Source organism: Mycobacterium sp. 141, assembly GCF_000382405.1.
GTDB lineage: Bacteria > Actinomycetota > Actinomycetes > Mycobacteriales > Mycobacteriaceae > Mycobacterium.
The window spans coordinates 56,329-113,999 of the sequence record NZ_KB908264.1 but is presented as its reverse complement, the minus strand read 5'-3'; the positions used below and the strand labels follow the sequence as shown (position 1 = coordinate 113,999).

Annotated in this window: 52 protein-coding genes, 2 tRNA genes and 1 pseudogene (2 of these 55 only partly in view); 23 read left to right on the top strand and 32 right to left on the bottom strand. The window is 65.4% G+C overall.

From position 1 onward, the window contains the following. The 4 genes from H276_RS0114670 to metG all read right to left on the bottom strand — a co-directional run. Positions 1-712 carry the 5' portion of an RNA polymerase sigma-70 factor gene (locus tag H276_RS0114670; RefSeq protein ID WP_019972061.1) on the bottom strand. The gene continues 203 nt to the left of window position 1, outside the view, so the window shows 712 of its 915 coding nt (coding positions 1-712); the start codon lies at positions 710-712; its stop codon lies beyond the left edge, outside the window. Further along, positions 709-1,920, bottom strand: a complete 1,212-nt coding sequence (locus H276_RS0114665; RefSeq protein ID WP_019972060.1) for an NAD(P)/FAD-dependent oxidoreductase — start codon at positions 1,918-1,920, stop codon at positions 709-711. The genes H276_RS0114670 and H276_RS0114665 overlap by 4 nt, the downstream gene beginning before the upstream one ends. A gap of 101 nt (positions 1,921-2,021) precedes the next feature. Next, positions 2,022-3,371, bottom strand: coding sequence for an NADP-specific glutamate dehydrogenase (gene gdhA, locus H276_RS0114660; RefSeq protein WP_019972059.1), 1,350 nt, complete (start codon positions 3,369-3,371; stop codon positions 2,022-2,024). Position 3,372: 1 nt separating this feature from the next. Beyond that, positions 3,373-4,923, bottom strand: a complete 1,551-nt coding sequence (gene metG, locus H276_RS0114655) for a methionine--tRNA ligase (protein ID WP_019972058.1) — start codon at positions 4,921-4,923, stop codon at positions 3,373-3,375. A gap of 25 nt (positions 4,924-4,948) precedes the next feature. On the opposite strand from metG, the gene H276_RS0114650 reads away from it, so the two are divergent. From H276_RS0114650 to rsmA, 3 genes are all read left to right on the top strand, one after another. Beyond that, positions 4,949-5,803: a TatD family hydrolase gene (locus tag H276_RS0114650; protein ID WP_026357006.1), complete on the top strand. Its 855-nt coding sequence runs from the start codon at positions 4,949-4,951 to the stop codon at positions 5,801-5,803. Between the two features lie 85 nt (positions 5,804-5,888). Continuing rightward, complete coding sequence (locus H276_RS0114645; RefSeq protein WP_019972056.1) at positions 5,889-7,016, top strand: resuscitation-promoting factor; 1,128 nt, start codon at positions 5,889-5,891, stop codon at positions 7,014-7,016. Then, positions 7,013-7,918: a 16S rRNA (adenine(1518)-N(6)/adenine(1519)-N(6))-dimethyltransferase RsmA gene (gene rsmA / locus H276_RS0114640; protein ID WP_026357005.1), complete on the top strand. Its 906-nt coding sequence runs from the start codon at positions 7,013-7,015 to the stop codon at positions 7,916-7,918. The genes H276_RS0114645 and rsmA overlap by 4 nt, the downstream gene beginning before the upstream one ends. Positions 7,919-7,988: 70 nt before the next feature. On the opposite strand, the gene H276_RS0114635 is transcribed toward rsmA, so the two are convergent. Further along, positions 7,989-8,846 carry a serine/threonine-protein kinase gene (locus H276_RS0114635; protein ID WP_019972054.1) on the bottom strand — a complete coding sequence of 286 codons (858 nt, stop codon included), beginning with the start codon at positions 8,844-8,846 and terminating at the stop codon, positions 7,989-7,991. A 55-nt stretch (positions 8,847-8,901) separates the two neighbouring features. Here H276_RS0114635 and H276_RS0114630 point away from each other — a divergent pair, with 55 nt between their 5' ends. Next, positions 8,902-9,870: a 4-(cytidine 5'-diphospho)-2-C-methyl-D-erythritol kinase gene (locus H276_RS0114630; RefSeq protein WP_196807921.1), complete on the top strand. Its 969-nt coding sequence runs from the start codon at positions 8,902-8,904 to the stop codon at positions 9,868-9,870. A gap of 311 nt (positions 9,871-10,181) precedes the next feature. Further along, positions 10,182-11,816, top strand: a complete 1,635-nt coding sequence (locus tag H276_RS0114625) for a fatty acyl-AMP ligase (protein WP_026357004.1) — start codon at positions 10,182-10,184, stop codon at positions 11,814-11,816. Positions 11,817-11,867: 51 nt separating this feature from the next. Here the strand turns inward: H276_RS0114625 and pth are convergent, their stop codons facing one another. The 7 genes from pth to H276_RS0114590 form a co-directional block, all read right to left on the bottom strand. Beyond that, positions 11,868-12,443, bottom strand: a complete 576-nt coding sequence (gene pth, locus H276_RS0114620) for an aminoacyl-tRNA hydrolase (protein WP_019972051.1) — start codon at positions 12,441-12,443, stop codon at positions 11,868-11,870. Between the two features lie 15 nt (positions 12,444-12,458). Further along, the gene (locus tag H276_RS0114615; RefSeq protein ID WP_019972050.1) at positions 12,459-13,103 is read right to left on the bottom strand and encodes a 50S ribosomal protein L25/general stress protein Ctc; all 645 of its coding nucleotides are present in this window, start codon (positions 13,101-13,103) and stop codon (positions 12,459-12,461) included. Between the two features lie 179 nt (positions 13,104-13,282). After that, the gene (locus tag H276_RS0114610; protein ID WP_019972049.1) at positions 13,283-13,933 is read right to left on the bottom strand and encodes an LpqN/LpqT family lipoprotein; all 651 of its coding nucleotides are present in this window, start codon (positions 13,931-13,933) and stop codon (positions 13,283-13,285) included. After that, a complete protein-coding gene (arsC, locus tag H276_RS0114605) occupies positions 13,930-14,268 on the bottom strand; it encodes an arsenate reductase (glutaredoxin) (RefSeq protein WP_019972048.1) in 339 nt (112 codons plus the stop codon). Before arsC ends, H276_RS0114610 begins: the two co-directional genes overlap by 4 nt. A gap of 4 nt (positions 14,269-14,272) precedes the next feature. Next, a complete protein-coding gene (locus H276_RS0114600; RefSeq protein ID WP_019972047.1) occupies positions 14,273-15,253 on the bottom strand; it encodes a ribose-phosphate diphosphokinase in 981 nt (326 codons plus the stop codon). 112 nt (positions 15,254-15,365) lie between these two features. Beyond that, positions 15,366-16,814 carry a bifunctional UDP-N-acetylglucosamine diphosphorylase/glucosamine-1-phosphate N-acetyltransferase GlmU gene (gene glmU / locus H276_RS0114595; protein ID WP_019972046.1) on the bottom strand — a complete coding sequence of 483 codons (1,449 nt, stop codon included), beginning with the start codon at positions 16,812-16,814 and terminating at the stop codon, positions 15,366-15,368. Between the two features lie 97 nt (positions 16,815-16,911). Beyond that, positions 16,912-16,983: transfer RNA gene (locus tag H276_RS0114590), tRNA-Gln, on the bottom strand. Positions 16,984-17,069: 86 nt separating this feature from the next. Between H276_RS0114590 and H276_RS0114585 the strand changes: the two genes are divergently transcribed. The 3 genes from H276_RS0114585 (at position 17,070) to H276_RS23040 (ending at position 22,436) form a co-directional block, all read left to right on the top strand. Further along, the gene (locus H276_RS0114585) at positions 17,070-17,663 is read left to right on the top strand and encodes a TetR/AcrR family transcriptional regulator (RefSeq protein ID WP_036461131.1); all 594 of its coding nucleotides are present in this window, start codon (positions 17,070-17,072) and stop codon (positions 17,661-17,663) included. 112 nt (positions 17,664-17,775) lie between these two features. Then, positions 17,776-21,411: a transcription-repair coupling factor gene (mfd, locus tag H276_RS0114580; protein WP_019972045.1), complete on the top strand. Its 3,636-nt coding sequence runs from the start codon at positions 17,776-17,778 to the stop codon at positions 21,409-21,411. Beyond that, on the top strand, positions 21,408-22,436 hold the full coding sequence (locus H276_RS23040; protein WP_019972044.1) for a nucleoside triphosphate pyrophosphohydrolase: 1,029 nt from the start codon (positions 21,408-21,410) through the stop codon (positions 22,434-22,436). Before mfd ends, H276_RS23040 begins: the two co-directional genes overlap by 4 nt. Here H276_RS23040 and H276_RS0114570 read toward each other — a convergent pair. Beyond that, entirely contained in the window at positions 22,426-22,737 is a 312-nt protein-coding gene (locus H276_RS0114570) for a hypothetical protein (RefSeq protein WP_019972043.1), read from the bottom strand. The two genes, H276_RS23040 and H276_RS0114570, sit on opposite strands and share 11 nt — an antisense overlap. Before the next feature lie 562 nt (positions 22,738-23,299). On the opposite strand from H276_RS0114570, the gene H276_RS0114560 reads away from it, so the two are divergent. Continuing rightward, positions 23,300-24,115, top strand: coding sequence for a hypothetical protein (locus tag H276_RS0114560; RefSeq protein ID WP_019972041.1), 816 nt, complete (start codon positions 23,300-23,302; stop codon positions 24,113-24,115). 16 nt (positions 24,116-24,131) lie between these two features. Here H276_RS0114560 and efeB read toward each other — a convergent pair whose 3' ends face one another. The 6 genes from efeB to efeU (H276_RS0114530) form a co-directional block, all read right to left on the bottom strand. Further along, positions 24,132-25,454: an iron uptake transporter deferrochelatase/peroxidase subunit gene (efeB, locus tag H276_RS0114555; protein WP_019972040.1), complete on the bottom strand. Its 1,323-nt coding sequence runs from the start codon at positions 25,452-25,454 to the stop codon at positions 24,132-24,134. Continuing rightward, positions 25,435-26,601, bottom strand: a complete 1,167-nt coding sequence (efeO, locus tag H276_RS0114550) for an iron uptake system protein EfeO (RefSeq protein WP_019972039.1) — start codon at positions 26,599-26,601, stop codon at positions 25,435-25,437. Before efeO (H276_RS0114550) ends, efeB begins: the two co-directional genes overlap by 20 nt. Beyond that, entirely contained in the window at positions 26,598-27,548 is a 951-nt protein-coding gene (gene efeU, locus H276_RS0114545) for an iron uptake transporter permease EfeU (RefSeq protein ID WP_019972038.1), read from the bottom strand. Before efeU (H276_RS0114545) ends, efeO (H276_RS0114550) begins: the two co-directional genes overlap by 4 nt. A gap of 145 nt (positions 27,549-27,693) precedes the next feature. Next, positions 27,694-29,013: a Dyp-type peroxidase gene (locus H276_RS0114540; RefSeq protein WP_019972037.1), complete on the bottom strand. Its 1,320-nt coding sequence runs from the start codon at positions 29,011-29,013 to the stop codon at positions 27,694-27,696. 1 nt (position 29,014) lies between these two features. Continuing rightward, a complete protein-coding gene (gene efeO, locus H276_RS0114535; protein WP_036461129.1) occupies positions 29,015-30,094 on the bottom strand; it encodes an iron uptake system protein EfeO in 1,080 nt (359 codons plus the stop codon). 145 nt (positions 30,095-30,239) lie between these two features. After that, positions 30,240-31,823, bottom strand: a complete 1,584-nt coding sequence (efeU, locus tag H276_RS0114530; protein ID WP_019972035.1) for an iron uptake transporter permease EfeU — start codon at positions 31,821-31,823, stop codon at positions 30,240-30,242. A gap of 163 nt (positions 31,824-31,986) precedes the next feature. On the opposite strand from efeU (H276_RS0114530), the gene H276_RS0114525 reads away from it, so the two are divergent. The 5 genes from H276_RS0114525 (at position 31,987) to H276_RS0114505 (ending at position 36,275) form a co-directional block, all read left to right on the top strand. Beyond that, positions 31,987-32,718 (top strand): lytic transglycosylase domain-containing protein, encoded by a 732-nt coding sequence (locus H276_RS0114525; protein WP_026357000.1) that lies wholly within the window; start codon positions 31,987-31,989, stop codon positions 32,716-32,718. A gap of 89 nt (positions 32,719-32,807) precedes the next feature. Then, positions 32,808-34,097, top strand: coding sequence for a phosphopyruvate hydratase (gene eno, locus H276_RS0114520; RefSeq protein ID WP_019972033.1), 1,290 nt, complete (start codon positions 32,808-32,810; stop codon positions 34,095-34,097). Positions 34,098-34,133: 36 nt separating this feature from the next. Continuing rightward, positions 34,134-34,832, top strand: coding sequence for a septum formation initiator family protein (locus H276_RS0114515; protein WP_019972032.1), 699 nt, complete (start codon positions 34,134-34,136; stop codon positions 34,830-34,832). Continuing rightward, positions 34,825-35,316, top strand: a complete 492-nt coding sequence (locus H276_RS0114510) for a DUF501 domain-containing protein (protein ID WP_019972031.1) — start codon at positions 34,825-34,827, stop codon at positions 35,314-35,316. The genes H276_RS0114515 and H276_RS0114510 overlap by 8 nt, the downstream gene beginning before the upstream one ends. Then, positions 35,307-36,275 carry a Ppx/GppA phosphatase family protein gene (locus H276_RS0114505; RefSeq protein WP_019972030.1) on the top strand — a complete coding sequence of 323 codons (969 nt, stop codon included), beginning with the start codon at positions 35,307-35,309 and terminating at the stop codon, positions 36,273-36,275. Before H276_RS0114510 ends, H276_RS0114505 begins: the two co-directional genes overlap by 10 nt. A 78-nt stretch (positions 36,276-36,353) precedes the next feature. Here H276_RS0114505 and H276_RS0114500 read toward each other — a convergent pair whose 3' ends face one another. From H276_RS0114500 to H276_RS25030, 10 genes and pseudogenes are all read right to left on the bottom strand, one after another. Continuing rightward, positions 36,354-37,220 (bottom strand): MPT63 family protein, encoded by an 867-nt coding sequence (locus H276_RS0114500; protein WP_019972029.1) that lies wholly within the window; start codon positions 37,218-37,220, stop codon positions 36,354-36,356. 903 nt (positions 37,221-38,123) lie between these two features. Continuing rightward, positions 38,124-38,696: pseudogene (gene prpE, locus H276_RS24135) on the bottom strand (propionyl-CoA synthetase); the annotation flags it as partial. 54 nt (positions 38,697-38,750) lie between these two features. Further along, positions 38,751-41,600, bottom strand: a complete 2,850-nt coding sequence (locus tag H276_RS23035) for an aminotransferase class I/II-fold pyridoxal phosphate-dependent enzyme (RefSeq protein ID WP_019972026.1) — start codon at positions 41,598-41,600, stop codon at positions 38,751-38,753. A 206-nt stretch (positions 41,601-41,806) separates the two neighbouring features. Beyond that, the gene (locus H276_RS0114480) at positions 41,807-42,496 is read right to left on the bottom strand and encodes a response regulator (RefSeq protein ID WP_019972025.1); all 690 of its coding nucleotides are present in this window, start codon (positions 42,494-42,496) and stop codon (positions 41,807-41,809) included. Further along, positions 42,493-44,991: a sensor histidine kinase KdpD gene (locus tag H276_RS0114475; protein ID WP_036461125.1), complete on the bottom strand. Its 2,499-nt coding sequence runs from the start codon at positions 44,989-44,991 to the stop codon at positions 42,493-42,495. Before H276_RS0114475 ends, H276_RS0114480 begins: the two co-directional genes overlap by 4 nt. A 7-nt stretch (positions 44,992-44,998) precedes the next feature. Beyond that, complete coding sequence (locus H276_RS0114470; RefSeq protein WP_019972023.1) at positions 44,999-45,853, bottom strand: potassium-transporting ATPase subunit C; 855 nt, start codon at positions 45,851-45,853, stop codon at positions 44,999-45,001. Between the two features lies 1 nt (position 45,854). Beyond that, positions 45,855-47,903 (bottom strand): potassium-transporting ATPase subunit KdpB, encoded by a 2,049-nt coding sequence (kdpB, locus tag H276_RS0114465; protein WP_231376686.1) that lies wholly within the window; start codon positions 47,901-47,903, stop codon positions 45,855-45,857. Positions 47,904-48,051: 148 nt separating this feature from the next. After that, on the bottom strand, positions 48,052-49,722 hold the full coding sequence (gene kdpA / locus H276_RS0114460) for a potassium-transporting ATPase subunit KdpA (RefSeq protein ID WP_019972021.1): 1,671 nt from the start codon (positions 49,720-49,722) through the stop codon (positions 48,052-48,054). Then, positions 49,722-49,811: a potassium-transporting ATPase subunit F gene (locus tag H276_RS23030; protein ID WP_018598810.1), complete on the bottom strand. Its 90-nt coding sequence runs from the start codon at positions 49,809-49,811 to the stop codon at positions 49,722-49,724. Before H276_RS23030 ends, kdpA begins: the two co-directional genes overlap by 1 nt. Next, the gene (locus H276_RS25030) at positions 49,808-49,903 is read right to left on the bottom strand and encodes a potassium-transporting ATPase (protein ID WP_196807920.1); all 96 of its coding nucleotides are present in this window, start codon (positions 49,901-49,903) and stop codon (positions 49,808-49,810) included. Before H276_RS25030 ends, H276_RS23030 begins: the two co-directional genes overlap by 4 nt. A gap of 379 nt (positions 49,904-50,282) precedes the next feature. Between H276_RS25030 and H276_RS0114440 the strand changes: the two genes are divergently transcribed. The 4 genes from H276_RS0114440 (at position 50,283) to H276_RS0114425 (ending at position 52,659) form a co-directional block, all read left to right on the top strand. Then, positions 50,283-51,116 carry a LysA protein gene (locus H276_RS0114440; protein WP_231376682.1) on the top strand — a complete coding sequence of 278 codons (834 nt, stop codon included), beginning with the start codon at positions 50,283-50,285 and terminating at the stop codon, positions 51,114-51,116. Between the two features lie 438 nt (positions 51,117-51,554). Beyond that, a tRNA-Leu gene (locus tag H276_RS0114435) sits at positions 51,555-51,628 on the top strand. 417 nt (positions 51,629-52,045) lie between these two features. Beyond that, positions 52,046-52,246 carry a hypothetical protein gene (locus H276_RS24735; RefSeq protein ID WP_196807919.1) on the top strand — a complete coding sequence of 67 codons (201 nt, stop codon included), beginning with the start codon at positions 52,046-52,048 and terminating at the stop codon, positions 52,244-52,246. Then, positions 52,243-52,659 (top strand): hypothetical protein, encoded by a 417-nt coding sequence (locus tag H276_RS0114425; protein WP_019972016.1) that lies wholly within the window; start codon positions 52,243-52,245, stop codon positions 52,657-52,659. Before H276_RS24735 ends, H276_RS0114425 begins: the two co-directional genes overlap by 4 nt. Positions 52,660-53,189: 530 nt before the next feature. On the opposite strand, the gene H276_RS24730 is transcribed toward H276_RS0114425, so the two are convergent. Beyond that, entirely contained in the window at positions 53,190-53,345 is a 156-nt protein-coding gene (locus H276_RS24730; RefSeq protein WP_019972015.1) for a hypothetical protein, read from the bottom strand. Then, positions 53,345-54,562: a hypothetical protein gene (locus H276_RS0114415; RefSeq protein WP_019972014.1), complete on the bottom strand. Its 1,218-nt coding sequence runs from the start codon at positions 54,560-54,562 to the stop codon at positions 53,345-53,347. Before H276_RS0114415 ends, H276_RS24730 begins: the two co-directional genes overlap by 1 nt. Before the next feature lie 339 nt (positions 54,563-54,901). On the opposite strand from H276_RS0114415, the gene H276_RS0114410 reads away from it, so the two are divergent. The 3 genes from H276_RS0114410 (at position 54,902) to H276_RS0114400 (ending at position 56,395) form a co-directional block, all read left to right on the top strand. Further along, positions 54,902-55,105 carry a hypothetical protein gene (locus tag H276_RS0114410; RefSeq protein ID WP_019972013.1) on the top strand — a complete coding sequence of 68 codons (204 nt, stop codon included), beginning with the start codon at positions 54,902-54,904 and terminating at the stop codon, positions 55,103-55,105. Between the two features lie 313 nt (positions 55,106-55,418). Beyond that, positions 55,419-56,150: a hypothetical protein gene (locus tag H276_RS0114405; protein WP_155943101.1), complete on the top strand. Its 732-nt coding sequence runs from the start codon at positions 55,419-55,421 to the stop codon at positions 56,148-56,150. Next, complete coding sequence (locus tag H276_RS0114400; protein WP_155943100.1) at positions 56,150-56,395, top strand: hypothetical protein; 246 nt, start codon at positions 56,150-56,152, stop codon at positions 56,393-56,395. Before H276_RS0114405 ends, H276_RS0114400 begins: the two co-directional genes overlap by 1 nt. Positions 56,396-56,411: 16 nt before the next feature. Here the strand turns inward: H276_RS0114400 and H276_RS0114395 are convergent, their stop codons facing one another. Then, positions 56,412-56,822: a hypothetical protein gene (locus tag H276_RS0114395; RefSeq protein ID WP_019972010.1), complete on the bottom strand. Its 411-nt coding sequence runs from the start codon at positions 56,820-56,822 to the stop codon at positions 56,412-56,414. Positions 56,823-56,977: 155 nt separating this feature from the next. Between H276_RS0114395 and H276_RS0114390 the strand changes: the two genes are divergently transcribed. Beyond that, positions 56,978-57,208, top strand: coding sequence for a helix-turn-helix domain-containing protein (locus H276_RS0114390; RefSeq protein WP_019972009.1), 231 nt, complete (start codon positions 56,978-56,980; stop codon positions 57,206-57,208). A gap of 387 nt (positions 57,209-57,595) precedes the next feature. Beyond that, positions 57,596-57,671, top strand: the start of a protein-coding gene (locus tag H276_RS0114385) for a hypothetical protein (RefSeq protein WP_019972008.1). The gene runs 221 nt beyond the window's last position; the window shows 76 of its 297 coding nt (coding positions 1-76); the start codon lies at positions 57,596-57,598; its stop codon lies beyond the right edge, outside the window.

The following is a 57,671-nucleotide window of genomic DNA, read 5'->3' as shown; positions in this document are numbered from 1 at the left end:
ACAGGCCGGTCAGCATCGTGGCGACCTTCTGCGCTCCCACCACGGGACGGCGGGCGGCGCTGGCCTTGCCACCGCTGTCGGCGGTGTAGACGGCGTCCGGCGCAAGGAGCGCCAGCAGGCCATCGACGTCGCCGGTGGCCGCGGAGTCGAGGAACTGTCGGGTGATGCGGGTGGACTCGGCGACGTCGACGGGAGCGAACCGTTTACGCCGCGACTGCACGTGTTGGCGGGACCGGTGCGCCATCTGCCGCACGGCGCTCACGGATTTGCCTACGGCCGAGGCGATTTCGTCGTAACTGAAGCCGAACACCTCGCGCAGGACGAACACCGCCCGCTCGTCGGGGCTGAGCGTCTCCAGCACCACGAGCATTGCCATCGACACCGACTCGGCCAGCACCACGTCAGCAGCGCCGTCGCGGATTTCCAGCAACAGTGGCTCGGGCAGCCACGGGCCGACGTAGTCCTCGCGTCTGCGGGACTGCGCACGCAGCGCGTTGAGTGCCTGCCGGGTGACCAACTGGGCCAGATAGGCTTTGGTATCCGTCACGCCCGCCAGATCCACCTCTGCCCAGCGCAGGTAACTCTCCTGTAGCACGTCGTCGGATTCCGTTGCCGTGCCCAATATCTCGTAGGCGATGGTGAACAGCAACGGCCGCAGCATCGTGAACCGTTCGGCGTGCTCGGTCGAGTTCCTTGCGTTCGGTGTGTTCATGAGATGGTCCTGCTCCTCACGTCCGCACCGGCCAGGGGCTCTTGGCGAGCGGCGGCGAGCTGAAGCTGCCTGTTGCCGCCGCGGAACCAGAAGTACGAGCCCGGTTTCGCCGCTTCACGGCGGATCGCCCACAGTGTGGCCCGGCACACCTGCTCTTTGAGGTAGGCGCCGGTACGGCCGCCGAGGTAGACCTTCCGCGGGCTGTCGTCGGAGTGGCAGAGCTGCGCGGTGCCGAGATTACGCCCGACGCTCACGCATTGCCCGGCGAATGCCTGGTTGATCACCGCAGGCTCGGTCTCTGCGATGCGCGCCAGCACGGTGTTGGCCGCCTGGATGCCCAGCGGTCCAGCCGCCTGGCAGCTCATCCGCAGCGGGATGCCCGACGGGGAGGCGGCGTCACCGGCTGCCACGATGTGCGGATCGTCGACGCTGGTAAGGGTTTCGTCGGTGTACAGCCGGCCGAGCTGATCGGTTGTCAGGCCGCTGGCAGCAGCCAAGCCGGGCACCCCGAAGCCGGTGGTCCACACCGTCACCGCACTGGGTAGTCGGTTGCCGTCGGCCATGACCACCGCGTCGGTCTCGACGGCAGCGACCAGGATGTCGGGCCCGTCGACGATCGAGACCCCCAGCCGGGTCAGCCCTTTGACCACCGAACGGCGTCCGCCCTCACCGAGCGAGGCGCCGACGACATCGGTCACCAGGGTGGCTCGGCGCCCCGCCTCGGCGAACTCAGCAGCCGTTTCGATGCCGGTCAGCCCACCGCCCACGACGATCACCGGCGCGCCGAGCGCCACCTCCCGGAGTCGGTTGCGGAGCCGGACGGCCTGCTCGAATTCGCCTATCGGATAAGCAAATTCGGCAGCGCCCGGCACCGCAGCCGACACGCCCGCAGTGCTGCCGACGGCGTACAGGAGGTAGTCGTAATCGAGCGTGTCACCGGAGCGAAGGTGCACGCGGCGCGCCACGGCATCGATGCGCTCGGCACTGTCGACAAGCAGCCGCACCCGGTCGCCGAGCAACGAGTCGTACGCCTCGGTGGCGTCGTCGTTGCCGGCGACCAGTTGGTGCAGGCGAATCCGCTCGACAAACCGCGGCCGCGGGTTGACCAGTGTCACGGTGACGCCCGCGGCTCCCTGCAGCCGATTGGCGGCCAGCACTCCGGCGTAGCCACCGCCGATCACGGTGATGCGAATGCTCTGCCCGGTCATGGTGTCTCCTTTCAATGGGCTTATGCCCTCGAGACACCGCGCGCGACCGGTTTGTGACACCACCGACGACCATCGGGTTCGAACGTGGCTCAGATCACGTGTTACACCAACCCGAGCGCGAGCATGGAATCGGCGACCCGGATGAACCCGGCGATGTTGGCTCCGACCACATAATTGCCGGGTTGGCCGTACTCGTCGGCGGTGGTCAGGCAGCGATCGTGGATGCGTCCCATGATCTCGGCCAGCCGCGCCTCGGTGTCCTCGAATGTCCACGAATCGCGCGACGCATTCTGCTGCATCTCCAGCGCACTGGTGGCAACCCCGCCCGCGTTGGCGGCCTTGCCCGGCGCGAAGATCACGCCGGCTTCGGCGAAGAGCTTCACTGCCTCTGGCGTGCACGGCATGTTGGCGCCCTCGGCGACGATCCGGCAGCCCGAGTTGATCAGCAGCGCGGCGTCGGCTCCGGACACCTCGTTCTGGGTGGCGCAGGGTAGTGCGATGTCGCAGGGCACCTCCCAGATGGTGCGGTCTTCGATGAACTGAGCTGCACCGGCGCGGGCTTCGACATAGTCGGTGATTCGTCCGCGCTTGACCTCTTTGACCTCCTTGAGGAGGTCGAGGTCGATGCCCTTCTCGTCGACCACGTAACCGCTGGAGTCCGAGCACGCGACCACGGTGCCGCCCAGGGCGTGCACCTTCTCGATCGCGTAGATCGCGACGTTGCCCGAACCCGACAGGACCACTCGTTTGCCATCGAAGGAATCGTTTGCGGCACGCAGGATTTCGTCGACGAAGAACACCGTGCCGTAACCGGTGGCCTCGGTACGCACCTGGGATCCACCCCAGGTCAGGCCCTTGCCGGTGAGCACACCGGACTCGTAGCGGTTGGTGATCCGCTTGTACTGGCCGAACAGGTAGCCGATCTCGCGGCCACCCACGCCGATGTCACCGGCGGGCACGTCGGTGTATTCACCGATGTGGCGGTACAACTCGGTCATGAAGGACTGACAGAACCGCATCACCTCGTTGTCAGAGCGGCCCTTCGGATCGAAGTCCGAGCCACCCTTGCCGCCGCCGATCGGCAGGCCGGTGAGCGAGTTCTTGAAGATCTGCTCGAAGCCGAGGAACTTCACGATGCCCAGGTACACCGACGGGTGGAAGCGCAGCCCACCCTTGAACGGGCCGAGCGCGGAGTTGAACTCGACGCGGAAACCGCGGTTGATCTGGACATTGTTGTTGTCGTCGAGCCACGGCACGCGGAAGATGATCTGCCGCTCAGGTTCGCACAACCGCCGGATCACCGCGTTGTCGGCGAACTCGGGGTGTTTGTCGACGACCGGCCCGAGGCTGGTCAGCACCTCGTAGACGGCCTGGTGGAATTCCTTCTCGCCGGCATTGCGCCGGGCTACTTCCTCATAGATGTCGTGCAGTTTGGGGTGTAATTCGCTCACGTCAATCCACCTGATATCGCGGGAACACTGCCGCGGGTGCTGGCAGCGTGACACCTGGCTTGAGCCGGGTGCTGATGGCGGCGAGGGCTCGCTCGTCGGCCGGCTGGCCGAGCAGGTCGAGCATCTTGCCCATCGATTCTGGCATCACCGGCTGGCTCAGTAACGCGGCGATGCGCACTGTCTCCAGCGTGGTGTATAGCACCGTGCGGAAGCGCTGCTGATCGCCCGGCTCGGCGGACTTGCGCAACACCCACGGTTCTTGTGCCGAGAAATACCGGTTGGCCGCACCGAGCACCGACCAGATCGCTTCCAGCGCGAGGTGCATGGCGGGTTCGGCGTAGTGTGCCCGGACCCGTTCCAGCAGCCCGTCGGCCGCAGCCAGCAGGGCCGCGTCGTCGTCGGTGAACTCACCGGGATCGGGCACCACACCGTCGAGATTCTTGTTGACCATCGACAGGGACCGCTGCGCCAGGTTGCCCAGTTCGTTGGCGAGGTCGGCGTTGATCCTGCCGATGATTGCCTCTTCGCTGTAGCTGCCATCCTGGCCGAACGGCACCTCGCGCAGGAAGAAGTAGCGCACCGGGTCGACGCCGAAGGTGTCGATGAGCGCCATCGGGTCGATCACGTTGCCCACAGACTTGCTCATCTTCTCGCCCTTGACGTTGATGAAGCCGTGGGCGAAGACCCTTCGCGGAAGCTCGATTCCGGCCGACATCAGGAACGCGGGCCAGTACACGGCGTGGAATCGGATGATGTCCTTGCCGATCACGTGCAGATCGGCGGGCCAGTACCGGCGGAAGTTCGCCGAGGAGGTGTCCGGGAAACCTGCGCCGGTCAGATAGTTCGTCAGCGCGTCGACCCACACGTACATGACGTGATCGGGGTGGTCGGGGACGGGCACGCCCCAGTCGAAGGTGGTCCGCGAGATCGACAGGTCCTTGAGGCCGCCGGATACGAAGCTGACGACCTCGTTGCGGCGGGCGTCGGGTCCGATGAACTCGGGATGGTCCCGGTAGTGCGCGAGGAGACGATCGGCATAGGCCGACAGCCGGAAGAAGTAGGTCTGCTCCTCGGTCCACGTCACCGGGGTGCCGGTCTCGGTCGCGATGCGTGCCCCGTCGTCCTTGACCTCCGTCTCGTCCTCGGAGAAGAAGCGTTCGTCGCGCACCGAATACCAGCCCTGGTAGCTGCCCAGGTAAATGTCACCGGAGTCGTTCATCCGGCGCCAGATCTCCTTGGAGGCCTCCAGGTGGTCGGCGTCGCTGGTGCGGATGAACCGGTCGAAAGAACCGCCCAGGCGCTCCTGCATCCGCTGGAACACGTCCGAGTTCCGGTTGGCGAGCTCTGCGGTGGTGACGCCCTCTGCGGCCGCAGTCTCGGCCATCTTGAGCCCGTGCACGTCGGTGCCCGTCAGGAAGAGCACATCGAAGCCGTCGAGCCGTTTGAACCGGGCGATGGCGTCGGCCGCGGCTTTTTCGTACGCATGGCCGATGTGCGGCGCCCCGTTGGGGTAGTCGATCGCAGTGGTGATGTAGTACGGCGTCTTGCTCATCGGGGGTTCACTTTATGGTGTTGCAATGAGTTCCAAACGCTCAGGCAGGGATAAGCCGCCCGCCCCGGAACCTTTGGCGCCGCTCATCGATGCCCATACCCATCTCCATTCGTGTGGCGCGGACACCGCCGACGACATCCACGCCATCGTCGATCGCGCGGCTGCGGTCGGCGTGCAGCGGGTGGTTACGGTCGCCGACGATCTGGCTGCAGCGCACTGGGCCGCCGGTGCCGCGGACGCCGACGATCGGGTGTACGCGGCAGTCGCGCTGCATCCCACGCGTGCCAATGCGCTGAACGACGCGGCGAAAGCCGATCTGGAGCGGCTGGCCGCCCGTCCCCGCGTGGTCGCGGTGGGGGAGACGGGGATCGATCTGTACTGGCCGGACAAGCTGGACGGCTGCGCCACGCCCGCGGAGCAGCGTGACGGCTTCGCCTGGCACATCGACCTGGCGAAACGGACCGGCAAGCCGCTGATGATCCACAATCGCGATGCCGACGCCGCGGTTCTCGACGTCCTGGCTGCCGAGGGGGCGCCAGAAACTGTGATCTTCCACTGTTTTTCGTCGGGTCCGGAGATGGCGCGTACGTGTATCGATGCGGGCTGGATTCTGAGCTTGTCCGGCACGGTCAGCTTCAAAAATGCAGTTGACCTGCAGGAGGCCGCTCGGCTGATCCCGTCGGGGCAGCTGCTGGTGGAGACCGACGCGCCGTTTCTGACCCCGCATCCGTATCGCGGAGCGCCGAACGAGCCATATTGCCTGCCATACACTGTCCGAGCACTGGCAAATTTGCTTGACCGGCCCGAGCAGGACCTGGCGGCCGAGACGGCAACCACTGCGGCCCGGGTGTACGGGCTGGACGAAAGTTGCCGTATATAGGCCTTTTCGTTACCGTCTTGTGATCAACCGCTTGACGTGCAGTCGGTGAACCATGCCGTCAGTACCGGGAAGAGACGAATTTCGTATGGATGCTCTGAACAAACTTCATGAATCGCGCTCGCCGTTGCTCCGAGGTGTGGTCGGCGCGTTGCTGGTCACGCTGACCGCAGCGGGCGGCTACGCGGTCTCGACGCACAAGACCGTGACGCTCGACGTCGACGGGACGGCGATGACGGTGACCACCATGAAGTCCAGGGTGATCGACGTCGTCAAAGAGAACGGCTACGACGTCGGCGACCGGGACGACCTGTTTCCCGCTGCGGATCAGCCGGTCCAGGATGCCGGGAACATCGTGTTGCACCGCAGTCGCCCGCTGGAGGTTTCCCTCGACGGTCAGAGCACCCAGCAGGTGTGGACCACGGCATCGACCGTCGACGAGGCGTTGGCGCAGCTGCGGATGACGGACAAGGCTCCCGCGGCGGCCTCTCGCGGCACCCGCGTTCCGCTGGGCGGGATGGCACTTCCCGTCGTGAGCGCCAAGACAGTTCAGATCGACGACGGTGGCGCGGTCTCGACCGTGCACCTGGCGGCCCCCAACGTGGCCGGTCTGCTCGAGGCGGCCGGGGCGCCGCTGCAGCAGAACGACACCGTCGTTCCCGCGGCGTCTGCGCCGGTGACCGAGGGCATGCACGTCCAGGTGACCCGGATGCGGATCGAGAAGGTCACCGAGCGGATGCCGCTGCAGCCGGACAACAAGCGCATCGAGGACACCTCGATGAACATGAGCCGTGAGGTCGTCGAGGACCCGGGCGCGCCGGGAACTCAGGACGTTACCTTCGCCGTGGCCAAGGTAAATGGGGTGGAGACAGGCAGGCTGCCAGTAGCCAATGTCGTCATCGCACCGGCCCGTGACGGTGTGCTCCGCGTCGGCGCCAAGCCCGGAACCGAAGTTCCACCTATTGCAAATGGAAGCACCTGGGATGCCTTGGCGCAGTGCGAAGCCGGAGGTAACTGGGGGATAAACACCGGTAACGGTTTCTACGGCGGCGTGCAATTTGATCAAAACACTTGGGAACGGCAGGGCGGTTTGCGGTATGCTGCGAGGGCCGATTTGGCGACCAGGGAAGAGCAGATTGCGATTGCTACGGTGACGCAGGCACGGCAAGGATGGGGAGCTTGGCCAGTGTGTAGCGGGAGGATTGGGGCACGCTGACTATTCGACTGCTCGGGCGGACCGAGATAAGACGCCTGGCCAAAGAGATCGACTTTCGGCCACGCAAATCATTCGGACAGAACTTCGTGCACGACGCGAACACTGTCCGCCGTATCGTGTCGGCTTCAGGAATCCATCGGTCCGACCACGTGCTCGAGGTCGGACCGGGCCTCGGTTCGCTGACGCTGGCCCTGCTGGACCGTGGGGCGCAGGTGACCGCAGTGGAGATCGATCCGCTGCTGGCGCGACAGCTGCCCACGACCATCGCCGACCATTCGCACAGTGAGATCAACCGGCTCACCGTGCTCAACCGCGACATCCTGACGCTGATGCCGGATGATCTCACCCAGCAGCCGACCGCGCTGGTGGCGAACCTGCCGTACAACGTGGCGGTGCCCGCACTGCTGCATCTGCTGGCCGAGTTTCCGACCATCCGCACGGTGATGGTCATGGTGCAGGCCGAGGTGGCCGAACGGCTGGCCGCCGAGCCCGGCGGCAAGGACTACGGGGTGCCCAGCGCCAAGGTGCGGTTTTACGGCAACGTGCGCCGCCACGGCATGGTGTCACCGACGGTGTTCTGGCCGATTCCGCGGGTGTATTCGGGGCTGGTGCGCATCGATCGGTACGAGACTTCGCCGTGGCCCAACGACGAGGGGTTCCGCGACGAGGTGTTCAGCCTCATCGACATCGGGTTCGCGCAGCGTCGTAAGACGTCGCGCAATGCCTTCGCGGACTGGGCCGGTTCGGGCAACGAGTCGGCGGAGCGGTTGCTGGCTGCGAGCATCGACCCGGCCCGGCGTGGTGAGACATTGGCCATCACCGACTTCGTGCGGCTGCTGCGGCGCTCGAAGGAGGCTGCACTGGAGGCCGTGGACGAGCAGGAACAGGTCCGGGCCACCTAAGGCTTCACCGAGTTCGACAAAAAGGGTCGCTCACCTTCGCGGTGCGCGACCCTTTTGTCGAACTCGCCAGTCAGCGAAGTGCCCGCGTGATCAGTCTCATGAACTCTGTGCACGAGTCATAGCGCATCTCTGGTCTTTTGGCCATCGCTTTGGTGACGATTGAGTCGACGGCGCGTGGGATCCCGGAGATGCGTCGGGAGATCTTCGGTGGCGCGGAGTGCAGTTGATGCTCTATCAGTCCGGTGGCGGTGCTTGCCGTGAAGGGCGGTGAGCCGGTCATCAACTCAACGGCGGTGCAGGCCAACGAATACTGGTCGGTGACGGCCGAAGGTGCTCGGCCGCTGAGTAGCTCGGGAGACGAGTAGGGCAGTGAGGCCTGGACCTCGGTACGTGGCTCATAGGATCGGCGGGCTATTCGTCTGGCCGGGTCGAGAGTCAGGCGGCCGGTGTCGTGGGCAAGTCGGATGGCCACGTCTTCGGAAACCGAATGCGCCACCCCGAAGTCGATCAGCACTGCCCTTGAAAAGGGTTTGTTGACAAGAATGTTGGCCGGCTTGACATCGCAGTGCACGATTCCGTGCCGGTGCGAGTGGTCGAGTGCGCCGGCGATTTGGGTCAAAGCCGTGAGCCGGTCGGGCAGCGCCGTCAGCCCGCTGACCGTGCCGCCATCGATGAATTCCATGGCCAGCCAGGCCGGGCCAGCCTCGTAGACCGTGATGATGCTGGGGTGCGCGAGGCGGCGGGCGAAGTTGAACTCCCGCCGCAGCCGCGCCAGCTGATCGGGTTTGCGGTGCGATTCGTTGAGCACCTTGAGCGCGACAACGCGGCCATCGGAAGCGTGAGCGCGGTACACGACGGCCCAGCCCCCGCGGCCGAGGACCTCGTCGATCTCGAATTCCGCGGCCAGCCCCTCACCGGGTGACACCACTGTCACAGCATAGGTTCGGTGACGGTTCGCCGTCGTCGGGGATAGTGTCGTGGCCGTGTCCGCATCCGACGGCAGTACCGCATCCGAATGGGTCCCCACCGGGTCGGTCACCGTTCGTGTGCCCGGCAAGGTCAATCTCTATCTTGCGGTCGGCGATCTGCGTGACGACGGCTATCACGAGCTGACCACGGTCTTCCATGCCGTATCGCTGACCGACGAGGTCACCGTGCGCAATGCTGACATGCTGTCGGTGACGATGTCGGGCGAGGGCGTGGAGTCGCTGCCCACCGACGAACGCAACCTGGCGTGGAGAGCGGCCGTGTTGTTGGCCGAACATGTCGGCCGCGCCCCCGACGTCGCCATCACCATCGACAAGTCCATCCCGGTGGCCGGCGGGATGGCCGGCGGAAGTGCCGACGCGGCGGGTGTTCTGGTGGCGATGAACACCCTGTGGGAGTTAGGGGTGCCGCGACGAGACCTGCATGCCCTGGCCGCCCGGCTGGGTAGCGATGTCCCATTCGCGCTACACGGCGGGACGGCTCTGGGCAGCGGACGGGGCGAGGAACTGGCCACGGTGCTGGCCCGCAATACCTTCCACTGGGTGCTGGCGTTCGCCCAGCGCGGCCTGCCCACACCGGAGGTGTTCGGTGAACTGGACCGATTGCGCGCCGACACCGGCCGTGACGAGCCACCGCGGGCCGAGGAGCCTGAACCTGTGCTGGCCGCATTGGCCTCCGGAGACGCCGTCGAACTCGCCTCGCTGCTGGGAAATGATTTACAGCCGGCGGCGCTGAGCCTGTACCCCGATCTGCGTCGTACGCTGCGTGCCGGTGTCGAGGCCGGGGCTTTGGCCGGCCTCGTGTCGGGTTCCGGGCCGACGTGCGCATTCCTGTGTGGATCGGCGACGGCGGCCGTCGACGTCGGGGCGCAACTGGCAGGCGCCGGTGTGTGCCGCACGGTGCGGGTGGCCAGCGGTCCGGTGCACGGGGCGCGGGTGGTACCGGCGCCGTCGGCATCGGTCTGATGTCGCGTTGGTGTGACTCAGGACTCAATTCTCGCGATAGTTTGGCGGCTACTTAAGAGTCTCATAAGATGACCGATGGTGAATGCTCGTGGTCACGTATCGTCGCCCGTCGTGCTCGGCGGGCGGTCGGCGTGCGGCACGCTTCCGCCGGCAGCCCCGGCGCAGGCGGTATCACCTAACCGAGACAAAACCGCTGCCCAATTGTGCGCGCGCGCCTGCACAACGGCGCTTTACCACAGGCGGAGCATGGAAATCCGGACGCTGTATCCCATGTCACCGGTGCTGCGGCTCCGGAAGCCAAGGAGGTCGTCGTGAGCAGGTTCACCGATAAGATGTACCGCAACGCCCGTGAAAGCTCTCGGGGCATGGTGACCGGTGAGCCACACGAGCCTGTCCGGCACACCTGGCTTGAGGTGCACGAACGTGCGCGACGCATCGCCGGCGGACTGGCCGCGGCCGGCATCGGCCCCGGTGACGCGATCGGCGTGCTGGCCGGATTCCCGGTGGAGATCGCCCCGACCGCCCAAGGCGTGTGGATGCGCGGCGCCAGCCTGACGATGCTGCACCAGCCCACCCCGCGCACCGATCTGGCGGTGTGGGCCGAGGACACCATGAACGTCATCGGCATGATCGAGGCCGCCGCCGTGATCGTCTCCGAGCCGTTCCTCGTCGCCATCCCGGTGCTTGAGGACAAGGGCATCAAGGTTCTCACGATCGCTGATCTGTTGGCCGCCGAGCCGATCGACCCGATCGAGACCGGCGAGGACGACCTCGCCCTCATGCAGCTGACCTCAGGTTCGACGGGTTCGCCCAAGGCCGTGCAGATCACGCACCGCAACATCCATTCCAATGCCGAGGCGATGTTCATCGGGGCTAAGTACGACGTCGACAGGGACGTCATGGTGAGCTGGCTGCCTTGCTTTCACGACATGGGCATGGTCGGCTTCCTGACCATCCCGATGTATTTCGGTGCCGAGCTCGTCAAGGTCACGCCGATGGACTTCCTGCGCGACACCCTGCTGTGGGCCAAGCTCATCGACAAGTACAAGGGCACCATGACCGCGGCGCCCAACTTCGCCTACGCGCTTTTCGCCAAGCGGCTGCGCAAGCAGGCCGAGCCGGGCCAGTTCGATCTCTCGACGCTGCGCTTCGCGCTGTCCGGTGCCGAGCCGGTCGACCCCGCCGACGTCGAAGACCTGCTCGATGCGGGCAAACCGTTCGGCCTGGCGCCGTCGGCGATCCTGCCGGCGTACGGCATGGCGGAGACGACGCTGGCGGTGTCATTCTCCGAGTGCAACGCCGGCCTGGTGGTCGACGAGGTCGATGCCGATCTGCTGGCGGCGCTGCGCCGCGCCGTGCCCGCCACCAAGGGCAATACGCGCCGGCTCGCGACACTCGGCCCGCTGCTGACCGATCTGGAAGCGCGTGTGGTCGACGAGAACGGCGATGTGATGCCGGCTCGCGGCGTCGGTGTCATCGAGCTGCGCGGCGAGTGCGTGACGCCCGGCTATGTCACCATGGGCGGTTTCCTGCCGGCCCAGGACGAGAGCGGTTGGTACGACACCGGCGATCTGGGCTACCTGACCGATGAGGGACACGTCGTGGTCTGTGGCCGTGTCAAGGACGTCATCATCATGGCCGGCCGCAACATCTATCCGACCGACATCGAGCGTGCCGCCGGCCGCGTCGACGGGGTCCGTACCGGTTGCGCCGTCGCGGTGCGGCTCGACGCCGGGCACTCGCGGGAGACCTTTGCCGTGGCTGTGGAGTCCAACGCCTGGCAAGATCCGGCCGAAGTGCGCCGGATCGAACACCAGGTCGCCCACGAGGTGGTCACCGAGGTCGACGTGCGGCCGCGCAATGTCGTCGTGCTCGGGCCGGGCACCATCCCGAAGACCTCCTCGGGCAAGCTGCGCCGGGCCAACTCGGTCTCGCTGGTCAGCTAACCAAGGCGCCCTGGGCGCCGGCGCGGGGCTTTTTCTTCTCGCGCTGAATCGCTACCAGGCGTGCACGGAGTTCTGGGCCGGTTCCAAGCCGATCTTCAACAGTAATTCCGTAGCGTCGGCTGCCTGCTCGCAGATCGTCGGAACCTCTTTGCGTTCAACGGAATTGAACGGGTCGAGGACAAACGCCGCCGGGTCTTGACGGCCGGGCGGTCTGCCGACGCCAATGCGGACGCGTTGGAAATCCTTGGTGCCCAGCGCTGCTGCCACCGAACGCAGACCGTTGTGGCCACCCTCGCCGCCGCCGAGCTTGAGCCGGATCCGGCCGAAATCGATGTCGAGTTCGTCGTGGATGATCACGATGTCGGCCGGGACGATTGAATAGAACTTGGCCAACGGCCCGACCTGACGGCCGGACTCATTCATGTACACCCGTGGTTTGGCCAGCACCACGGACCGGTCTCCCAACCGGCCCGTGGCGACTTCTGCACCCGAGCGCTTGTGGACCTTGAAGGCCGAGCCCATGCGCCCGGCCAACAAGTCGGCCACCATGAATCCAAGGTTGTGCCGGGTCTTTGCGTAGACGGGACCCGGATTGCCCAGACCCACCACCAACAACGGCTCGGCCACAGCAAGGATCCCGATCTACTCGGCGGACTCTTCGGCGGTAGCCGTGGCTGCTTCGGCGGGGGCTTGGGCCGTTTCGCCGGCGCCCTCGGAGTCGAGGTCCTCGGCGGTCGGCGACTCGACGACGTTGACGACCAGCAGCTCGGGGTCTGAGATCAGACCGACACCGGCGGGCAGCGGGATCTGTCCGGCGGCGAACTGGGTGCCGGCTTCGGCACCCTCGATCGACAGGGTCAGCTGCTCGGGGATCGACAGCGCCTCGGCCTCGATCTGGATGGTGTTGGCGTCCTGGGTGACCAGGGTGCCCGAGGCGGGCTCGCCCTCGACGACGACGTTGACGTCGACGGTGACCTTCTCACCGCGCTTCACTACCAGCAGGTCGGCGTGCTGGATATTGCGACGGATCGGGTGGACCTCCAGCGCCTTGGTCAGCGCCAACTGCTCCTTGCCGTTGATGTCCAGGGTCAGCACCGCGTTGGTGCCCGAGTTACGGAGCACGGCCGCGAAGTCGTGGGCGTTGAGCTCGAGGTGCTGCGGGTCGGTGCCGTGGCCGTACAGCACGGCGGGTACCTTGCCGTCGCGGCGGGCCTGGCGCGAAGCGCCCTTGCCGGTGCGGGTCCGCACCGAGGCGGTCAGCTTGTTGGGGGCCGAATTCTTGGCCATATGGTTGCTCCTTATCCGGGTACTGCGGTCAGCTCGTCAGTACGGCCAGGATGCAACAACTCGAATCTGGTTCCCGTCGATAACGGTGGCCCATCGGGTCCACCCTCGCCGTGACGCCTGGTCAGGGTAGCAAAGAACGCCCGCCGGCCAAAAATCTAGAGCGGGTAGGAGAGCCAGGCTCACTTCTTGGTGACGTTGAACCCCGAGATGATCGCCTCGATGTCCGGCCCCTGCGCTTGGGCCTGGTCGGCAAACGCGGTGACAGTGAGCTGGATCAGGTACCGCTGCGGCGGTTGCAGCCCGTCGGACGCGACGACGATGCGGTTGTAGCTCTGCATCCGTTGACCGTTGAGATCGTAAGAGCCTTCGATCATGGCCGACGGGTAGCCGTGCCAGTCGGCGGTGGAAGCGTTGAGCTGTTTGAAGTTCTCCGACAGCTGGGCGTCGGCGTAACCGTGATCCTTGATGGCCTTGGCGACGTCGAAGTCGCCGTGCAGCGTGAACACCAGCAGCATCGCGGTCGGATAGGTCTTGCCCTTGGCGATCATCCGGGTGCCCGGCGCCAGGTTCGGGTTGGAGTAGGGGTGCCAGCCGGGTGGGGTGGGCATCGTGACGGTCAGCGTCGGGATCTTCTCCGGCGCGATGGGTTCTCCACTGACCCCGACGCTGTCCAGGTAGTTGGAGATCGGCACCGGCGGTTGCGTGCTGGTCGGCGTGGTCGTGGTCGCGCTGGTGGTCCAGATCGACTGGTAGTCAGGGGTTTTCGCGCCACAGGCGGTGATCAGCACCGCCGTGGCCAGGGCAACCCCGGCGGCGATCGGCCGATTCACAGAATCTCGTGTACCGCTTCGATCGGCCGGGCCAGCCGGGTGCCCTTGGCGGTGACGACGAACGGGCGCTCGATCAGAATCGGATGTTCTGCCATGGCGTCGAGCAGCTCGTCGTCGGTGGCATTTGCCAAACCCAGTTCGGTATAAAGCGATTCGCGCCTGCGCACCGCGGTCCGCACGTCTATCCCGGCGTCGGCGATCATCTTCTTCAGCTCCGCACGGCTCGGCGGCGTCTTCAGATACTGCACGATCTCGGGCTCGATCCCGTTCTGGCGCAACAACTCCAGCGTCTTACGCGAGGTCGAGCATTTCGGATTGTGGTAGATGCGTTCCATGAAGCTATGCGGACCCGTCGAACAGACCGGTCACCGAACCGTTCTCGAACACGGCGCGGATGGTGCTGGCCAGCAGCGGTGCGATGGACAACACCGTCAGCTGTGGGAACTGCTTCTCGTCGCCGATCGGCAGGGTGTTGGTGACGATCACCTCACGCGCGCCGGACTCGGCCAGCCGCTGCGGAGCCGGATCGCTGAGCAGGCCGTGGGTCGCGGCGATCACCACGTCCTTGGCACCGTCTTGGCGCAACAGTTTCACCGCGCCGGCGATGGTGCCGCCGGTGTCGATCATGTCGTCGGTCAGGATGCAGGTCTTGCCCTTGACGTCACCCACCACACGGTTGGACTTCACCTGGTTGGGCACCAGCGGGTCGCGGGTCTTGTGGATGAACGCCAGCGGCACGCCGCCCAGCGAGTCGGCCCACTTCTCGGCCACGCGCACGCGGCCCGAGTCGGGGGAGACCACGACCATGTCCGAGCCCGCGTACTTGTCGGCGATGTAGCCGCACAGCAGTGACTGTGCCCGCATGTGGTCGACGGGGCCGTCGAAGAAGCCCTGGATCTGATCGGTGTGCAGGTCGACCGTCAAGATGCGGTCCGCACCCGCGGTCTTGAGCAGATCGGCGACCAGGCGAGCGGAGATCGGCTCGCGGCCCCGGTGCTTCTTGTCCTGCCGGGAGTAGGGATAGAACGGCAGGACCGCGGTGATGCGTTTGGCGCTGCCGCGCTTGAGCGCATCGATCATGATCAGCTGCTCCATGAGCCACTGGTTGAGTGGCCACGGGTGGCTCTGCAGCACGAAGGCGTCGCAGCCTCGCACCGACTCCTCGAACCGCACGAAGATCTCACCGTTGGCGAAGTCCCTCGCGGTCTGCGCAGTGACCGAGACGTCGAGTTCTTTGGCAACCTGCTCGGCGAGTTCTGGGTGTGCGCGACCCGAGAACAGCATCAAGTTTTTTCGGTTGTCGGTCCAGTCCGTGGCCACTATGGCTGCCTTCGCGGTCGGGGATCGATACGGGGCAATCGTACGTAGCGTTTCCGCGTTCGCGTTGCCGGGTTACCAGACTGCCAACACAAAGCGTCGAGTTAGTGCGGTTTCAGTCACCGCCGCCGCGCGCTTTGCGCGCCGCTTCGGCAGCCGCGGAACCCGGTCGTTTGCGCTCGACCCAGCCCTCGAACGTGCGTTGCGCATTGTCCGATACGGCCAGCGCACCTGGCGGAACGTCGTCGCGCAAGACGGTGCCCGCGCCGGTGTATGCGCCGTCGCCGACGGCCACGGGCGCGATGAACATGGTGTCCGAACCGGTTCTGACGTGCGAGCCGATCGTGGTGCGGTGCTTGTTCTCGCCGTCGTAGTTGACGAACACGCTCGAGGCCCCGATGTTGCTGTGGTCGCCGATGTCGGCGTCTCCGACGTAGGTCAGGTGCGGCACCTTGGTCCCGGCTCCGATCGTCGAGTTCTTGGTCTCGACGAACGCGCCCAGCTTGGCCTCGGTGCCCAGGATCGTGCCGGGCCGCAGATAGGTGAACGGCCCGACGGTCGCTGCGGCGCCGATGACGGCGAGTTGGCCGTGGGTGCGGACCACCGATGCGCCGTCGCCGACCTCGACGTCGGCGAGCGTGGTGTCGGGGCCGATCTCGCAGCCCGAGCCGATCTCGGTGGTGCCGAGCAGTTGGGTCCCGGGCCGCACGACGGTGTCCCGGCCGATGGTGACATCGATGTCGATCCACGTGGTGCCAGGGTCGACGATCGTCACACCCGCCCTCTGATGACCGGAGATGATGCGGCGGTTCAGTTCGGCACCCAAGTTGGCCAGCTGGACCCGATCGTTGATTCCGGCCACCAGCGCGCTGTCGTCGACGTGGCGGGCCCGCACCGCGCGGCCGTCTTGGCGCAGGATGGCCACGACGTCGGTCAGGTAGAGCTCCTGCTGGGCGTTGTTGGAGCGCAACCGGCTCAACGCCGAGCGTAAGTCGGTGATGTCGAAGGCGTACACCCCGGCGTTGATCTCGCGGATCGAGCGTTGCGATTCGGTGGCGTCGGTCTGCTCGACGATGCCGATGACCTCGTTGTCCTGGGTGCGCAGGACGCGGCCGTACCCCCTGGGATCGGCCACCGTCGTTGTCAGCACCGTCGCCGCGGCGCTGGCGCGGGCATGTCCGGCGATCAGGTCGGACAGGGTGTCGGAATCCAGCAGCGGGACGTCACCTGAGGTCACCACGACGGTCCCCGTGAAATCCTCGGGCAGCGCATTCAGCCCGCAGCCGACGGCATGGCCGGTTCCGCGCTGCTCGTCCTGGATGGCGATGTCGATGGTGCGGCCCAGCTTGTCGGCGAGCTCACCGACGGCGGGGGCGATGCGTTCGCGGTCGTGGCCGAGCACCACCACAAGATGTCGGGCCGGCACATCGGCGACGGCGTGCACCGCGTGTGCGAGCATGCTGCGCCCGCCCAGGGTGTGCAGCACTTTGGGGGTGTCCGAGCGCATCCTGGTTCCCGCTCCGGCGGCCAGCAGGATGATCGCGGCCTCGGTAGATTCGGTCACGTTTCCCCTTTCACCGCCTGCACCGCGAGCGTGCGCGTCTGATCCTCGACACACCGCAATGAGCATGCAATTTGCGCACGCTCGGCGTCACCAATTGCTCCGTCGCCAGGACTCGAACCTGAACTATCTGAACCAAAATCAGAGGTGCTGCCGATTACACCACGACGGACCGATCAATCCGTGACTCTAGTGCAAGTCGATACGCTGGTCTGCGTGGCAGCACCCGAGAAGGAAGTGCGTGCACCCCGCGCCCGGATGACGGGTAGCGAGCGGCGGCAACAGCTCATCGAAATCGCCAAGTCGCTGTTCGCCGAACGCGGGTACGACGGCACCTCGATCGAAGAGATAGCGCAGCGCGCCAACGTGTCCAAGCCCGTGGTCTACGAGCACTTCGGCGGCAAAGAAGGGCTCTACGCCGTGGTCGTCGACCGGGAGATGTCGGCCCTGTTGGACGGGATCACCTCTTCGCTGACCAACAACCGCTCCCGGGTGCGTGTCGAGCGGGTGGCGCTGGCGCTGCTCACCTACGTCGAGGAACACACCGACGGCTTCCGCATCCTGATCCGCGACTCGCCGGCGACCATCACCTCGGGCACCTACGCGTCGCTGCTCAACGATGCCGTCAATCAGGTGTCCTCGATCCTCGCCGGCGACTTCTCCCGGCGCGGCCTGGACTCCGAACTGGCGCCGTTGTACGCCCAGGCCCTGGTCGGTTCGGTGTCGATGACCGCGCAGTGGTGGCTCGACGTGCGCGAACCCACGAAGGAAGTCGTGGCAGCTCACGTGGTCAACCTGGTCTGGAACGGCCTGACCCACCTGGAGCCCGACCCCGTGCTGCACGAGGAATAGCAAGCACTCCATGGTGCCTTGGTTTCGTTGCCACGGGGCTGCCACGGCAATCCCTCGACGCCGGCCGGGCCCGATCCCAACAGAACCGAGGCCCCCTTAGAATGGCCACATCATGACCGCACCGGGGCACACCCATGTCCAGACCCCGATCGCGGGTCTCATCGAGCTGGCTTTGTCCGATCCGTCCCTGCAGGACGTCGTTCGTCGCGCCGCCGATCGGCCCGCAGATATCGCGCTGGTCGGACCGAGCAGCGCGCGCGTCCTGGTCGCGGCCGCGCTGGCCCAGAACGGCCCGCTGCTGGTGGTCGCCGCGACGGGCCGCGAGGCCGACGACCTGACCGCCGAGCTGCGTGGGGTGTTCGGCGACGCCGTCGCGCTGTTCCCGTCTTGGGAGACGCTGCCCCATGAGCGGTTGTCGCCCGGCGTGGAGACCGTCGCCGCCCGATTGCTGTTACTGCGCCGGCTGGCCCGCCCCGACGACGCGACACTGGGGCCACCGCTGCGGGTCGTGGTGACCACCACCCGGTCACTGCTGCAGCCGATGTCACCGGATGTGGTCGACATCGAGCCCGTCAGCCTGTCGTTGGGGGCCGAGGCAGATTTCGACGACGTGATCGCGCGCTTGGTCGATCTGGCATACACCCGCGTCGACATGGTGGGTAAACGCGGTGAGTTCGCGGTCCGCGGCGGGATCCTCGACGTGTTCCCACCGACGGCCGAGCATCCGGTGCGGGTCGAGTTCTGGGGCGACGAGATCTCCGATATGCGGGCCTTCTCGATTGCCGACCAGCGGTCGATCCCTGAGGTTCCGGTGCAGACGCTGGTCGCAGTGCCGTGCCGCGAGCTGCTGATGACCGCCGACGTGCGCGAACGCGCAGCGATCCTGTCCGCCGAGCATCCCACCCACGAGAACAGCGTGCCCGGCAGTGTGCCGGAGATGCTGGCCAAGCTTGCCGAGGGCATCCCGGTCGACGGGATGGAGTCGCTGCTGCCGTTGCTGCATCCGGTCGAGCCGACGACGCTGACCGCTCATCTGCCCGACGGTGCCCCGGTGCTGGTGTGTGATCCGGAGAAGGTGCGGACGCGCGCGGCCGACCTGATCAAGACGGGCCGCGAGTTCCTTGAGGCGTCGTGGTCGACGGCAGCGGTCGGCGGCGACGCGCCCATCGACATCGAGGCGCTCGGGGCATCGGGGTTCGTCCCGTTCGACGAGGCACGCGCCGGCGCGGTGGCCGGCGGTCATCCGTGGTGGACGCTGTCGCAGTTTTCCGATGAGTCGGCCACCGAGCTCGATGTGCGGGCAGCGCCGTCTGCCCGCAGCCGGCAGAGCCTCGACGAGATCTTCGCCATGCTGCGGGCCCATGTCTCCACCGGCGGTTGTGCGGTCGTCGTGACACCGGGCACCGGCACCGCACACCGTGTCGTCGAGCAGCTCGGCGAATCCGAGGTACCCGCCACAATGTTGGAACCGGGCATGGCACCCAAGGCCGGTGTGGTCGGCGTGATCAAGGGGCCGCTGCACGACGGCGTGATACTCCCGGGCGCGAACTTGGTGATCATCACCGAGACCGACCTGACCGGTAACCGGGGCACCTCGACAGAGGGCAAAAAGCTTGCGGCCAAACGGCGTAACGTCGTCGACCCGCTGGCACTGACGGCCGGCGACCTGGTGGTGCACGATCAGCACGGCATCGGCAAGTTCGTCGAGATGACCGAGCGGGTGATCGGCGGTGCCCGCCGTGAGTACCTGGTGCTGGAGTACGCGTCGGCCAAGCGTGGCGGTGGATCGGATCGGTTGTACGTGCCGATGGATTCCCTGGATCAGCTGTCGCGGTATGTCGGAGGTGAGTCGCCGTCGCTGTCGAAGCTGGGCGGCAGCGACTGGGCGAACACGAAAACCAAGGCGCGCAGAGCGGTTCGTGAGATCGCCAGTGAGCTCGTGGCGTTGTACGCCAAGCGCCAGGCCGCCCCGGGGCACGCCTTCGCCCCGGACACGCCGTGGCAGGCCGAGATGGAGGACGCGTTCGGCTTCACCGAGACGATGGACCAGATGACGGCCATCACCGAGGTCAAGGCCGACATGGAGCGGCCGGTACCGATGGACCGGGTGATCTGCGGTGACGTCGGCTACGGCAAGACCGAGATCGCGGTGCGGGCAGCGTTCAAGGCGGTACAGGACGGTAAGCAGGTGGCCGTGCTGGTGCCGACGACGCTGCTGGCCGATCAGCATCTGCAGACCTTCGCCGCCCGGATGGCCGGCTTCCCCGTCACTGTGAAAGGACTGTCCCGGTTTACCGATCCGGCTGAATCGCGTGCCGTCCTCGAGGGCATGAAGGACGGTTCGGTGGATATCGTGATCGGCACCCACCGGCTGTTGCAGACCGCGGTGACGTGGAAAGACCTGGGCCTCATCATCGTTGACGAGGAGCAGCGGTTCGGCGTCGAGCACAAGGAGCACATCAAGTCGATGCGCACCCACGTCGACGTGCTGACCATGAGTGCGACCCCGATCCCGCGCACGCTGGAGATGAGCCTGGCCGGCATCCGCGAGATGTCGACGATCCTCACCCCGCCCGAGGAACGCTATCCGGTGCTCACCTATGTCGGCCCCCACGACGACAAGCAGGTGGCCGCGGCATTGCGTCGTGAGCTGCTGCGCGACGGGCAGGCGTTCTACATTCACAACCGGGTGCGGACCATCGACCAGGCCGCCGCCCGGATCCGTCAGCTGGTGCCGGAGGCGAGAGTCGTTGTCGCACATGGCCAGATGAACGAGGAGATGCTGGAGAAGACCGTCGAGGGCTTCTGGAACCGGGAATACGACATCCTGGTCTGCACCACCATCGTCGAGACGGGACTGGACATCTCGAACGCCAACACCTTGATCGTCGAGCGGGCTGACACGTTCGGCCTGTCGCAGCTGCACCAGCTGCGCGGACGCGTGGGCCGCAGCCGGGAGCGAGGCTATGCCTACTTCCTGTACCCGCCCGAGATGCCGCTGACCGAAACGGCATATGACAGGTTGGCGACCATCGCGCAGAACAACGATCTGGGCGCGGGCATGGCGGTGGCGATGAAAGACCTGGAGATCCGCGGTGCGGGAAACGTACTGGGTGCCGAACAGTCCGGGCACGTTGCCGGAGTCGGTTTCGATCTGTACGTGCGACTGGTCGGGGAGGCCGTAGAAGCGTATCGAGCGGCGGTCGACGGCAAAACCGTTGCGACAGCCGAAGAACCGAAAGAGGTGCGGGTCGACCTACCGGTCGACGCCCACCTGCCGCCGGAGTACATCGGCAGTGATCGGTTGCGGTTGGAGGCCTACCGGCGATTAGCTGCTGCCACCGACGAGGGCGCTGTGACAGCCGTCGTGGACGAACTCGTCGACCGCTACGGTCCGCTGCCCGAGCCCGCTGAGCGCCTCGTCGCGGTGGCTCGGCTGCGGTTGTTGTGCCGCGAGTTCGGGATCACCGAGATCGGTGCGGTGTCGGCATCGACGCTGCGGCTCTCGCCGATGGTGCTGCCGGATTCGGCGCAGCTGCGGCTCAAACGGCTCTACCCCGGGGCGCATTACCGGGCCACCACGTCGACTGTGCAGGTGCCCATCCCGCGGGTCGGTGACGGCATCGGTGCGTCCCGCGTCCGCGATCTTGAACTTGTTCAGATGGTGGCCGCTCTGGTGCTGGTACTTAATGGGAAAAGCCAGGAATCCGCTGATATAGCCAAGTTCGGAGGGAGGCAAAACCGATGACCGTTGTCCTCGTTGACCCGCGCCGCCCTTCGCTGGTTCCCGTCGACGCAATCCTGCACCTGGCCGGTGACGTGCAGTACACCGAGGAGATGCCGGTCAAGGTGCCGTGGTCGTTGCCTGCGGCGCGGCCTTGGCTCTCCGGCCCGGTGGAAGGGGAAGCCGCGCCCGTCCTGTTGTCTTCGGACCCCGAGCATCCCGCGGTTACAGCCCGGATCGCTGCAGGCGAGACGGTGATCTCAGCACCCAAGGCCGCAGCCGGTGAGCGACTGGTCGACGCGGTGGCGATGATGGACAAGCTGCGCACCGACGGGCCGTGGGAGAGTGAGCAGACCCACGATTCGCTGCGTCGGTATCTGCTGGAAGAGACCTACGAGCTGTTCGACGCGGTACGCGGTGGCAATGCCGATGAGCTACGCGAGGAACTCGGCGATGTGCTGCTGCAGGTGTTGTTCCACGCCCGCATCGCCGAGGATGCGCCGGTGCACCCGTTCAACATCGACGACGTCGCCGATGCGCTGGTCCGCAAGCTCGATAACCGCGTGCCGGCAGTGCTTGCCGGGGAGCCGATTTCGCTCGATGAGCAGCTGGCTCAGTGGGAGGAGCGCAAGGTCGTCGAGAAACAGCGGAAGGCCGGGAATGCGCTCGTTTCGACCATGGACGATGTGCCGACCGGCCAGCCGGCTCTGGCGTTGGCGCAGAAGGTGATCTCTCGGGTGACGCAGGCCGGTCTGCCTGCGGATCTGGTACCTGCGACCATTACTTCAGTCGCAATCACGGCCGACGATGACGCCGAAAGCCAGCTTCGTACAGCAGTATTGGAGTTCATGGATACCGTGCGGCGGGTGGAGGTCGACATCGCCGCGGGCCGTCGCGGTGGCGGCGCCGCTGAAGCACTCGATGTTTGCCCGCTGGTCACCATCTCCGAGGACGAATGGCGAGACTACTGGCCTACGAACGACTTTCAGGCCGAGCCGGATTCCGAGTCCGCGGACAACCCTGAAGCCGGCGATCACCCTACCGACTGACCGTCGTCAGTTCGGCAGCCTTGGCGCGCAGCGTCAGCACTCGCTCACGAATGCGGTATTCGGTGGAACGCGGCATCCAGGCCGGGCGATAGCGGCCGTGCCTGATCCGGAACACTCGACCGTGGGTGATCTCGCATCGAAGTGCGTCCGATATCGCCTTCGACGGTCGACCTTTGGTGGTGAACCCGTAGGCATCGAGTGCGTCGACCAGGTCGGCGACTGACTGTTTCCCATGTTGGAACAGGTGCATCGTCAGCACGTACCGGAGTTCGATTCCCTTGAGCAGTAGCTTGTCCGACATGACCGCACGATGCCACTGGCTACCGACATGTCCGGTGTGCAGTCACATCTGTCACACCAGTCCCCGCTCAGGAACCATGTACGTTGTGCCCGGCTGTTAGCGACAAAGTCGCGGAAATATCCTCAGCTGCAACGTGTTTCACTGGTGCACCGCGTCGCGAACCTCACCGGAATCGGCAGTCACGCCAGTCGCATCAGCACCGAAATATGCTGCGCCCGCATATCAGCGACTTTGTCGCTCGCAGCGCGGGCGTGTAACCAGTGCGACGGAAAGGGTCCTGTGGTGCCAGATTGGTGCATGGGATTGGCCGACGCGAGATGACTGATGCCTGTGGTGCCTATGTGGCGATTTCCGCGACTTTGTCGCTAATAGCCGGGCGCAACGACTATGAGTCGGAAACGGGTGCTGCTGTGACTGATGTGGCGCCAGCGCGGTGGGAGGCGGACCTGTCACAAACCGGCAACGGCCGCGTCTCAGCTCGGTCCGGGCGCCCTGCGCGGAGTCTGGACCTGCCCCGGCCGCACTACGGTGACGAGGGCATGGGCGACGAAGGGGTGAGGCAGTGAGGGTTCGGTGGCTGGCTGCCGTCGTCGTGGCGCTCGGCCTGGGAACCATCGCGCCGCAGGCCAGCGCCGATTGCGCGGCGACCGGCTGCGACCTACGCTCGCGCCTCGCCGCGGCGGACAACTACCTGGCGTCGCGACCCGGCACGGTGGGCTATGTGCTGCGGGATCGCGCGACGGGTGCGCGTTTCGCCAACGCCAACTCGAACGCGATGATCTGGACGGCCTCGACCATCAAGCTGGGAATGGTCGTCGACCTGTTGACCAGGGAACGGGCTGGCGCATTGCGACTGTCGGCCAACGACCGGCAGCTCATGGTGAACATGTTGCGGGACTCCGACAATGACGCGGCCGACTCGCTGTGGAGCCGTTACGGCGGGCCAGACCACCGGGCTTTCAACGCCGACTTTCCGCGCTACGGCATGACGGATCTGCGGCCGCAGCCCGGTTTCGGAGACGTGTTCCCGTACTGGGGGTTTCAGAAGTCGACCACCAACGACCTCGACCGGCTGATGAATTACACACTGACCCAGATGAATCCGTCCGACGCGGCGGCGATCATCGCGGAAATGCGGAAGGTCGGCTCGGATCAGCAGTGGGGGGTGTGGGGAGCCGGACCGTCGATGGCTCCGGGCAACAAGAACGGATGGTCCGAGGAACAGGGCGGCTGGGTCATCAACTCGGTCGGCTTCGCCGGCCCCAACCAGCGCTACACGCTGGCCATCATGAACGGACTCAACGGCCAGGGTGGTTACGACGACGGCGTCGCTACCACCACCCGACTCAGCCAGATCTTGCTGAGTCCCAACGGCTGAACGCGTAAACCATCGCTCAGTTGAACAGCGTCGAACCCCAGTAAGCCGAGTCGTCGCCCTCGGCCAGACCCGGCGGGCACGCGAAGATACCCGATCCGGTATGGGTGATGTACTCGTTGAGCGCATCTTTGCGGGCGAGTTCGCGCTGCATCGGGATGAATTGCTTCTCGGGGCTGCGCACGAACGCGATGAAGAAGAGTCCGGCGTCGAGGTGGCCGAGTCCGTCTGACCCGTCGGTGAAGTTATAGCCGCGGCGCAGGATCTGGATGCCACCCAGATGCTGCGCCGACGCCAAGCGGACGTGCGCGTCCTTGTCGATCAGCGGATCGCCCTTGTCGTCGGCGATGTCGAAGTCGAGTTCCTCGAATTCCTGCCGCAACCCCATGGGTGCGCCGTTGCCCTTCTGTCGGCCGATCACGCGCTCTTGCTCCAACAGCGTGGTGCGGTCCCAGCTTTCGATGAGCATGCGGATCCGGCGGGCTATCAGGTAGGAGCCGCCGGTCAGCCAGGCCGGTCCATCGCCGTCGGCGACCCACACGTTCTGGTTGAGCAGATCGGTCTCGTCGGCCTTGAGGTTGGCCGTTCCGTCCTTGAACCCGAACAGGTTTCGCGGGGTCGCCTGGTCGCGGGTGGTCGACGACGTACGGCCGAATCCTAATTGGGAGTAGCGCACCGCGACGGTGCCGAAGCCGACGCGGGCCAGGTTGCGGATGGCGTGCACGGCGACCTGGGGATCGTTCGCGCAGGCTTGCACGCAGATGTCGCCGCCGCAGCGCGCCGGATCCATCGACTCGTTGGGGAACTTTGGCAGGTCGACCAGCTCGGCGGGGCGCTGCTTGGCAATGCCGAAGCGGTCCTTGCCGTCCTTGAGAAAGAATGACGGCCCGAAACCGATCGTCAGCGTCAACTGTGACGCCGGCAGTCCCAGCGCCTCGCCGGTATCCGACGGCGGGGCATAGGGATTGCCGTCGACCGCTCCGCCGACTTCGGTCTCCTCGCCGAGAGTCATCCGCTCGGCCATTCGGGTCCACTGCTTGAGCAGGTTGACCACGTCGGCGCGGTTATCGGTGGTGACATCAAAGGAGCAGAAGTGCATCCGGTCCTGCGCCTCGGTGATGATGCCGGCTTGGCGCTGTCCGCGGAACGAGACCGGGCCCGTCAACGCGCCATGCGGTGCGCTGGCTGCCGAGGCTCGGCCGGCCAGCGCACCGGCGCTGGCCGCGCCGACTACCGCCGCGGTGACCCCGGCCGCGCCGAATAGCTTGCGGCGGGAAAAGCCGCCGGCATCCGGTGTGGCGTGGGGATCGGGGGACGGGGTCTCACTGGTGGGCGATGACACCTTGCACCTGGCTCACCTCATTGCTGAGTGCGTCGATGGCGCGAGACAGTTCCTGACGTTGGGCATCGGTCACCTTGTCGTACGCCACGAAACCGTCGCCCTCACGGAACTTCTCGAGTAGCTTTTCCACCTCGGCGAACCGCTGATCGACACGTTTGCCCAGCTCGGCGTTGCGCTCGTCAAGGATCGGCCGCACCGAGGCCACCGCAGTCTGTGAACCCTCGACGTTGGCCTGGAAGTCCCACAGATCGGTGTGACTGAAGATGTCCTCTTCACCGGTGATCTTGCTCTTCGAGATCTCATCCAACAGGCCCTGCGCACCGCCGGCGATTTGGGTGGAATCAATCGTCCATGTCGGCGCCTTCACGCCCGCATCGAGTTCCTTGACGTCGGCCACCAGCTGATCGGCCAGCGCGTCAGCGTCGGGCTGCAGACCCGTGTCCCACAGCTGCTTTTCCAAGGCGTGGAACCCAGTCCACTTCTGGCCCGGTTCGAGATCGGCTTCACGCAAGTCGATGCGCGGATCGAGATCATTCGGGAACGACTCGGCGACCGGCTCGATGCGCTCGTAGTAGGTACGGGTCGTCGGGTACAGCGCCTTGGCCTTGGCGATGTCCTTGGCCTTGACCGCCGCCGCGAATGCCTCCGTCGCGGGCACCAGGGCGTCGGTCTGGCTGTTCACGTACCGCTTGTAACTGTCGGCGGCTTCCTTGAACTTGCCCTCGGTGTCGATCTCGATCGCGTCACCGGTGACGGTGAAATCGCCGCGGATGCCCTCACCGACCATGCCGGGGCGGCACGAGGTCTGATAGGTACCCGGCTCGGTGAGCTGCACGATCAACTGGCGCTTGAGGCCCGGCGAGATGTTCTCCACCTCACCCATCACGCGTTCGCCCTCGCCGTAAACGTAGAACTCGGTGACCTTCTCACCACTGTTACTCACCACGAAGGTGGTCGGCCCCGTCGTGGCGGTCGTGCCCGAGAGCTGGCACGCGCTCTCGGAAGCGTCGACCGTGATCGGCGCGGCCTTTTCCTTGCCCTCGGCGCTGGGGCTGGACTCCTTGGCTTGACAGCTGGCCAGCGAGAGCCCGGCCAACACGGCGGCGGTCGCCGCGAATCCAGTCTTCACGGCAGGGGTGAACTTCACTTGGTCGACCTTTCGGATGAGGGAGAGGATTCCGGGTCGGCAGCCGACTCGGCAGTGGTAGAAGCCTCGCGAGGGGACGGCTTGGCTGCCGCCGCTGAGCCGGTGGGACGGAAGAACAAGGCCAGGACTACGACGAGGTAGGCCAGCCACGCCGTGAACTGCAGCACCGTCGGGGTCGGGTCGATGTTGAAGACGCCCTGGATGATCTCGCCGTACCACGTAGACCAGTCGAATGCGCCGCTGATGTCGAAGGCGACGGTGCCGAGACCGGGCAGCCAGCCCACCGTCTGCAACGCCTTGATCCCGTAGGCCAGGATGCCGGCGGCGACGAGGATCAGGAAGGCGCCGGTGTAGGTGAAGAACTTGGCGAGGTTGATGCGGACCGCACCGGCATACATGCCGTAGGCGATTGCCGCGGCGATCAGAACGCCGACGATCAGCCCGATCAGCGGCCACACAGTCTCGGCTTCGGCGTAGCCCACCATGAACAGCGCGGTCTCTACGCCTTCGCGACCCACCGCGAAGAACGCCAGCAGTGCGACTGCGACTCCACCGGTCTCCAACGCCTGCGACATACCGGTGCGCAGCTCGCCGGATATCGACGCGGCGGCCTTGCGCATCCACAGCACCATCGTCGTGACGATCACGACGGCGATCAGCGACGCGACCCCGGCGATGGCCTCGGCCCCCAGCCCGCTGATGGTGTTCTCACCCAACTGGATCACCAGAAAGACGGCAACCGTCATCGTGATTGCTGCGCCGACTCCCAGCCACACCCATTTCAGCGCGTCGCGACGGTCCGATTTGACCAGGAATGCCACCAGGATCGAGACGACGATCGCGGCTTCGAGGCCTTCGCGTAGCCCGATCAGACCGCTGCCGAACAGCTGCGATGTGATGTTGGGTGCTGCCAGGATGGTGGTCGCAGCGTCTGCGCCGGCAATCATGATGAGCGTCCTCGCTAGACCCGGTAGAGAAACATAGCCTCGGCTTGCCATAGCAAGGCGTGCCTCACCTTAGCAGGGGCTGGGAATCACCTGTGCGGCTTGGCGTGAGGAATGCTCGAGCGCGGCCCGTCGGGCAGCCGTCCGCTCAGCTGAACAGCGCCTGACCGACGTAGTGGCCCTCTTCTGGTGACGGCGGGACCGCGAAGATTGCTGAACCGATGTGCCGGATGTACTCGTTGAGCAGATCGTTGGCGCCGAGCCGGTTCTGCAGGGTGATGAAGTGCGCCGGATCGTTCTGGTATGACACGAACAGCAGACCCGCATTGAGCTGGCCAGTCGCGTCGAGCCCGTCGGTGTAGTTGTACGGCCGGCGGTGAATCATCAAGCCGTGGTTGTTTTCGTGTGCAGCCAGCGCGATATGTGAGAGTGGGTTGATGACCGGTTTGCCGTCCTCGTTCTTGGCGGCGAAGTCTGGGGTGTCCATTTCGTGTGTGCCGGTGAGCGGTGCGCCGCTCTCCTTGAATCGGCCGAAGATGTCCTGCTGGTTGCCGATCCGGTCCGTGTCCCAGGTTTCCAGCAGCATCCGGATTTTGCGCACCACCTGGTAGGTGCCCCCGTTCATCCATGGCTGGTCACGATCGGTGACCCACACGAACTGGGAGTATTGGTCGTCGGTACCGACATTGCGCGTTCCGTCCATGAACCCCAGCAGGTTTCGCGGCGTCTCCAGTCCGGGCCCGGCCGAAGCGCGGCCGAAGCCGAGAACCGCCCACGCCGGAGTCACGGCCCGCCTGCCGATGCGAGCCAGGTTGCGCACGGCGTGGTAGCAGACCTGAGGGTCGTCTGCGCACGCCTGGATGGAGAGATCACCCCCGGTGAAACGCGGATCGAGGTTGTCGCCGTTGAGTGTTGGAAGCTCGGCCAGCAGCGTGGGCTTGTGCGCGGCCAGGCCGAAACGGCTCCCGAAGATCGACGGGCCGAGGCCGATAGTGACGGTGAGACTCGCGGGACTGAGCCCGAACGCCTCACCGGTGTCGGAAGGCGGTGCCACTTCGCTGGTCGGCTGTACCGTTCCCACCGGGTTGCCCTGCTGCAGCACCGACGCCGCTGCCGACCAGCGGGCCAGCAGCGTCTGCAGGTCTTTCCGGGTGGCGCCCTCGCCGAGCGCGAAGGACATGAACACGCAGTGACGTTGCGGTTCCGTTGCCACCCCGACGGGGTGTGTCTGGCCGTAGAACGGATAGCTGCGGTTGAGGTCGATCGTGTCGTTGTCGCCGTGTCGTACCGACGACGCCTGGGCCCATCCTGCGGCGGCTCCGCCCGCGGCGCCCAGTGCCAAGCCGCCGACACCCGCCCACAGAGCACCACCGAGTACCCGACGGCGAGGCACCGCCGGGGATGCGGCGCTCGCCGCATCCCCAGCGGTGCTCTGCTCGGGCGGCAGAGGATCGTCAGCCGCGGCCATGTCAGCCGGCCGTCGCGACTTTCTCAGCGACAGTGGACAGGCTGTCGTGCAGCGGTTGGATCACAGCTGTCAGTTTAGGAGCATCGGCGGCTTGCAGCTGCGGGGTCCACAGCTTGAACCCGCCCGGTGCTGACGGATCGCGGTAGGCGTCGAGCGCCGTCTGCACGGCCTGGAACTGTTGGTCGATCTGCGCGACCAGTGCGGGATCGATCTTCTCCAGACCCGGCCGCAGCGAGGCGTACGCCTGCTGTGCGCCTTCGACGTTGCCGGCGAAGTCCACCAGGTCGATGTGGCTGAACTGCTCTTCCTCACCGGTGATCTTGGTGTTCTGCACCTCTTCGAGCAGATCGGCCGCGCCGTTCGCGAGGTCCTCGGGCTTGTACTGCAGGTTCTTGACGACGCCGTCGAGCTTGCCGACGTTGGCAACCAGCTCGGTGCTCAGCGCCTTGGTCTCCGGAGTGATGCCGGCGCCCCACAGGTCACGCTCGATGGCGTGGAAGCCCTTCCAGCCCACCTTCTCGTCGACCGGGGTCGACTCGCGCATGTCGATGAGATAGTCGAGGTTGCCGGCGTTGTCGTCGACTGAGAAGCCGGGAAGCACGAAGCCCTCGACACTCGACTCGGACCGCTCGTAGTACGGCCGGGCCTTGGCGTACGCGACCTTGGCTGCCTCGACATTGCCTGACTGAACGGCCGTGTCCAGCTGTTTGACCGCGTCGTTGAGCTGGTTGATCTGGCCGACGACGTAGGCCGCGTACTCCTTGGTGCCGTCGTTGAGGATTGTCTGGACGGAACCGGTCGGGGTGGGCGCTGCTTGTCCGGTGACGGTGAAGTCGACGAATTCGGTCCCGGCGCCGGGGCAGTACAGCTGGTACTTGCCGCCGTCGAGCGTGACGGTGAACGACACCGGATCCAGGCCGGGGGCGAGGTTCTCCTTCTCGCCGAGGATGCGCTGTTCCTTGATCAGCTCGACTTCGCTTATGCCCGCCGCGTCCTTGTTGGTGACCTTGAACGTCACGGGGCCCGCGGCGACGCTGCCGTTGTCGACTGTGCAGGTGTCTTTGCCGCCCTCGTTGGCCAGCGTGATGTTGACCGTGGCAACGCCACCATTGGCCCCGGTGGTCGGCGCGGCCGAGCTCCCGGTGGAACTGGTGTCGCCGCCTGAACTGCATGCCGTCGCGGCGACCGCGATGGCGGCGACCAGAACCGGCGTCGCCAGCCAGCCGTTAGGACGTGGCAACGTGGTCTCGCTGAGTTTTTTCACCATTGTTCTGTTGTTTCCTTTCGTTTCCACGGGGAGTGCGGGTGATGCGAAATCCCGAGAAGGCGCTGACGATGGCTCCGATTGCCAGCACTGCCGGCAGCCACGCCTTCCATAGCATTCGTTCGGCGCGTACCTGGCCGGCCTGTGCGATCTGCGTCGCGACGGCCTGATCTTCGTTGTTGGCGGTCGCCCATCCGCCGGGCGGAGTTCCGACGCTGACCGTTTTGGCCGATCGGAGACCGCCGCCGCGCAGTGTGGCGATACGGGAGTTGGTCGCTTGGGCGTGTACCAGCGCCTCGCCGTGGGCGAACACGTTGTATGCGGTGGTCGCGGCCCACTGAACCTGGAACGGTCCCGGCGTCCGGGCGGCAGCCAATCCCACCGGCAGGCGTCCACCGGTCAGACGGGCCAGCTCATCGAGGGTGACGGTGGTGGACTTCAGGCCCGGGTCGGCCGGGACCGTGGCCTGCCACACGTCAACGGTCAGACCGTCGACGCTCTGCTGGCCCGCAGCTTCGAGCTTGACTTGCGGTCCGTCGCCGGCGGTCAGCGATCGGGCCTCGCCGTCGGTCCGCAGCGTCACCGGCACGCTGTGTCCGTCGGCTCCCGTGGCGATACGGGTCGGCCCGGGCAGTTCGCCCGCAGCGGGAACGAAGATCGCCAGCGCGGCAGCGGCGGCTCCCAGCGCGCCCGCGGTTGCCAGCAGCAGCCGGCGACGGGCATGCGGCTCGGCCGCCAGCCGCGGTGGCCAGAGGAAGATGATCAGTACGGGCACGGCGTAGAGCACCCAGCCGAGGACTTCGATGAGACGCGGGTCGGTGGGTATGCCGAACATCCCGGTGATCAGCGCGCCCAGCACGGACCTGGGGGGCATCCACGAGGAAAAGTCGAAAACCCGTTGTTGGCCGATCGTGACCCAGCCGGCCTCGTGCGCGGTGCGCAGGCTGGTGAGCACAAGACCCGCCGCGATCAACACCAGGAAGACACCGGTGAGGCGGAAGAACCGGGCCAGGTTCAGCTTGAGCCCGCCGTAGTAGATCCCGACGCCGATGGCTACCGCGACACCGATACCCGCGCCTGCGCCTAGGAGAGCCCACCAGCGGCTTTCACCCGACGCCTGGGCCGCGGCAAGCAGGAAGACCGCGGTTTCGAAGCCTTCCTTGAGTACTGCGAGGAACGCCATGAGCGCCAATGCGAGCGATCCACCGGTGTTGATCGCCTGTTGTGCCTCCCGCTCCAGTTCGCCTTTCATCTTGAAGGCGTTGCGGTTCATCCAGATGATCATGGTGGTCACGAACACCACGGCGACGGCGCCGATGATCGTCTCGAGCATCTCTTGCTGGCGTTGCGGCAGACTTTCTGACAAGAGATTCAGTCCGACGCCGACGCCGATACTGATCGCGACTGCGACGGCGACACCGGCCAGCATGGGTCGTACCGACCTGCCGTTACGTTTCAGGAATGCGGCAACGATACTGACGATCAGAGTTGCTTCCAGGCCCTCCCGCAGCCCGATCAGGAAGGTGCCTACGAAGATGCCCTGCATCTGAGCCCCATTCGATCGCGAGCGTGTTTATGCCCTAGGTATGCCTACCCTTTGTTTGGGCGCGCAGAGCGAGGTTACACCTCTGCTGATCGCACCGGTGCAGCTCTGGCTTTCATCGGCATGGGACGATGGGGCCGAGTAGAGCAGGGGTTGAGGGAGTCCAGTGTCGCCGGTTCGATGGCTGCGGGCTGTCGCAGTGGTTGTGGCGACGGCCCTGCTGATGGCTTCCAGCTGTTCGTGGCAGCTCGGCATCCCGATCCCGGACGGGGTGCCGCCGCCCGTGGGTGATCCGGTGCCGGCCGTCGACACTTATGCCAAAGGCCGACCGGCCGATCAGTTGCACGAGTGGGCCGCTGAGCGGGCACCCAAGCTGGGCATACCGATCAATGCGCTGGAGGCGTACGCGTACGCGGCCCGGGTGGCCGAAGTCGAGAACCCGAACTGCAGGCTGGCCTGGACCACTCTGGCCGGAATCGGGATGGTGGAGAGCCACCACGGCACCTATCGCGGCGCGATGATCGCGCCGAACGGTGACGTCACGCCTCCGATCCGGGGAGTTCGGCTCGACGGCACCTCGGGAAATCTGCATATCGCCGACACCGATCACGGGCTGCTCGACGGCGACCCCACACTGGACCGGGCGATGGGGCCGATGCAGTTCATTCCGGAGACCTGGCGCCTGTTCGGGGTGGACGGCAACAACGACGGCAAGGTCGGCCCCGACAACTTCGACGACGCGGCACTGTCGGCGGCCGGCTATCTGTGCTGGAACGGCAAGGATCTGTCCACGCCCCGTGGCTGGATGAAGGCCCTGCGGGCTTACAACTACTCCGACCAGTACGCCCGTACGGTGCGTGACTGGGCGACCGCGTACGCGAGCGGTCACCCCCTCTGATACACCGCGGTCCCGGTCAGGCTCTAGGCTCAACCGTAGGCTTACCGAGCAAGACGCAGTTACGACGCAATCGCAATAAGGAGTAACCAGTGCCCATCATCGAGCAGGTTGGAGCCCGCGAGATCCTCGATTCGCGCGGCAACCCGACGGTCGAGGTCGAGGTCGCCCTGACCGACGGCACGTTCGCGAGGGCCGCCGTGCCTTCTGGTGCGTCTACCGGCGAGCACGAGGCGGTCGAGTTGCGCGACGGTGCTGCCCGCTACGGCGGTAAGGGCGTCGAGAAGGCGGTCGAGGCGGTGCTCGACGAGATCGCCCCCGCCGTGATCGGGCTCAGTGCCGACGATCAGCGCCTGGTCGATCAGGCCTTGCTGGATCTCGATGGCACCCCCGACAAGTCTCGGCTCGGTGCCAATGCGATTCTCGGTGTCTCACTTGCGGTTTCGAAGGCCGCGGCGGAGTCGGCCGGATTGCCGCTGTTCCGCTATCTCGGCGGCCCGAACGCCCACGTCCTGCCGGTGCCGATGATGAACATCCTCAACGGTGGCGCGCATGCCGACACCGGCGTGGATGTCCAGGAGTTCATGGTGGCCCCGATCGGGGCACCGTCGTTCAAGGAGGCGCTGCGCTGGGGCGCCGAGGTCTACCACTCGCTGAAGGCGGTGCTCAAGAAGCAGGGCCTGTCCACCGGCCTCGGTGACGAGGGCGGCTTCGCTCCAGACGTGGCCGGCACCAAGGCCGCGCTGGACCTGATCTCGTCGGCCATCGAGACCACCGGTTTCAAGCTGGGCACCGATGTGGCCCTGGCCTTGGATGTGGCCGCCACCGAGTTCTTCACCGCCGGAACGGGTTACGCCTTCGAGAAGGAGACCCGCAGCGCCGAGCAGATGGCCGAGTTCTACGCCGGTCTGGTGGACAGCTACCCGCTGGTGTCGATCGAGGACCCGCTGGACGAGAACGACTGGGACGGTTGGGTATCGCTCACCGCCTCGATCGGTGACCGGGTCCAGATCGTCGGCGACGACCTCTTCGTCACCAATCCCGAGCGTCTGGAAGAAGGCATCGAGAAGGGCGCCGCCAACGCTCTGCTGGTGAAGGTCAATCAGATCGGTACGCTCACCGAGACTCTGGATGCCGTGGCGTTGGCCCACAACAGCGGCTACCGGACCATGATGAGCCACCGCAGCGGCGAGACCGAGGACACCACCATCGCCGATCTCGCGGTCGCGGTGGGCAGTGGCCAGATCAAGACCGGGGCGCCGGCGCGCAGTGAGCGAGTTGCCAAGTACAACCAGCTGCTGCGCATCGAGGAGCTCCTCGGCGATGCTGCCCGCTACGCCGGCGATTTGGCTTTCCCGCGTTTCGCTGTGGAGGCCAGGTAATCAGGTCCGACCTGATGCGGTGGTGATCTAAAGACGATGCCCGAAGCGAAACGACCCGATCCGAAGCGACGGTCCCCGGCCTCCCGGCCGGGCGGCCCGGGCAAGAACGGCGGGTCCAATCGTCCCCGCGCCGCACAGGCGCGGCGGCGGGCACCGGAACCACGCGCCTCGACACCGGAACCGGTGCCCGAGGAGGCCATCACCAAAGCGATTGCGGTACAAGCGGAACAGCAGGCCGAACTGCAGTCCGAGCAGCGATTCGGGTCGGCCGCGCGGCGCGCGGCGATCCTGGCCGCGGTGGTGTGTGTGTTGACGTTGACCATCGCCGGGCCGGTACGCACCTATTTCGCGCAGCGCACAGAAATGAACCAGCTCAAGGCAACCGAGGAGCAGTTGCGGTCGCAGATCGCCGATCTGGAACAGCAGAAGGTCAAGCTGGCAGATCCGGTTTTCATCGCGGCCCAGGCCCGCGAGCGACTCGGCTTCGTCATGCCCGGTGACACGCCGTATCAGGTGCAGCTGCCGCCCACGGCCGCGGTGCCGAACGCGCCGGGGCCGATCGCTCCCGGCTCTACGACGCCTGCGGGTCAGCCCTGGTACACCTCGTTGTGGCACACCATCGCCGATCAGCCGCACGGGGTTTCGCCGACCATTGCCCCCGCCCCGCCGGCTCCCGGTGAGCCGGGAGCACCCGGCGGCCCGCCGACTCCGCCGCCCGCGGTGCCCGGTGGTTGAGCTTGCCGATCTCGAGGCTGTCGGCCGCCAGTTGGGCCGCGAACCGCGAGGTGTCCTCGACATCGCTTATCGCTGTCCGAACGGTGAGCCGGGAGTGGTCAAGACCGCGCCCAAACTGCCCGACGGTACACCGTTTCCGACCCTGTACTACTTGACCCATCCGGCGTTGACCGCCGCGGCCAGCAGACTGGAATCGGCGGGCACGATGCGCGAGATGACCGAACGTCTGCAGCGGGACCCGGATTTGGCTGCCGCGTACCAGCGTGCGCACGAGTCGTATCTGGCTGAGCGCGATGCCATCGAGTCGCTGGGTACCACATTCACCGGAGGCGGCATGCCCGACCGCGTCAAGTGTCTGCACGTGCTGATGGCGCATTCGCTGGCGAAGGGCCGGGGCGTCAACCCGTTCGGCGACGAGGCATTGGCGATCCTTGCTGTCGAGCCCGGGATGGTCGGGATTCTGGAGCGTGATACATGGGTGTGAACCGGGTCGGCGCGATTGATTGTGGTACCAACTCGATTCGGCTGCTCGTCGCCGACATCGTCGACGGTGGTTCGACTGCCGGCGGCAGTCTGCGTGACGTGCATCGCGAGATGCGTATCGTTCGGCTCGGTCAGGGTGTGGATGCGACCGGTCAGTTCGCGCCGGAAGCATTGGCGCGCACCGGATCTGCACTGACCGACTATGCCGCGTTGATGTCCGAGCTGAAGGTGTCGGCGGTGCGGATGGTCGCCACCTCCGCCGCGCGGGATGCCGGCAACCGCGACGAGTTCTTCGCCATGACCTCGCGGATTCTCGGCACCGTGGTGCCCGGTGCCGTCGCCGAGGTGATCACCGGCACCGAGGAGGCGCAGCTGTCCTTCCAGGGCGCCGTCGGCGAACTCGACGCTGCGGGTGCACCTTTCGTTGTCGTCGACCTCGGCGGCGGTTCCACCGAACTGGTGCTCGGCGCCGACGAGGTAAAGGCCAGCTACTCGGCCGACATCGGGTGCGTCCGGCTGACGGAACGGTGCCTGCATTCCGATCCGCCCACCACGGCCGAGATCAAGGCGGCGCGAGCGGTGGTCCGGGACGGTTTGGCCCAGGCGCTGCAGGTGGTTCCGGTCGACAGCGCCCGCACGTGGGTAGGGGTGGCGGGGACGATGACCACGCTCTCGGCGCTCGCGCAGGGTATGGCCGAGTATGACGCCGAGGCGATCCACTTGTCCCGCGTCGGATTCGCTGATCTACGGCGCGTGTGCGATCAGCTGATCGCGATGACCTCCGCGCAGCGCCTGGCGCTCGGTCCGATGCACCAGGGCCGTGCCGATGTCATCGGTGGGGGAGTGATCATCGTCGAGGAGCTGGCGGCTGTTCTCGGCGAGCGCGCGGGCATCGACGAATTGGTGGTCAGCGAGCATGACATCCTCGACGGTATCGCGCTGTCCATCGTGCCGGACTGACGAGGGCGGCAGCGTCCCGACAAGCAAAACGGCCGGATGCGGTTTCCCGCACCCGGCCGTCTGCCGTAGACCTTCCGGTTAGGACGTCGGGCCGTTGTTGCTGACCGGGGCGGCCGGAGTCGGCGTGGTCGGCTGGGCACCCTCCGGCACCAGGTTGGGCTCGGTTGCCGCGGCGGCAGCCGCCGGTGCCTCCTCGGCCGGCGCAGTCGCGGTCGCGGCGTTGCCGGCAGCCGGGGCGGTAGCGCCTTCCGGGACCGGTGTGTCGTTGCTGGCCGGGACTGCCCCCTCGGCCGTGGCGGGCAGATCGCTGGCGCGGGTGCCCGCACCGCCGGGAGCCGCGGCCGGTACGGCTGCAGGCGTTGCGGCGGGTGCCGGGGTGGCTGCCACCGGTGCGGCAGCGGGGGCCTCGGCCGGGTGGTTCGTCAGCGGGACGGTGTTGCCGCCGTCGGTCGCGGCGGGCGACGGCGCGGGCTGGTTCCACACCGCGAGGTCGGTGCCACCGGCGTTGTACACGACGGTGGTGGGGTCGGCCTCGGTGACGTCGAAGTACACCTTGCCGGAGGTCTTCTCGCCCTGGCCGATGGTGGCCGGGTTCACGCCCTGCGCGGTGGCCACCTGGAACAGCGCGCGGTAGTTTTCGCCGTCCGTGGCGCGGGCGTTGAAGTTGGAGACGATCGGGGTGACCGAGCCCTGGAGTGCCTCATTGGTCGCGGTGACCTCCCACAGGGTGCCGTGCACCTGGTAGGGGATCGTGTCGGTGCTGGGCTTGAGGTCGGTGACTGTCCAGCCCTGGATTACATTGCCGTTGTCCAGCTTCGCTTGGCTGCCCAGCGCCGCGGTGGTGACAGCGCTGTCATCAGCGAGAGCGATGGGGGCCGCGCCGATGATCCCGGCGGCGGCGACGGCTGCTGCGGCCATCACAGCACTGATATTCGTGATCTTCACGATGGTTTACTCCTGAGTGTTTCGACAAGCATCCAGTCCATTTCCCCCGACATGGATGCTCTTCAAGGAAAGTTAGCAGGCTGAGAGATTGCTGTGAAACCGGAGCGGCAAATTGCGTCTCCCGTCTCGGCCAGTCCACCTGCATCTCCCTGCCACCGCAGCCTGGGATTATTGACGGTCGCAACTGCCGCCATCACCGGCATGACCTCGGGTATGGCCGATGACGCTCAGGCCAGCGAATGCGGCAACCGTCACTGGATCCGGTAGCCGGGCCAGCAGTGCCATGGTCGCATACACGCCCAATCGCAGTGGGTCGAACGGCTGTCGGCCTGCCCGCTCATCGAATCTCGATGAGCGGTAATTCCTGACCGATGGACAGTTAAAGCCGTTGGCGGCTCAGGGCAGGTTCCAACGCGCACACAGCACTGCGCGTCAGCACCAGGGTGGTGAAGATTTCCGCTCGGAGAGATGCTGCAGGGCTTGATGTTTCGTGCGGCGCAGATCGCCGATGCGGTGATGGTGGAAAGACGGCAATGGCCTGCCGCCGGCGTACCGGCAGCAGGCCATTGTCATGGTGTCAGCGTCGTGCGTTGCAGTTCGGCGGGTTACCGCAGTGGTGGCCACCGTCGCAGGCATTGCAGTGACAGGTGCAGGACCCCTTGCCGGGGGTGTGAATGATGCGCATCGTTGTTCAACTCCTTGGGTGCCCGGACCGTACCGGTGGTGACCGCTAGCAAATGTCCGAGCTCGGACGGATATCGACATATGACCATTTCACAATAGTTCGGCTCCTTGGAAAAATAAAGGATTCCCCATGCCGAGCAGACATGAAAGCACCGGACACGCCGAGGAATTGGGACTTCTATGTCTGCTCGGCGGTCAAGCCACCGGGCCGGCAAACGGTCAGGCGTCGTGCCCGCGTAGCACCGGGGTCAGCGCGTCCAGCACCCCGGGGTCCTCGATCGTCGACGGCACCGGCTCATCGCGGCCATCGGCGATGAGCCGCATGGTCTTGCGCAGGATCTTGCCCGACCTGGTCTTCGGCAACGCCGCCACCACGTCGACCTTTCTTGAAAAAGGCCACCGCGCCGATGTTCGCGCGCACCGCAGCGACCAGGTCCTCGGCGAGCCGGTCGGCAGACGCCCCGGACTTGAGCACTACGAATCCCCGGGTACCTGGCCCTTCATCTCGTCGGCCACGCCGATCACCGCACATTCCGCCACCGCTGGACGCTGCGCCAGCACGGCCTCGATCGATCCGGTCGACAGCCGGTGCCCGGCGACGTTGATGACGTCGTCGGTACGGCCCATCACGAACCGGTAGCCGTCGGAGTCTATGTAGCCGCCGTCGCCGGTCAGGTAGTACCCGGTGAACGCCGACAGGTAAGCCGCCACGTAGCGATGGTCGTCGCCCCACAAGGTGGGTAGGGTGCCGGGCGGCAGCGGCAGTTTGACGCAGATCGCGCCTTCCTCGCCGCGCAAACCGTAGCCCTTGACGGCGTCGGGCGATGCGGTACTGGCCGCACCCGCCTAATCGGTGCTTGCAGCCGTCTCCGCGGCCGCGGCAGCCGGCCTGTTGGCGGTGCCCTTCTTCGGCTTCGGAGCCACCAGCGGCTCGGCGGCCGGCACCGTCGCGGGTGCCTGCGTCACCGGCCGGCACATCTCGATCGCCTTGTCGGTGTACACGCGGTATCCGAAATCCGGGTTGTAACCGTGGATTTCAGGTGTGTCGAGATCCCGCAGGAAGGTGAGGATCTCGCGGCTGAACACCTGGCCGGGTACCAACACCGGGAACCCCGGCGGATAGGGCGTGACGAACGTCGCCGACACCACATCGGCTCCCGTGTCCAGCTTTTCGAAGATCTCGTCGGTGCCGAGGTACTCGCAGTTGGTGTCGTCGTAGGACAAATAGAACGCCCGTCGCACGTCGCCCTCGGGCGTAGGTGCGGCGCCCGTCGCGTCCCGGAACACTTCGTGGAAGCCGCTGAAGTCGGGCAGCGCCGCCGTGCTCGTGGTCAGCTTGCGGACCTTCTGCTCGAACCGGCTGCGCTCACCCAGGCCCATGTCGCCGACGGCGTCGTCGAGTTCTCCGGCGATCTTCACCAGCACCTCCACCAGGAACGCCACCGACGAGCGGGTGGTGCCGATGTTGGTCATGAACAGCACGGTGTTGCGGGAGGTCTTGTTGATCTGGACGCCGTGGCGGTCCATCAGCTGATCGCGTTTGAAGGTGTCACCGTCGTAGCCGGTGCGGCCGATCGACAGTGTGATCCGTGACGGGTCGAGCACGAACTCGTCGCGGTTCCACGCCGTCATCATGTTGCGCAGCCCCGAACGGAGCGGCTGGGCGATGTGTGAGTCGCGGAACTCGTCGGGGATGAGGTCCGACGTGCGCAGGCAGGCCATGTAGCGGCTCAGCAGCGGATGGTTGTCGATCGCGTCGCGCAGCTGCATGGCGTTCTCGATCTGCCGTTGCACCAACTCGACACCCTCGAGTGCCACCTGCCGGCGGCCCAGGTCCAGTGACGCCAGGATCTGATAGTTGGGTGAGGTGGAGGTGTGCGCCATGTACGCCTCGTGGAACGCCTCGGCGACCTTCTGGTCGAAGTCCTGGTCGAACACGTGGATCATCGAGCCCTGCCGCAGCGAGGTCAGCGTCTTGTGGGTGGACTGACTGGCGTACACCCGTACCCGCGCCTTGGCCGGGTCCGGTGTCAGCCGGCGGTTGAGCAGCTCTTCGTCGGTCGGCGGGTTCTGGCTGTCGGCGGTGAGCTGCTTCTGGTAGGCCTCGGCGTAGTCCTTGTCCGCCAGCTTCTCCCGCAGTTTGGCGGCCGTGGCCATCGCGGTGCGGGCCCGGTACACCGGGTGGAACCGGGCGAACGCGAACCAGGCTTCGTCCCACAGGAACACCAGATCGGGCTTGATGGCCAGGCATTCCTCCATCACGCGCTGCACGTCGTAGACGATGCCGTCGAACGTGCAGTTGGTCAGCGAGATCATCTTGACCCGGTCCAGCTTGCCGGCACGCTTGAGCGCCAACAACTTCGACTTGATCTCGCGCAGCGGCACCGCCCCGTACATGGTGTAGTCGGGCAGCGGATATGCCTCGAGGTAGATGACGTTGGCGCCGGCCAGCATCATGCCGTAGTGATGAGACTGGTGGCAGTTGCGGTCCAGCAGCACGATGTCACCGGGCGCCACCAAGGACTGGGTGACGATCTTGTTGGCGGTCGAGGTGCCGTTGGTGACGAAGTAGGTGCGTCGCGATCCGTAGGTCTCGGCGGCCAGCTGCTGGGCCTCACGCAACGGTCCCGTGGGTTCCAGCAGGGAGTCCAGGCCGCCGCACGTGGCCGAGGTCTCGGCCATGAACACGTCGAGGCCGTAGAAGCTGACCATGTCTTTGATCCAGTGCGAGTTGACAATTGACTTGCCCTGGCTGATCGGCAGGGCGTGGAACACCCCCGTCGGCCGGTGGCTGTACTGCTTGAGCGCGCTGAAGAACGGGGTGCGGTACCGCGCGGCGACGCCCTGCAGGATCGACAGGTGTAGCTCGAGCACGCCCTCGCGGGCGTGGAACACGCGGCGGAAGCAGGGGCCGAGCCGCCCGGCGATGTCTTCGACGTCGATCTCGGTCATGAGATACAGATCGAGTTCGGGGCGCAGCTCGTGCAGCGAAGCGGCCAGGATCTGGGCCCGCTCGTCGGGCGATTTGTGGTCGTCGAGATCGGCGGACACCTTGGTGTCGGCGAACTCGGCCAGCGCGCTGAGATTGCGTTCGGATTGGTGGCTGAACCGGCGCCGGATCACCACGGCCTGCAGGTTGACGTTGAGCCGCGCGGCGATCAGCGCCTCGTCGCCGCTGGACACCACGACGAGTTCGTAGACGAACTCGTCGTCGGGGCGACGCCAGCTGCGGACCTCCTTGCGCAGCGCTCGTTCCTGGGCCTCGGTCATCTTCTCGACGACGAGTACCTCGAAGTACAGCTGCTCCTTGTGGGTGACGGGCTGCTGCTCCAGCGTGCGCGGATCGGCGGGGAAGATGTCGGCCTCGTCCAGGCCGGCTCCGTCGGTGTTGCCGGTGCGATAGGACTCACTGGTCAGCGCCCGATTGATCCGGCTGACGGTGGTGGCGAACTTGTCGTACCCGCCGGTGTTGAACATTCGCTGCACCTTGGTGAATCGCCCCGAACCCGGGTAGGCCCAGTACGGTTCCAGTGGTGTCAGGGCCGCCAGCTGGTCCCGGCAGACCGCGGTGTACTCGTCTTTGAGCGCTCCGACGGTGGTCGCGCGCGTCAGCCGGTCCGCGGCTTCCTCCAATCGGCACCAGGCGTCGCTGCGTAGTTGCCAGACACTGTTGTACGCGTGCGATTGATCGGCCATCGCATAAGCGTCCTCAGCGGATTCGTCTGGCGAGCGAGTGCCAGGCGAACGTTGCGCGGCAATCGTGTGACGGCGGGCTGACGCGGAGCTGGGAGCGGGCGCAACGCGGCGAGGGCCGCGCTGGGCGGCGACGGTCTGCTGGGCTGGCCGCGGCGGAGGCTCAACAAGGCTGTCGTCTCACTGCTCACGGATTAGCCCGGGGACGCTCACTCCTGGAATCGGTAGCCCATGCCCGCTTCGGTCAGCAGGTGTACGGGGTGCGACGGATCGTCCTCGAGCTTGCGCCGCAGCTGTGCAAGGTAGACCCGCAGATAGTGGGTTTCCTTGGCGTAGGCCGGGCCCCACACTTCTTTGAGCAGCTCTTCACGGCCCACCAGTTTGCCGCGATTGCGCACGAGCATCTCGAGCATGCCCCATTCGGTGGGGGTCAGATGCACCTCGGCGTCGTTCTTGGTGACCTTCTTGGCGGCGAGATCCACGGTGAACGACGATGTCTCGATCACCGGCTGATCGACGTCGGCGGTAGCTGCCCGTCGTACCGCGGCGCGCAGCCGAGCCAGAAACTCGTCCATGCCAAAGGGTTTGGTCACGTAGTCGTCGGCGCCGGCATCCAGCGCCTCGACCTTGTCGGAGGAATCGGTGCGGGCCGACAGCACGATCACCGGTGCGGACAGCCAACCGCGCAGGCCGGCGAGCACCTCGATGCCGGACATGTCGGGCAGACCCAGGTCGAGCACGATGACGTCGGGGCGATGATCGGCGGCACTGCGCAACGCTTCGGCCCCGCTGGCTGCGCAGGTGACCTCGTAGCCGCGCACCGAGAGATTGATCCGCAGGGCACGGAGGATCTGCGGTTCATCATCGATGACCAGCACCCTGGTCTTCGGGGGGCTCATTTCGGCGCCGCCAAGTCGATTTCGACCGTCAGCCCACCGCCGGGAGTGTCGGTGGCGGAAATGGTGCCGCCCATCGCCTCGACGAAGCCACGGGCCACCGACATGCCGAGCCCGACGCCGGTGCTGTTGTCATGGTCGCCGAGGCGCTGGAACGGCGCGAACAGCGCAGTGTCGGTTCCCCTCGGCACCCCGGGGCCTTCGTCGATGACTGCGATCAGCACCCGGTCGGCGACGCGTCCCGCGGTCACCCGGATCGGGCCGTCGGGCGCGTAGCGCAGCGCGTTGTCGATCAAGTTGGCCAGCACGCGCTCCAGCAGGCCACCGTCGGTCATCGCCACTGAATCGTCCACCTCCACCTTCACGCGGTCGAGCCCTTGACGCCCGAATCCCGTCGTACCCCTACTGATTCCGACCAGGGCGCGTTGCACGGCCTCCTCCAGATACACCGGATGCAATTCGGGCCGCACCACACCGGCGGCCAATCGCGACGCGTCCAGCAGGTTGTCCACCAGCGCGGTCAGCGCATCGACGGACTCCTCCACCGTGGCCAGCAGTTCGGCTGTGTCGTCCTCGGAGAAGTTGATGTCGTCACTGCGCAGACTGGATACGGCTGCCTTGGCGGCGGCCAACGGGGTGCGCAGATCGTGGCTGACGGCCGAGAGCAGTGAGCGACGTAGTTCGTCGGCCTGCGCGATGGCGTTGGCCTTACCGGCGGCCTCGGTCAGTTCCCGTTGCCGCACCAGCCCCGCGGCCTGCATCGCGACGGCGCCCAGCACTCGGCGGTCGCGGGCCGGCAGTTGCCGCCCGGACATGAGCAGCCAGAATTCGTCGTCGCCGACCTCGATCGCGGTATCCGCGGAATCAACCTGCAGACAGGGGTTCTCACCCACACACGTCACGATGCCCGTACCTTCGCGCAGCAGGCTTACCGAGCGTTGACTATAGGTCTCGCGGACGCGCTCCAGCAGCGCCTGCAGGTCCGCGCCGCGCAGCACCGACCCGGCGAACAGCGCCAACAGTTCGGCCTCCCGTGACGCCCACCGAGCCTCTCTGGCTCGTTTGGCGGCGCCGTCCACCAGTGCGGCGACTGCCACCGCGACCGCCAGCAGCACCACGATGGTGATGGCGCTGTCGGGTTCGGCGATGGTGAAGGTGTGCCGCGGGGCGACCAGGAAGTAGTTGAGCAGCAGGCCGGACAGCACCGCGGACAGCGCGGCGGGCGCGACACCGCCGAGCAGTGCCACGACGAGTACACCGACGAAGAACAGTGCGCTCTCCCCGCCGACCCCGAGGTACGGGTCGAGCAGATACACCGTCAACGCGCAGATCGCCGACGGAACCACCACGGCGGCAAGCCATGACATGAGATGCCGGTGTTCGGACTCCAGCCGCCCGCCGCCGCGCTTGGCGTGCTCATGGGTCACCATGTGTATGTCGATCTTGCCCGACTGTTGCACCACCGCCGCACCGATGCCCTCGTCGAACAGTCGGGCCCAGCGGGACCGCCGCGATGTGCCGAGCACCAGCTGGGTGGCGTTGCGTTCGCGGGCGAATTCCAGCAAGGCGGTGGGAACGTCATCGCCGACGACAGTGTGCACCGTTGCGCCGAGGCTGGTGGCAAGGTCGCGCACCTTGCCCATGTGTGAGGCTGAGCCACCAGAGAGTCCGTCGCCGCGGACCACGTGCACCACCATCAGCTCGGCGCTGGATTTCGACGCGATCCGGGATGCGCGACGCACCAGGGTCTCCGACTCCGGGCCGCCGGTCACCGCCACCACCACCCTTTCACGGGCTTCCCAGGTGTCGGTGATCTTGTTGTCGGCGCGGTATTTGGCCAGTGCCGCGTCGACCTGATCGGCGAGCCACAGTAGCGCCAATTCCCGTAGCGCCGTGAGGTTCCCGCGTCGGAAGTAGTTTGACAGTGCCGCGTCGATACGTTCCGGTGCGTACACGTTGCCGTGGGAAAGCCTGCGCTGCAACGCCTCCGGAGTGATGTCGACCAACTCGATCTGGTCGGCGGACCGAACCACCTCGTCGGGCACCTTCTCCTGCTGCTCGATACCGGTGATGCCGGTGACGACGTCGTTGAGGCTTTCCAGGTGCTGCACGTTCACCGTCGAGATGACGGTGATTCCCGCGTCGAGCAGTTCCTCGACGTCCTGCCAGCGTTTGGGGTTCTTGCTGCCCGGCGTGTTGGTATGGGCGAGTTCGTCGACCAGCGCCACCCGGGGCTTGCGGGCCAGCACCGCCGGCACATCGAGCTCCGGAAAGCGGCTGCCCCGGTACTCGATGTAGCGCGGCGGGATCATCTCGATGCCCTCGAGCAGTTCGGCAGTCTTGGCGCGACCGTGGGTTTCGACCACCGCGGCCACCACGTCGGTGTCACGTTCGAGCCGCCGGTGCGCCTCACCGAGCATGGCGCAGGTCTTGCCGACGCCGGGAGCCGCGCCCAAATAGATGCGCAGTTCACCTCGCTTCGGGGCACTGGCGGTCATCAGCCCATCATCCACCCAGGTGATCGAGTGCGATATTGAGCTCGAGCACGTTGACCCGCGGTCCGCCGATGAAGCCCAGGGTGCGGCTTTCGGTGTGCTGGGCGACCAGCTGACGGACGACGTCGGGGTTCAGGTTGCGAGCCTTGGCTACCCGGTTGACCTGCAGTTCGGCGTAGGCGGGCGAGATATTCGGATCGAGTCCGCTGCCGCTGGCGGTCACCGCGTCGGCGGGCACGGCGGCCGTGGCCGCGCCGCGGATGGGGACGATCTGGCCGACGCCGTAATCCTCACCGGGTTTGGCGCATTCCACCCGAACCCCTTCGTAACTGGCCAGGAATGGGACGGCGGGGCATGCTTGGTTCACGCTGACAACCTGCGTCGGGTGCACCACGTTGCCATGGGAATCGCGGGGGCCGATCACCGACAGCACCGCGCCGACGCCGTCGCCGGTGCAGAACGGACGCGTGCCCGTCGTGCCGTCGAGTTTGGCCACATCGAGGCTGCGGGTGCACACCTGGGTGAGTAATCCCGGCTTGTCCGGTACGTCGACGACGCTTTCAGGACCCAGGTTGCTCGCGCCCGAGGCCATCGGGTCGTAGCCGTCTCCGGCTGCGGACGGGCGCGACTGGAAATACCGGGGGAGCGGCTCGCCGTTGGCGTCGGTGAACGACTGCCCGATCAGGCTGCTGCCCACCGGTTTTCCGCCGACCACGATGATCGAGCCGTCGGCCTTGTGGTCGAGGCCCGGGATTTGCGCCACCAGCCAGATGAACAGTGGGTAGCCGATTCCCAGGATCACCGTGAGGATGAGCAGCGCGCGGAGCGCGGCGATGTGCTGGCGGACCAGGCTTGAGATCTGCATGTTAGGACATCCCAGGAAGAAGTTGGACAACCAGGTCGATGAGTTTGATCCCGATGAACGGGGCGACGATGCCTCCGAGTCCGTACACATACAGGTTGCGGCTCAACAGCTTCGACGCGCTGCTCGGGGTGTAGCGAACACCCTTGAGCGCCAGGGGGATCAGCGCGACGATCACGATGGCATTGAAGATCACCGCGGAAAGGATCGCCGACTGCGGGCTGTGCAGCCGCATGATGTTGATCAGGTCCAGACCCGGGAACAGCGCGACGAACATTGCCGGGATGATCGCGAAGTACTTGGCGATGTCGTTGGCGATCGAGAACGTGGTCAGCGCGCCACGGGTGATCAGCAACTGCTTGCCGATCTCCACGATCTCGATGAGCTTGGTCGGGTCGGAGTCGAGATCGACCATGTTGCCGGCCTCTTTGGCGGCCGAGGTACCGGTGTTCATCGCCACGCCCACATCGGCCTGAGCCAGTGCCGGTGCGTCGTTGGTGCCGTCACCGGTCATCGCGACGAGCCGGCCGCCTGCCTGCTCCTGCTTGATCAAGGCCAGCTTGTCCTCCGGGGTGGCCTCGGCGAGGAAGTCGTCGACCCCCGCCTCGTCGGCAATAGCTTTGGCGGTCAACGGGTTGTCTCCGGTGATCATCACCGTCCGGATGCCCATTCTGCGCATCTCGTCGAACCGGTCGCGCATGCCCTGCTTGACGACGTCCTTGAGATGGATGACCCCGAGCACCTCGGCTTTGCCGCCTTCGCCGGCCACCTGGCCGACGACCAGAGGGGTTCCGCCGGCGCCGGAGATGCCGTCGACGATGGAGCCCAACTCTTCTGGCGCGGTGCCGCCCTCGGCGCGCACCCAGCGTGCGACTGCGCTGGCCGCGCCCTTGCGGAGCTTGTGTCCACCCAGGTCGACACCGGACATCCGGGTGGTGGCGCTGAATTCGATCCAGTGCGCGTGTTCGAGTTCGCCCTGGGTGCGGGCGCGCAGGCCGTGATGCTGTTTGGCGAACACCACGATCGAGCGTCCCTCGGGGGTTTCGTCGGCCAGGCTCGACAGCTGGGCGGCATCGGCGAGCTGCGCCGCCGAGACTCCGATCAGTGGGACGAACGCGGAAGCCTGCCGGTTACCTAGGGTGATGGTGCCGGTCTTGTCGAGCAGCAGGGTGTTGACGTCACCGGCGGCCTCGACGGCTCGGCCGGACATCGCCAGTACATTGCGCTGCACGAGCCGGTCCATGCCGGCGATGCCGATGGCGGACAGCAGGGCGCCGATGGTCGTCGGAATCAGGCACACCAGCAGTGCCACCATCACGATCCCGCTCACGCCGTTTCCGTTGAGCGCCAAACTGTCTGGGACACCAGGATTGTTGGCCTTCGAGTAGATGGCCAGCGGCTGCAGGGTGGCGACGGCGAACACGAAGATCACTGTCAGAGCGGCCAGCAGGATGTTCAGCGCAATCTCGTTGGGTGTCTTCTGTCGGTTGGCGCCTTCGACGAGAGCGATCATTCGGTCGATGAAGCTCTCACCGGGCTTCTGGGTGATCTTCACGACGATGCGGTCCGACAGTACGGTGGTACCGCCGGTGACGGCCGAGCGGTCGCCGCCGGATTCCCGGATCACCGGGGCGGATTCACCCGTGATGGCCGATTCGTCCACCGACGCAATGCCTTCTACGACATCACCGTCGCCGGGGATCACCTGGCCGGCTTCGACCACCACGATGTCACCGAGCTTGAGCTGCGGTGCCGGTACCGACTCCTCGGCGCCCGACTCGGTGATACGGCGGGCCATGGTGTCGGCCTTGGCTTTTCGCAGCGATTCAGCCTGGGCCTTACCCCGGCCCTCCGCGACCGCCTCGGCCAGGTTGGCGAACACCACGGTGAGCCACAACCAGCCGACGACCAGCCAGCCGAACCACGTCGGCTCGACGATGGCCAGCGCGGTACTCCAGACTGCGCCGATCTCCACGATGAACATGACCGGGTTGCGCCACAGTGTGCGCGGGTCGAGCTTGCGCAACGCGTCGGGCAGCGACCGCCACAACATCGCCGGGTCGAGCAGCCCACCTTGCACCGATTTACCGGCCTTCTTTGCGCTTTCGCCGGCCGCGTTTGTCACGCTGGAGTGGCGGTCGACCTCGGCCGTCACTCCAGCGTGACGCTCGGGCTGTGTGGGGGTTTGGGCGTTGCGCATGTCAGTGGATTCCTTCAGCTAGGGGCCCGAGCGCGAGCATGGGCAGGAAGGTGAGCGCGACCAGGATCACCGTGACGCCGACGACCATTCCGACGAACTGCGGTCGATGAGTGGGCAGGGTGCCGATCGACTCGGGTGTGCTGCCCTGGGCGGCAAAGGATCCCGCCAGCGCCAGCACCAGCACGATGGGCAGGAACCGGCCGAACACCATCGCCAGGCCGAGAGCGGTGTTGTACCACTCCGTGTTGACGCTGATGCCGGCGAAGGCCGAGCCGTTGTTGTTGGCCGCGGAGGTGAAGGCGTAGAGCACCTCACTCAGGCCGTGCGGTCCGGTGTTGAGCATCCCCGCGCGTTGACCCGGCATGGCCACGGCCACAGCGGTGCCGGTCAGCACGATCAGCGGGGTGACGAGGAAATAGCTTGCCGACAGCTTGATTTCGCGGGGTGTGATCTTCTTGCCGAGGTACTCCGGGGTGCGTCCGACCATCAGGCCGGCCACGAAAACCGTGATGATCGCGAGGATCAGCATGCCGTACAGGCCCGAGCCCACGCCGCCGGGCGCGACCTCGCCGAGTTGCATGTTGAACATCGTCATCAGTCCGCCGAGGCTCGTGTAGGAGTCGTGGAACGAGTCCACCGCGCCGGTCGACGTCAGCGTCGTCGCCGAGGCGAACACCGCCGAATCAGCCACGCCGAAGCGCTGTTCGACGCCTTCCATGGCGCTACCGACGGCGCTCGGCACGGTTCCGTGATGCTGCAGCTGGAACCACATCATGAAGCTGGTGCTCAGCAGAGCGATGACGCCCATCACCGCGGCGATTGCGTAGCCCTGCTTTCGGCTGTTGACCATGCGGCCGAAGGTGCGCGGCAACGAGAACGGGATCAGCAGGATCAGGACGATCTCGAACCAGTTGGTCCAGGTGGTCGGGTTCTCGAACGGATGCGCCGAGTTGGCGTTGTAGAAGCCACCGCCGTTGGTGCCGAGTTCCTTGATGACCTCCTGGCTGGCGACCGGGCCGCCGGGGATCGTCTGTTGCGCGCCGCTGAGCGTGGTGACCAACTGGTCGTGCAACGCGAAGTTCTGAATGGCGCCGCCGGCGATGAGCACGATGGCACCGATGATCGAAATCGGTAGCAGGATACGGATACTGCCGCGGACCAGGTCGGCCCAAAAATTACCGAGGTCGCCGGTGTGACGACGCGCGAATCCGCGCACCAGGGCCACGGCGACGGCCATACCGACGGCGGCTGAGACGAAGTTCTGCACCGCCAGCCCGGCCATCTGGACCAGGTGCCCCTGGGTGGTTTCGCCGGAGTAGGCCTGCCAATTGGTGTTGGTGACGAAGCTGACGGCCGTGTTCCACGCCAGCGCCGGGGTCATCGGGGTCGCCGGGTCATGGAGGTGCAGCGGCAGCTTGCCCTGAACCAGCTGGAAGATGAACAGGAACAGGATGCTGACCGCCGAGAACGCAAGCACGCTGCGGGCATACGAGCCCCAGGTCTGCTCGGAGCGGGGATCGGCCCCGATCGTGCGGTAGATCAGGCGTTCGGCCCGGGAATCCTTGTCGCTGGTATAGACGCGGAACATGTAGTCGCCCAACGGCACATGCACGAGTGCGACAACCGCGACGAGTGAAGCGAGGAACAGGATCCCCGCGATGGTGGTAGTCACTAGAACCTCTCGGGGAAGAGCAGGGCGGCGAACACGAAGACGGCGATGAGCACCGCCAGGACCAGGCCGACGATGTTTTCGTAGCTCACAGCCGTTCGACCAACCTCTGCACCAGGCCGAGCAGGGCGAAGATCGCCACCGTCAGCACCGTATAGATCAGGGCGGAAACCAGGATGGACATGCTGTCTCCGTTCGAAGACACGTTCACAGGCGCCGGATTTCGGTGGCCTGCCCCAGCATCTGCCCGTTTCTCAGTCGGTTGACAGGTCGTTGACGGTTTCTTTACGCCAGGGTCGCAGTCCTTTACGGTCTCCTTTCTCCCGCCTGTTTTGCCGGGGGTCGCATGCGTCAAGATGGCGTCAATTGGGCTGGTCGACGGGCCAAGGGGGCATTTCTGCAGGTCCTTTACGCCCACTGGGCGATCGTCAGCGCAGTGTCAAGGTTTGGATCGGAACCGTCAAGAGACCGCAAAAGCACTGGTCGCGCGTTGTTCGGCGGAGTGATCGTGGAGGTAGGCGCCCAATGACATCCGGTCGGGCGCGGTTGGTGAAGAGGTTCCGGTGACACTGTCGACAGTCGTTATGTCCATGGTTTCGGCCACCCTGCCGGCGTCGGTGCTCAGGCGGCACACGGCAACGCGGCCACCGGCCGAATCGGAAGCGGTGCGCCGCTGCGCGAGCACCCAACGGTCCCTGGGTACGGTCGAATCAGCGCTTCCGGCTTCAGTGCTCGCCGACGAGGCAGTCGCGCGGTGGGCCCGGGATCAAGGGGTGACCGTAGGTATTCGCACCAGCCGGGAACTGGGGACTGCCCTCGCGGCCGGTATTCTGCCCATGCGCATGACGGTTCACGCCGGCGGGTTGAAGGCCAACGAATTATTGTTCTGTACAGTCAATCTCGGCGTCGGTCGGGTAGTGATCGATTCCCGCTACCAGATCGAGCAGTTGGCGTCGGCGAGTGGCCGCAAGCAGCGAGTGCTGGTTGGGGTGACACGCCGCGGCGAGGGCGTCGGATTCGGCTTCGACACGCACGAGGCCACCGAGGGGTACAGCGCCGTATTGGATTGTCCGAGACTGGATCTGGTGGGCCTGTACAGCGAGATCGGGCCTGACGAGCCCCACTTCCTCAGCTATCCGGCGGCCATTGGCGACATGCTGGCCGAGATGGCGCAGATCCGCCGCGACCACGGTGCGGTACTGACCCGGATCGGGTTGGGCGGGCACGGTTTCACCTTCGGCGATCTTGCCGAAGTTACGACCTCGGTCGAGGAGACGCTCGATGATGTGTGCGCGACCCTGCGGTTCCCGCGGCCCGTGGTCACCGTGTTGGCCGAACCGGCTCAGGGCAGGGCAGGGGAGTCACGGGGCAGGACCTTGGGATCGGCCAGCCGGTAGTGCTTGCCCCGGTGGATCACCCCGGCCGCGTGGGCGGCTTCGACGTTGCGCACCCAATTCGGATTGCGCACCTGACTTGCGGCCCACGTGTTCGATGATCGCCAGGTAGGGCAGATACGGTGCCCACATCCGCTGGATCGGATCGGTCACGTACCTGTCGAACCGAGCCCCCTGCGTATCGCACTTGGACTCAATAGTGTCGAGATCCGTTCTGCCACTGCTGTAATTACAGCAGCAATGCTGCTCGCCAGCGTGTCCCCGCCCTCTTGCGCCGGCTGTGTTCAAGCATGAGCCGACGAGTCGGCCAGGGCTTCTTGGCGGAGTGTTCATGTTGGGAGCGTCAAAACTTTTGACGGTCTGCCTCTGGTGTTGTAAGTGATGCCCAACCTGCGTGGTCGGGGCCAAGATGTGCCCGGTACCGTGCTATCGACGTTTGACGCCCCCATAGCCCAATTGGCAGAGGCAGCGGACTTAAAATCCGCCAAGTGTCGGTTCGAGTCCGACTGGGGGCACAGGGAACGTGCAGGTAGAGGCGTTTTTCGTCTCGAACAGATGAGCGGTTGCCCACACTTTCGGCCGTCGCGTCAGCACCGCGTCAGCAGTCAGTTGACTTAAGTCGACCGACGCTGACACGGGCAACACCAGCGCACGGCGCACCGTCGTCACGTGCCGGACGGCGCGACCGACCAAACCGGGCCGGAAACGGCCGCTGCGGACAAAGCAGCGGCTCTTTGATCGCGAAACACGAATTCAGCCTCTCGACGGTGCCCAGCGCCCTACGGCAGCTAATAGATCGGGCAGAGCAATTCCGCTGCTAATAGACGCTTTACCTGCCTATATTCCTGCCCAAAACTATTGCGTAGCAAAGATTCCCTTGCATACCGTGAAGTTGCGGCAAGGTGCCGCCTATGAACAGAACAGGAGGACTGATGCTTTACACCGAGATACCCACTCGCCTGCTTGTGGATGCAGGAAACGTGCTGCCGAACCTCGGCTACCAATTCGAGCAGATGGATTTCAGCGGAAGGTTGGAAATTACTGAAGATCAGATGCTCAGGTTGCTGCCGCTGATCAAGTGGCTCGAGTACATCGAAACGTCATGGAACGCCGAACGGGAGATCGACCAATGACAGTGTGGGAAGAGGTCGTCGTTCCGCGCGGTGCGTACATCAGCTGGGGGCAAGAAGTCGGGCAGCACGTCACCGGCAGGGTGTTGGAGTACGGCATCGACACCGGGCAGGACTTCAACGGTAAGACGTGCCCGTCGATCACCATCGAGCTCGCCGAGCCTGCGGATTCGATCAGTAGCAAGGGTCGGACCACGCATGATGAGGGGGAGGTGGTTCAACTCGATGTTGCTCAAGAGTCTCTGAAGCGGGCACTTCGTGCGGCGGACCCGTCACCAGGTGATTTGGTGAAGATCACGCTCGAAAGGCTCGTCAGACGACCAAACGGCATCGGTAAGGAGTTCGGTATCAAGATCGCTCGTCAAGCGGCCATCGTTGAGGTTGTGGATCTTGACGGCGAGGAGCCGATGTTCTAGCCATGTAAGTCAACTGCCAGAACGGTTTTCGGCGACAAGCCGAACTAGGGTCCGATTCCCTAGCTGGCACCACATGCCGTTAATGACGGTGCGCTGCTTGACAACTCCATAGCACCCCCTGGTCATAGTTGCACCCCGAATAGCACTTGACCGCCAGGTACGAGGACGAAACACCTAGCGGTCAAGTCAGCGAACCGGTGAACTGGTGTGCCGGTGAGCACTTTCCGGCCTGCCGTTGAGTGGAGGGCGATTCCACTGTTCACGGTTGGATGCGGCGCGCACCACGGTCCTTCTCGAACAACCGTGCGCGGCCCGTCTAGATACGCCTGTCGCGGCTTATCTGCACGATGCGGTCAGTCGGATCATCTACTGTTGCTTGACGACCGTGATACCTGCCACCCTCGCTCGGTGGCGCGTTTTCCCGGCCTTTTGGGACCAGACCCGACCCCCAGCTGTATTCGGATGCCTCATCGTCGAGCTGGTCCATGTCCAGCGGGCCACGGGTGTTGTAGTCAGACAGTCCCGGCATCTTACGAGCCTTCCTGAAGGCGAGGATCTACTTGCACCGAGTCGTCGTCAGCATTCGAGCCGGCAAGCGTGGCACCGGCCTGTGCGACGGCCACGAGCACGTCAGCCAGATTGACCGCAAGCCATTGGGCCGCTGTGAGCGGCGATTCCCGATTCATTAGCGCGGGATGGCCGGCACGTCGTAGCTGCCGGTTGCCTTGAGTTGGTACACCGCTGCTGCTCCACGGTGGCGAGTGCCGACACCGAACGCACGGGTGTAGAAACTTTCGGTCAAGGGATACGTGGCGTTGCTGCCGGGGAGCTGTCGCAGGCCGCGATAGGTGGCGTTGGTGTGCTCGCGCACGCCAATGGGGTTGGTGGTGCTACGTGGGCCGCTGGATGCGACAACGGCGAAATAGCCTGCTGGGACGTACTGGGTCTCCACGATCCAGACCGGACCCCATTTGCCTACTGTTGGTAGGCCGAACACTTCGCCGGGTGGCAGATTGCCGACCAGCTCACCGGCTCCCTGCAGGATGAAGCTGGGTTGATTGGTGGCGGGCAGGAAGTCCCACTTGCTGGTCTGGTCGTTGTTGTTCTCGACGTTGGCCCTAAAGCTCTGGATTACTTCGCTTTCGCGTTCGTTGACCAGGGCGATGAGCTGCTGGTTGGAGTCGACCAAGCCGTAACCGTGCTCGCGAATGTTCTTGACGGCTTCCAGCAGGTCGCCGGAGTCGATATCCACGGCGCCGGTTGTGCGGTAGTGGCTGTGATTTCCGTCGAAGGTGCGGCCCAGGTACGGTGGTGGAACCATGCCGTCCGCCGACCACAAGCCGTAGGCTCCGATTCCTTGGCCGTTGTCCTCCGGTTCCGGCGAGAACAACCGCTGGAGAATGGTTCCTGTGACGAGCCGGTTGTCGCTGTTCATCGCGCCGTCGTGTACGGCACGCACCTGTCGTGAGTCCATGTCTCGCAACGCCTTCCAGGTGAAGCGGGCGGCCCGGTCGTAGTCCTCGAAGGTGTAGCCAAGTAACACGTGTTCTGTCGGCGGTCGAAGACCTTCGGGCTCGCCGAACTCAGAGGACCGCTCGAAGCTTTGTTCGTTGAGTCCCTGGCTGATCGCGTCGGCACTGCTGGTGTGCCAGTAGGAAATCAGGTCCACAATCGCACTGCGATGGGTGTTCCATTCCGCAAGCGCGGTCTGCATTTCGAGCCAGATGGTGTTGAGATCGACGTTGTCGACGGTCTGCGTCACGCGGGGAAGTGCATCGCCTTCCGTGAGGTAGCCGCCTTCGGCGCCGTACGGTGCCAGATTCCAGAGTGACTGAAGGTCAAAGGAAGACGAAGCTTCGGCAACAAGTGCCTCAGCAGTGCGTGGAGTGGTGAGAGTGGTCATTTCGTTGTCTCCGTATAGGTTTCACGTGGTGACCGTCATACCTTGCGGGCCGGGAACTGAAAGGTGTGCCAACCCGCAAGGTAGCGGTGCGGTGCTGGCAGCTTCGCTGCTTCGCGGCGTCACCAGTTGACCTCGGGGAGACTTACAGGGCTTTCACCATGCCCGTGAATACCTATATACCCCATCGGAGTTGGCCGCGCATCACGTCGTTGACGTGCGGACACGCGGGCTGGCGTGGGCTATCATGGGCTCCAGCGGCCATGTGCTGCAGTCACTTTCGTAAACCAATGGAGTCATCGACGGCTACGCCGTCTCTAAGGCCGAGAGCGCAATACAGCCATGACACGAACCGCGTCGTTCCCGAAGTTTCTGGACTTACACGACGCCGCACGCTACCTGAACAGCCTTGGGTTCACGTCGGCCACGGTGGAGACGGTCAAGTACCACGCCTATATCACGGGCAAGCTGTCTCGTCCGAAGATCGTAGGCCGCAAGGGCTATTGGATCCGTGAAGCTCTGGACGCCTTGATTGAGGCCCTGTGATGCCGAACTACCCTGTTGTACCGCTGTTTTCGTTGCAACTAAGCGGCGAAGGTCAAGGCCGGTTCACGGTTCGCTGCCCGCACTGCAACATGCTTCACAGTCACCGCTGGTACGGCAACCACGTGTGTTTCGACGCCTCTGCGTCGTGTGGTGTCGGTAAGGACGTGCGCATGTACCGCGTGGACCTACGTGCGGCTCTTGCCGTGAAACAGACCAAACGCAATGTGTCCGAACCGCACATTGTGAACCGCGCTAGTGGTGAACACCGAGACGACAACGCAATAAGTGACGTTCCGCTTCTGTGGGAGGAATGATGACCGACAACGATTTTGACCTTGACGACGAATTCGACCCTGACCTTGAGGGCCGTGTCAGTGCTGCACTGCGGGCCGGTGCCGTCAAGTCCGGCATACCGTGGCAACCATTTACCGACGCGCAGAAGCGTGAGGCCAACGCATACGCGGAAGCTATGGCGGCAGTGGCGGCGATCCACATCTGTGGTGCGCTGGACAAGAACGGCGACTACTGCGAGCTCAAGGTCTTCGACACTCACGACCAGGCAAACCCCGCCACCGGCAAACTGGTGCCGCAGGGGGACATGATCCTTCAGATGTTGGCTGCAGACCGGTTCAAGCAGTACCAGAAAGACTGCTCTGTGGAAGACGAACTGTTGCTGGATGTTCGGCGTTCACCGGGCTACATAGAAAGTGACCCTCTGACGGCTACGCGGCTGTATGTGCTGACCTACCGCACCAAGCACGCGGTGGCCCTAGAGACGCCGTATGACTGGCAGGGCTATTTGGGGGAGGCTCTGGGCAGCCTCTACAAGTGCGATGTTCACCTGTTGGACCGCTGCTACGACCATCAGGCAACCCCTGCACTGATGACACTGGTGTACAAGCGCGGAGAGTACGTGTTTGCGTGGAAGGTCTGCGACGAGTGCCTGGATGCCCTAAGTTGGGTGCGCTACGGACACCCGAACTATGCTGGGCCGCTGCATAAATGGATCGATAAGGGCAAGCGCGTTCCGCGTGTGGAGTGGTGATGTTCGAGCGGGAACGTATTGTGCAGCTACGCAATCAGGGTTACTGCACCGCTGCTATCACGGTGCGCCTGGATGTGCCCGGTGATTATGTGCGGCAAGTGGTAGCCAAGGAGGCTGCCCGACAAGCGGTAAGGAACCTGCGGCCCGAAGTGGCTCGTCGTATACGACGCGAGAAGGCCGAAGACAAGCGTGACAAGGCTTTGCAGCTGCTGCGGGAAGCCGATACGGTCCTGCGAACATATTGATTTGGTCCCGGATAGCTCAGTCAGCGTGCCAGGTGCCGCAACCGTTTGTCATGAAGACAAGTCGGTGGTCGCTGTCGATTTCTCCGCTGATGGCGCTTACGTCACCGTCAGGCTGAATGTTGACGGTGACCTTCTCGCCGGGGGCTGCGGAGCCACGGTCGAGTATCAGGCCAGGCCGATAGCGGGCCACGGATCGGATCGACCACTGACAGTTGCCGGTGGCGGTCGCCTCGTACACGCCCCAGTTCTTGCCATCAACGCCACCGAGGTTGAAGGTGCCGTTGCCCATCATCACGGAATGGTCGTCTGGATCCGGCGCAGTTGTCGAGTCGTCATCGCTGGTCGCAACCAGGACGGCCACGCAGGCCCCCAGCGCAAAGAAGGCGAAGATCAGGACGGCCGCAAAGCCAAGTAACCCTTTCAGCATGTACGTTGCCTAGCCGTCACACGACCCTCCAATCGGGGATTTCCAATTCGGTGCAGCCCCAACGACCCGTCCCGACCGATTTGCGGGCGGTCCCGAGGGGCCAAGTTCGAATATCCTAAATTGGGATATTGCCGGTGGTAAGGTGCGCTGGCCGGGTGGAGAAGTCGCTCTACTCGGAGCAGTACCAGCAGCTGTGTGCTTTGCTGCGGGAATTGCGCCGGGGAGCGGGGCTGACCCAGGTGGAAGTAGCCAAGCGGCTCGATGTTCCTCAGTCGTTCGTCAGTAAGTACGAATCGGGGGAGCGGCGGCTGGATGTGATCGAACTTCGGCACGTGGCCGAGGCGATCGGTACCACCCTGGAGATCGTGGTTTCCCGTCTGGCCTGACAAATGTTCTCCCCCACGCCCACCGGGGTCAGTGCTATCCGATAGCTCGGTGGAACGGCCCGGGATTGTCGACAAGGCTTAAGCGCTGGTTCCCGCGCTGGGGGGCTACGCACGTTGGCTGCGGTTTTGGTGGGTGTAGTTCGGAGAAGAGCAAAGCAGCTCCCCGCTTCGCGGTCCGCGTCCATTGGCGGCCGTAATCACCGTTCGTCCGTACAGGAATCTGCCAAACTTTCGCCCTCCACAGCGCCTGCATTGTCGGTTTTCGGTGATGTAGACGCTGTATTGCGTTGAAGGGCAATAGCTTCCGGGCCGCGAAAGGGTCGGGACGGGTCGGCGCGGGGCTAGAATTTGGGGTGCAATCCCAAACACGAAGGGCCGCAACCAAACATGAATTACTTGGACCCTCTGGACGTTCCCGACCTCAACGAAGAACGCCTGTTTCTCTTCATGCGTGACGAACTCG

Excerpts from the sequence above, each read along its gene's own strand:
- arsC (WP_019972048.1), bottom strand. The coding sequence starts at position 14,268 with ATGGAACGCATCTACCACAATCCGAAATGCTCGACCTCGCGTAAGACG.
- efeU (WP_019972035.1), bottom strand. The coding sequence starts at position 31,823 with ATGCAGGGCATCTTCGTAGGCACCTTCCTGATCGGGCTGCGGGAGGGC.
- H276_RS0114665 (WP_019972060.1), bottom strand. The coding sequence starts at position 1,920 with ATGACCGGGCAGAGCATTCGCATCACCGTGATCGGCGGTGGCTACGCC.
- H276_RS0114515 (WP_019972032.1), top strand. The coding sequence starts at position 34,134 with ATGCCCGAAGCGAAACGACCCGATCCGAAGCGACGGTCCCCGGCCTCC.
- H276_RS25030 (WP_196807920.1), bottom strand. The coding sequence starts at position 49,903 with ATGTCCATCCTGGTTTCCGCCCTGATCTATACGGTGCTGACGGTGGCG.
- H276_RS0114645 (WP_019972056.1), top strand. The coding sequence starts at position 5,889 with ATGGATGCTCTGAACAAACTTCATGAATCGCGCTCGCCGTTGCTCCGA.
- H276_RS23040 (WP_019972044.1), top strand. The coding sequence starts at position 21,408 with ATGACCGTTGTCCTCGTTGACCCGCGCCGCCCTTCGCTGGTTCCCGTC.
- kdpB (WP_231376686.1), bottom strand. The coding sequence starts at position 47,903 with ATGTTGTGGCGGTCGCTGCCCGACGCGTTGCGCAAGCTCGACCCGCGC.
- H276_RS0114540 (WP_019972037.1), bottom strand. The coding sequence starts at position 29,013 with ATGGCCGCGGCTGACGATCCTCTGCCGCCCGAGCAGAGCACCGCTGGG.
- H276_RS24730 (WP_019972015.1), bottom strand. The coding sequence starts at position 53,345 with ATGAATCGGGAATCGCCGCTCACAGCGGCCCAATGGCTTGCGGTCAAT.
- H276_RS0114415 (WP_019972014.1), bottom strand. The coding sequence starts at position 54,562 with ATGACCACTCTCACCACTCCACGCACTGCTGAGGCACTTGTTGCCGAA.
- metG (WP_019972058.1), bottom strand. The coding sequence starts at position 4,923 with ATGAGCAAGACGCCGTACTACATCACCACTGCGATCGACTACCCCAAC.
- H276_RS0114505 (WP_019972030.1), top strand. The coding sequence starts at position 35,307 with ATGGGTGTGAACCGGGTCGGCGCGATTGATTGTGGTACCAACTCGATT.
- mfd (WP_019972045.1), top strand. The coding sequence starts at position 17,776 with ATGACCGCACCGGGGCACACCCATGTCCAGACCCCGATCGCGGGTCTC.
- H276_RS0114400 (WP_155943100.1), top strand. The coding sequence starts at position 56,150 with ATGTTCGAGCGGGAACGTATTGTGCAGCTACGCAATCAGGGTTACTGC.
- H276_RS0114475 (WP_036461125.1), bottom strand. The coding sequence starts at position 44,991 with ATGACCGCCAGTGCCCCGAAGCGAGGTGAACTGCGCATCTATTTGGGC.
- H276_RS0114480 (WP_019972025.1), bottom strand. The coding sequence starts at position 42,496 with ATGAGCCCCCCGAAGACCAGGGTGCTGGTCATCGATGATGAACCGCAG.
- H276_RS0114650 (WP_026357006.1), top strand. The coding sequence starts at position 4,949 with ATGAGTTCCAAACGCTCAGGCAGGGATAAGCCGCCCGCCCCGGAACCT.
- H276_RS0114410 (WP_019972013.1), top strand. The coding sequence starts at position 54,902 with ATGACACGAACCGCGTCGTTCCCGAAGTTTCTGGACTTACACGACGCC.
- H276_RS0114615 (WP_019972050.1), bottom strand. The coding sequence starts at position 13,103 with ATGGCCAAGAATTCGGCCCCCAACAAGCTGACCGCCTCGGTGCGGACC.
- H276_RS0114395 (WP_019972010.1), bottom strand. The coding sequence starts at position 56,822 with ATGCTGAAAGGGTTACTTGGCTTTGCGGCCGTCCTGATCTTCGCCTTC.
- H276_RS0114570 (WP_019972043.1), bottom strand. The coding sequence starts at position 22,737 with ATGTCGGACAAGCTACTGCTCAAGGGAATCGAACTCCGGTACGTGCTG.
- H276_RS0114585 (WP_036461131.1), top strand. The coding sequence starts at position 17,070 with ATGACGGGTAGCGAGCGGCGGCAACAGCTCATCGAAATCGCCAAGTCG.
- H276_RS0114405 (WP_155943101.1), top strand. The coding sequence starts at position 55,419 with ATGACCGACAACGATTTTGACCTTGACGACGAATTCGACCCTGACCTT.
- efeU (WP_019972038.1), bottom strand. The coding sequence starts at position 27,548 with ATGATTGCCGGCGCAGACGCTGCGACCACCATCCTGGCAGCACCCAAC.
- H276_RS0114470 (WP_019972023.1), bottom strand. The coding sequence starts at position 45,853 with ATGCAGATCTCAAGCCTGGTCCGCCAGCACATCGCCGCGCTCCGCGCG.
- H276_RS0114425 (WP_019972016.1), top strand. The coding sequence starts at position 52,243 with ATGACAGTGTGGGAAGAGGTCGTCGTTCCGCGCGGTGCGTACATCAGC.
- H276_RS23035 (WP_019972026.1), bottom strand. The coding sequence starts at position 41,600 with ATGGCCGATCAATCGCACGCGTACAACAGTGTCTGGCAACTACGCAGC.
- H276_RS24735 (WP_196807919.1), top strand. The coding sequence starts at position 52,046 with ATGCTTTACACCGAGATACCCACTCGCCTGCTTGTGGATGCAGGAAAC.